The organism is Bradyrhizobium sp. CB3481 (genome assembly GCF_029714305.1).
Lineage (GTDB): Bacteria > Pseudomonadota > Alphaproteobacteria > Rhizobiales > Xanthobacteraceae > Bradyrhizobium.
Genome location: NZ_CP121647.1, coordinates 4,852,156 through 4,908,832 on the forward strand (window position 1 = coordinate 4,852,156; position 56,677 = coordinate 4,908,832).

At 63.3% G+C, this 56,677-nt stretch carries 51 protein-coding genes, 1 tRNA gene and 2 pseudogenes (1 of these 54 cut by a window edge); 24 read left to right on the plus strand and 30 right to left on the minus strand.

Annotation, left to right across the window (positions count from 1 at the left end):
- From exbB to QA643_RS23745, 4 genes are all read right to left on the minus strand, one after another.
- On the minus strand, positions 1-292 hold the start of the coding sequence (exbB, locus tag QA643_RS23730; protein WP_283028309.1) for a tonB-system energizer ExbB. Its footprint begins 653 nt before the window's first position; 292 of the gene's 945 nt are visible here — the first part of the coding sequence; its start codon is at positions 290-292; the stop codon falls past the left edge of the window.
- Positions 293-297: 5 nt separating this feature from the next.
- A complete protein-coding gene (locus QA643_RS23735; RefSeq protein WP_283028310.1) occupies positions 298-987 on the minus strand; it encodes a Fe2+-dependent dioxygenase in 690 nt (229 codons plus the stop codon).
- A gap of 2 nt (positions 988-989) precedes the next feature.
- The gene (locus tag QA643_RS23740) at positions 990-3,413 is read right to left on the minus strand and encodes a TonB-dependent receptor (protein ID WP_283028311.1); all 2,424 of its coding nucleotides are present in this window, start codon (positions 3,411-3,413) and stop codon (positions 990-992) included.
- Positions 3,414-3,669: 256 nt separating this feature from the next.
- Positions 3,670-3,912 carry a hypothetical protein gene (locus tag QA643_RS23745; RefSeq protein WP_283028312.1) on the minus strand — a complete coding sequence of 81 codons (243 nt, stop codon included), beginning with the start codon at positions 3,910-3,912 and terminating at the stop codon, positions 3,670-3,672.
- A 250-nt stretch (positions 3,913-4,162) separates the two neighbouring features.
- Here QA643_RS23745 and QA643_RS23750 point away from each other — a divergent pair, with 250 nt between their 5' ends.
- From QA643_RS23750 to QA643_RS23760, 3 genes are read left to right on the plus strand one after another with little or no spacing between them, the layout of a single operon-like run.
- Positions 4,163-5,335 carry an efflux RND transporter periplasmic adaptor subunit gene (locus QA643_RS23750; protein ID WP_283028313.1) on the plus strand — a complete coding sequence of 391 codons (1,173 nt, stop codon included), beginning with the start codon at positions 4,163-4,165 and terminating at the stop codon, positions 5,333-5,335.
- Complete coding sequence (locus QA643_RS23755) at positions 5,332-8,478, plus strand: multidrug efflux RND transporter permease subunit (protein ID WP_283028314.1); 3,147 nt, start codon at positions 5,332-5,334, stop codon at positions 8,476-8,478. The genes QA643_RS23750 and QA643_RS23755 overlap by 4 nt, the downstream gene beginning before the upstream one ends.
- Before the next feature lie 57 nt (positions 8,479-8,535).
- Entirely contained in the window at positions 8,536-9,102 is a 567-nt protein-coding gene (locus QA643_RS23760; RefSeq protein ID WP_283028315.1) for an invasion associated locus B family protein, read from the plus strand.
- A gap of 160 nt (positions 9,103-9,262) precedes the next feature.
- Here QA643_RS23760 and QA643_RS23765 read toward each other — a convergent pair whose 3' ends face one another.
- Positions 9,263-11,551 (minus strand): arylsulfatase, encoded by a 2,289-nt coding sequence (locus tag QA643_RS23765; RefSeq protein WP_283028316.1) that lies wholly within the window; start codon positions 11,549-11,551, stop codon positions 9,263-9,265.
- A gap of 155 nt (positions 11,552-11,706) precedes the next feature.
- On the opposite strand from QA643_RS23765, the gene QA643_RS23770 reads away from it, so the two are divergent.
- Complete coding sequence (locus QA643_RS23770) at positions 11,707-12,405, plus strand: TetR/AcrR family transcriptional regulator (RefSeq protein ID WP_283034905.1); 699 nt, start codon at positions 11,707-11,709, stop codon at positions 12,403-12,405.
- A 47-nt stretch (positions 12,406-12,452) separates the two neighbouring features.
- On the opposite strand, the gene QA643_RS23775 is transcribed toward QA643_RS23770, so the two are convergent.
- Genes QA643_RS23775 through QA643_RS23800 form a run of 6 tightly spaced genes read right to left on the minus strand, consistent with a single transcriptional unit; the run spans position 12,453 to position 18,318 of the window.
- On the minus strand, positions 12,453-13,502 hold the full coding sequence (locus tag QA643_RS23775) for a LacI family DNA-binding transcriptional regulator (RefSeq protein ID WP_283028317.1): 1,050 nt from the start codon (positions 13,500-13,502) through the stop codon (positions 12,453-12,455).
- Positions 13,499-14,143: a ThuA domain-containing protein gene (locus tag QA643_RS23780; protein WP_283028318.1), complete on the minus strand. Its 645-nt coding sequence runs from the start codon at positions 14,141-14,143 to the stop codon at positions 13,499-13,501. Before QA643_RS23780 ends, QA643_RS23775 begins: the two co-directional genes overlap by 4 nt.
- Before the next feature lie 10 nt (positions 14,144-14,153).
- Entirely contained in the window at positions 14,154-15,251 is a 1,098-nt protein-coding gene (locus QA643_RS23785; RefSeq protein WP_283028319.1) for a Gfo/Idh/MocA family oxidoreductase, read from the minus strand.
- Between the two features lie 22 nt (positions 15,252-15,273).
- Positions 15,274-16,122 carry a carbohydrate ABC transporter permease gene (locus QA643_RS23790; protein ID WP_283028320.1) on the minus strand — a complete coding sequence of 283 codons (849 nt, stop codon included), beginning with the start codon at positions 16,120-16,122 and terminating at the stop codon, positions 15,274-15,276.
- The gene (locus tag QA643_RS23795) at positions 16,115-17,059 is read right to left on the minus strand and encodes a sugar ABC transporter permease (RefSeq protein ID WP_283028321.1); all 945 of its coding nucleotides are present in this window, start codon (positions 17,057-17,059) and stop codon (positions 16,115-16,117) included. The genes QA643_RS23790 and QA643_RS23795 overlap by 8 nt, the downstream gene beginning before the upstream one ends.
- Positions 17,059-18,318 carry an extracellular solute-binding protein gene (locus tag QA643_RS23800; RefSeq protein ID WP_283028322.1) on the minus strand — a complete coding sequence of 420 codons (1,260 nt, stop codon included), beginning with the start codon at positions 18,316-18,318 and terminating at the stop codon, positions 17,059-17,061. The genes QA643_RS23795 and QA643_RS23800 overlap by 1 nt, the downstream gene beginning before the upstream one ends.
- Before the next feature lie 165 nt (positions 18,319-18,483).
- Here QA643_RS23800 and QA643_RS23805 point away from each other — a divergent pair, with 165 nt between their 5' ends.
- The 3 genes from QA643_RS23805 (at position 18,484) to QA643_RS23815 (ending at position 20,721) form a co-directional block, all read left to right on the plus strand.
- Positions 18,484-19,242 (plus strand): SDR family NAD(P)-dependent oxidoreductase, encoded by a 759-nt coding sequence (locus QA643_RS23805; protein WP_283028323.1) that lies wholly within the window; start codon positions 18,484-18,486, stop codon positions 19,240-19,242.
- A 208-nt stretch (positions 19,243-19,450) separates the two neighbouring features.
- Positions 19,451-19,524: transfer RNA gene (locus QA643_RS23810), tRNA-Gln, on the plus strand.
- A 174-nt stretch (positions 19,525-19,698) separates the two neighbouring features.
- Positions 19,699-20,721 carry an LLM class flavin-dependent oxidoreductase gene (locus QA643_RS23815; protein WP_283028324.1) on the plus strand — a complete coding sequence of 341 codons (1,023 nt, stop codon included), beginning with the start codon at positions 19,699-19,701 and terminating at the stop codon, positions 20,719-20,721.
- 116 nt (positions 20,722-20,837) lie between these two features.
- Here QA643_RS23815 and QA643_RS23820 read toward each other — a convergent pair whose 3' ends face one another.
- Genes QA643_RS23820 through QA643_RS23830 form a run of 3 tightly spaced genes read right to left on the minus strand, consistent with a single transcriptional unit; the run spans position 20,838 to position 23,819 of the window.
- Positions 20,838-21,965 carry a hypothetical protein gene (locus tag QA643_RS23820; protein WP_283028325.1) on the minus strand — a complete coding sequence of 376 codons (1,128 nt, stop codon included), beginning with the start codon at positions 21,963-21,965 and terminating at the stop codon, positions 20,838-20,840.
- A 49-nt stretch (positions 21,966-22,014) separates the two neighbouring features.
- Complete coding sequence (locus QA643_RS23825) at positions 22,015-22,236, minus strand: hypothetical protein (RefSeq protein WP_283028326.1); 222 nt, start codon at positions 22,234-22,236, stop codon at positions 22,015-22,017.
- 38 nt (positions 22,237-22,274) lie between these two features.
- Positions 22,275-23,819, minus strand: a complete 1,545-nt coding sequence (locus QA643_RS23830; RefSeq protein ID WP_283028327.1) for a C25 family cysteine peptidase — start codon at positions 23,817-23,819, stop codon at positions 22,275-22,277.
- A gap of 313 nt (positions 23,820-24,132) precedes the next feature.
- Here QA643_RS23830 and QA643_RS23835 point away from each other — a divergent pair, with 313 nt between their 5' ends.
- Positions 24,133-25,449, plus strand: a complete 1,317-nt coding sequence (locus tag QA643_RS23835; RefSeq protein ID WP_283028328.1) for an acyltransferase — start codon at positions 24,133-24,135, stop codon at positions 25,447-25,449.
- Positions 25,450-25,474: 25 nt separating this feature from the next.
- Here the strand turns inward: QA643_RS23835 and QA643_RS23840 are convergent, their stop codons facing one another.
- The 7 genes from QA643_RS23840 to QA643_RS23870 all read right to left on the minus strand — a co-directional run bounded on the left by QA643_RS23840 (position 25,475) and on the right by QA643_RS23870 (position 31,561).
- Positions 25,475-26,434, minus strand: a complete 960-nt coding sequence (locus tag QA643_RS23840; RefSeq protein WP_283028329.1) for a catechol 2,3-dioxygenase — start codon at positions 26,432-26,434, stop codon at positions 25,475-25,477.
- Positions 26,435-26,572: 138 nt separating this feature from the next.
- Positions 26,573-27,418 (minus strand): hypothetical protein, encoded by an 846-nt coding sequence (locus tag QA643_RS23845; protein ID WP_283034906.1) that lies wholly within the window; start codon positions 27,416-27,418, stop codon positions 26,573-26,575.
- 7 nt (positions 27,419-27,425) lie between these two features.
- Positions 27,426-28,118 carry a 4-carboxy-4-hydroxy-2-oxoadipate aldolase/oxaloacetate decarboxylase gene (locus QA643_RS23850; RefSeq protein ID WP_283028330.1) on the minus strand — a complete coding sequence of 231 codons (693 nt, stop codon included), beginning with the start codon at positions 28,116-28,118 and terminating at the stop codon, positions 27,426-27,428.
- Positions 28,115-28,840: a PIG-L deacetylase family protein gene (locus tag QA643_RS23855; protein ID WP_283028331.1), complete on the minus strand. Its 726-nt coding sequence runs from the start codon at positions 28,838-28,840 to the stop codon at positions 28,115-28,117. Before QA643_RS23855 ends, QA643_RS23850 begins: the two co-directional genes overlap by 4 nt.
- Positions 28,841-28,898: 58 nt before the next feature.
- Positions 28,899-29,903, minus strand: coding sequence for a tripartite tricarboxylate transporter substrate binding protein (locus QA643_RS23860; protein WP_283028332.1), 1,005 nt, complete (start codon positions 29,901-29,903; stop codon positions 28,899-28,901).
- A 14-nt stretch (positions 29,904-29,917) separates the two neighbouring features.
- The gene (locus tag QA643_RS23865; protein ID WP_283028333.1) at positions 29,918-30,787 is read right to left on the minus strand and encodes an amidohydrolase family protein; all 870 of its coding nucleotides are present in this window, start codon (positions 30,785-30,787) and stop codon (positions 29,918-29,920) included.
- A 45-nt stretch (positions 30,788-30,832) separates the two neighbouring features.
- Positions 30,833-31,561 carry a TetR/AcrR family transcriptional regulator gene (locus tag QA643_RS23870; protein ID WP_283028335.1) on the minus strand — a complete coding sequence of 243 codons (729 nt, stop codon included), beginning with the start codon at positions 31,559-31,561 and terminating at the stop codon, positions 30,833-30,835.
- A 200-nt stretch (positions 31,562-31,761) separates the two neighbouring features.
- Here QA643_RS23870 and QA643_RS23875 point away from each other — a divergent pair, with 200 nt between their 5' ends.
- Positions 31,762-32,709 (plus strand): tripartite tricarboxylate transporter substrate binding protein, encoded by a 948-nt coding sequence (locus QA643_RS23875; protein ID WP_283034907.1) that lies wholly within the window; start codon positions 31,762-31,764, stop codon positions 32,707-32,709.
- 27 nt (positions 32,710-32,736) lie between these two features.
- Here QA643_RS23875 and QA643_RS23880 read toward each other — a convergent pair whose 3' ends face one another.
- A complete protein-coding gene (locus tag QA643_RS23880; RefSeq protein WP_283028336.1) occupies positions 32,737-33,996 on the minus strand; it encodes an MFS transporter in 1,260 nt (419 codons plus the stop codon).
- Positions 33,997-34,082: 86 nt separating this feature from the next.
- A pseudogene (locus QA643_RS23885) lies at positions 34,083-35,795 on the minus strand (EAL domain-containing protein); the annotation flags it as partial.
- A 603-nt stretch (positions 35,796-36,398) separates the two neighbouring features.
- On the opposite strand from QA643_RS23885, the gene QA643_RS23890 reads away from it, so the two are divergent.
- From QA643_RS23890 to QA643_RS23900, 3 genes are all read left to right on the plus strand, one after another.
- Positions 36,399-38,183: a DUF87 domain-containing protein gene (locus QA643_RS23890; protein ID WP_283028337.1), complete on the plus strand. Its 1,785-nt coding sequence runs from the start codon at positions 36,399-36,401 to the stop codon at positions 38,181-38,183.
- 108 nt (positions 38,184-38,291) lie between these two features.
- On the plus strand, positions 38,292-38,879 hold the full coding sequence (locus QA643_RS23895) for a peroxidase-related enzyme (protein ID WP_283028338.1): 588 nt from the start codon (positions 38,292-38,294) through the stop codon (positions 38,877-38,879).
- 21 nt (positions 38,880-38,900) lie between these two features.
- Entirely contained in the window at positions 38,901-39,395 is a 495-nt protein-coding gene (locus QA643_RS23900) for an MgtC/SapB family protein (protein ID WP_283028339.1), read from the plus strand.
- 9 nt (positions 39,396-39,404) lie between these two features.
- Here QA643_RS23900 and QA643_RS23905 read toward each other — a convergent pair.
- Positions 39,405-39,527 (minus strand): annotated as a pseudogene (locus QA643_RS23905) (chromosome partitioning protein ParB); the annotation flags it as partial.
- Positions 39,528-39,664: 137 nt separating this feature from the next.
- Between QA643_RS23905 and QA643_RS23910 the strand changes: the two are divergent.
- Entirely contained in the window at positions 39,665-40,018 is a 354-nt protein-coding gene (locus QA643_RS23910) for a hypothetical protein (protein WP_283028340.1), read from the plus strand.
- Between the two features lie 299 nt (positions 40,019-40,317).
- Positions 40,318-41,376: an alpha/beta fold hydrolase gene (locus tag QA643_RS23915; RefSeq protein ID WP_283028341.1), complete on the plus strand. Its 1,059-nt coding sequence runs from the start codon at positions 40,318-40,320 to the stop codon at positions 41,374-41,376.
- Positions 41,377-41,438: 62 nt separating this feature from the next.
- Here QA643_RS23915 and QA643_RS23920 read toward each other — a convergent pair whose 3' ends face one another.
- The gene (locus tag QA643_RS23920; protein ID WP_283028342.1) at positions 41,439-41,906 is read right to left on the minus strand and encodes a MarR family transcriptional regulator; all 468 of its coding nucleotides are present in this window, start codon (positions 41,904-41,906) and stop codon (positions 41,439-41,441) included.
- Positions 41,907-42,006: 100 nt separating this feature from the next.
- On the opposite strand from QA643_RS23920, the gene QA643_RS23925 reads away from it, so the two are divergent.
- The 6 genes from QA643_RS23925 (at position 42,007) to QA643_RS23950 (ending at position 48,493) form a co-directional block, all read left to right on the plus strand.
- The gene (locus tag QA643_RS23925) at positions 42,007-43,932 is read left to right on the plus strand and encodes an FAD-binding monooxygenase (RefSeq protein ID WP_283028343.1); all 1,926 of its coding nucleotides are present in this window, start codon (positions 42,007-42,009) and stop codon (positions 43,930-43,932) included.
- Positions 43,933-44,214: 282 nt separating this feature from the next.
- A complete protein-coding gene (locus tag QA643_RS23930; protein ID WP_028346689.1) occupies positions 44,215-44,508 on the plus strand; it encodes an acyl carrier protein in 294 nt (97 codons plus the stop codon).
- A 9-nt stretch (positions 44,509-44,517) separates the two neighbouring features.
- The gene (locus QA643_RS23935) at positions 44,518-44,991 is read left to right on the plus strand and encodes a 3-hydroxyacyl-ACP dehydratase FabZ family protein (RefSeq protein WP_283028344.1); all 474 of its coding nucleotides are present in this window, start codon (positions 44,518-44,520) and stop codon (positions 44,989-44,991) included.
- Positions 44,984-46,183, plus strand: a complete 1,200-nt coding sequence (locus tag QA643_RS23940; protein WP_283028345.1) for a beta-ketoacyl-ACP synthase — start codon at positions 44,984-44,986, stop codon at positions 46,181-46,183. The genes QA643_RS23935 and QA643_RS23940 overlap by 8 nt, the downstream gene beginning before the upstream one ends.
- Before the next feature lie 74 nt (positions 46,184-46,257).
- Positions 46,258-47,535: a beta-ketoacyl-ACP synthase gene (locus QA643_RS23945; RefSeq protein WP_283028346.1), complete on the plus strand. Its 1,278-nt coding sequence runs from the start codon at positions 46,258-46,260 to the stop codon at positions 47,533-47,535.
- Positions 47,536-47,557: 22 nt separating this feature from the next.
- Positions 47,558-48,493, plus strand: coding sequence for a lipid A biosynthesis lauroyl acyltransferase (locus QA643_RS23950; protein WP_283028347.1), 936 nt, complete (start codon positions 47,558-47,560; stop codon positions 48,491-48,493).
- Between the two features lie 515 nt (positions 48,494-49,008).
- Here QA643_RS23950 and QA643_RS23955 read toward each other — a convergent pair.
- The 5 genes from QA643_RS23955 to QA643_RS38700 all read right to left on the minus strand — a co-directional run bounded on the left by QA643_RS23955 (position 49,009) and on the right by QA643_RS38700 (position 52,812).
- Positions 49,009-50,115, minus strand: coding sequence for a polyamine ABC transporter substrate-binding protein (locus QA643_RS23955; protein WP_283028348.1), 1,107 nt, complete (start codon positions 50,113-50,115; stop codon positions 49,009-49,011).
- A gap of 2 nt (positions 50,116-50,117) precedes the next feature.
- Complete coding sequence (locus tag QA643_RS23960; protein WP_283028349.1) at positions 50,118-51,290, minus strand: aminotransferase; 1,173 nt, start codon at positions 51,288-51,290, stop codon at positions 50,118-50,120.
- A gap of 6 nt (positions 51,291-51,296) precedes the next feature.
- A complete protein-coding gene (locus QA643_RS23965) occupies positions 51,297-51,575 on the minus strand; it encodes a rhodanese-like domain-containing protein (protein WP_283034908.1) in 279 nt (92 codons plus the stop codon).
- Positions 51,576-51,782: 207 nt separating this feature from the next.
- Positions 51,783-52,226, minus strand: a complete 444-nt coding sequence (locus tag QA643_RS23970) for a GNAT family N-acetyltransferase (RefSeq protein ID WP_283028350.1) — start codon at positions 52,224-52,226, stop codon at positions 51,783-51,785.
- Positions 52,227-52,497: 271 nt separating this feature from the next.
- Positions 52,498-52,812, minus strand: coding sequence for a hypothetical protein (locus tag QA643_RS38700; RefSeq protein ID WP_349253215.1), 315 nt, complete (start codon positions 52,810-52,812; stop codon positions 52,498-52,500).
- A 468-nt stretch (positions 52,813-53,280) separates the two neighbouring features.
- Between QA643_RS38700 and QA643_RS23980 the strand changes: the two genes are divergently transcribed.
- From QA643_RS23980 to QA643_RS23995, 4 genes are all read left to right on the plus strand, one after another.
- Positions 53,281-53,973: a response regulator transcription factor gene (locus QA643_RS23980; RefSeq protein ID WP_283028352.1), complete on the plus strand. Its 693-nt coding sequence runs from the start codon at positions 53,281-53,283 to the stop codon at positions 53,971-53,973.
- Positions 53,960-55,339 carry an ATP-binding protein gene (locus QA643_RS23985; RefSeq protein ID WP_283028353.1) on the plus strand — a complete coding sequence of 460 codons (1,380 nt, stop codon included), beginning with the start codon at positions 53,960-53,962 and terminating at the stop codon, positions 55,337-55,339. The genes QA643_RS23980 and QA643_RS23985 overlap by 14 nt, the downstream gene beginning before the upstream one ends.
- Positions 55,340-55,517: 178 nt before the next feature.
- Positions 55,518-56,084, plus strand: coding sequence for a L,D-transpeptidase (locus tag QA643_RS23990; protein WP_283034909.1), 567 nt, complete (start codon positions 55,518-55,520; stop codon positions 56,082-56,084).
- A 215-nt stretch (positions 56,085-56,299) separates the two neighbouring features.
- Positions 56,300-56,527: a hypothetical protein gene (locus QA643_RS23995; protein ID WP_283028354.1), complete on the plus strand. Its 228-nt coding sequence runs from the start codon at positions 56,300-56,302 to the stop codon at positions 56,525-56,527.
- Positions 56,528-56,677 lie beyond the last annotated feature (150 nt).

The following is a 56,677-nucleotide window of genomic DNA, read 5'->3' on the forward strand; positions in this document are numbered from 1 at the left end:
CGTCGGCCGACTTGAACATCGTCCAGGGCGACAATTCCTTGAGTTCGGCGGTAGCCGCCTTCAAAGCCTTCGCTTCGCGTTCGACCGGTGTCGCCGCCGCATCCGAAGGCGCCGCCGGCGATGCCGCCTGCGGCAGCGCGGCCGGAGGCTGCGAAACCGCGGGCGCCTGCTGGGCCACAGGCGCGGACGGCGCTGCAGGGCTGGCATTCTGCTGGGCCAATGACGGCGGCGCCAGCGACAGCATCGCCAGCGCGGCCACCGCCGCAAAAGTCATCGCGCGAGAAAGAGGCATGTTCTTCATACTTCGGCCCAGTAGCGGATCAGGTTGTGATAGATACCGGTCAATTTGACCGTTTCAGGGTCGTCCCGTCCCAGCCGCTCTACCAGGGCCTGAATCGAGGTATCGAGATCGAAGATCAGGCTCCGGGCATGCGCATCCCGTACCATGCTCTGCAGCCAGAAAAAAGACGCCACCCGCGTACCCCGGGTGACCGGGGTTACCAGATGCAAACTAGAAGCAGGATAAAGCACGAGGTCCCCGGCTGCGAGCTTGATCTCGTGGGAACCGTAGAGGTCCTCCACCACCAGTTCGCCGCCGTCGTATTCATCGGGTTCGGACAGAAACAGCGTCACGGACAGGTCGGTCCGGATCCGCAAGCCGGTGAGCCGATCTCCCCTCACCGCATTGTCGACATGGAGGCCGAAATGGTGTCCGCCGGAGGCCGCGTAGCGGTTAAATAGCGGCGGGAAGATCTGCAGCGGGATCGCCGCCGAGATGAATTTTGGACTGGCCGTCAGCGCCGACAGCACGCGATTGCCGAGCGCACGCGCGACCTCGCTGTCAGGCGGAAGCTGCTCGTTGCGCTTGACCATCGCCGACTGCGCCCCGGCGGTGGAGCGGCCGTCTTCCCAGTCGGCGGCGTCCATGATGCGGCGGAAGTCCGCCACATCATCCTTGCTCAGCACGTTGGGGACGCAGATCAACACGATCAGAACTTCGCCGATGTGACGAGATAGAACGCCCGCCCCGGCGCAACGGCGACGAACGGCACCGCACTGCGATAGAGGGTGTCGTAGTACAGCTTGTTGGTCAGGTTCTGCGCGTAGAGCTTCATGGTCCAGTTCTTGTCGATCTTCTTCTCGACGAACGCATCGAAGCGCCAGTAGCTGGGAAGCTCGGTGCCGGTGTTGGCGCCGAAGGTGCCGCCGTAGATCTTCGAGCGGTAGACCGCCTGCCCGCCAAGCTCCCAGCCATTGTCGAACCTGTACTTGCTCAACATGCTGAAGGATTCATGGGCGATATTGGCCATCTGCAGCCCGATGTTCGCAGGATTCCCGCTCTGCGTGACCTTCGACCGCATGAGCACCAGACCACCGAAAACGCTCCAGCGGTCGGTGATTTTTCCGCTGACCTCGAGGTCGATGCCCTCCACCTGGTAGGCCGCACCCGACTGCAGGGTGTTGGTGCCGTTCACGTTCACCGTTTCGCGCGCATTGTCCTTCTCGGTGCGGAACAGCGCGCCGGTCACCAGCAGATGCCGGTCGAACAGCTCCCACTTGGTGCCGACTTCGGCCGCCTTGTTGCGCTCGGGGCCAAAGATCGTGCCGGTCAGAGGCAGTCCACCGTAATCGAAACCTGTCGCGTCGAGTTCGGAGCCGAACGGGTTGGTCGACGTCGCGTAGGCGGCATATAGACTGCCGATGGGCATCGGCTTGAAGACGATGCCAGCATTGTAGTTGATGAAATCCGAATTGACCGAGGACGATTGCGTGTTGTTCGCCCCACGCAGGTCGTATCCGTCGTAGCGCACGCCACCGTTCAGGATAACCGTGTCCTGCCAGTTCGCGGTGTCCATGACGTAGAGGGCCTTGCTGTCGACATTATAGCGGACCGGATTGCCAACCAGCGACGGAATGCCGAACGGAAAGAACGTGTAGTTTGGCGCATAGATCGACTGGTTCTGGAAGGAGCCATTGACCGGCGGGTTGTTGCCAAACGCTTCCGATGAAAGCCCCGTATAGCGGTCGATCCCGATGCGCTCGTTGGCGACTTCCACACCAACCGTCGCCGTGTGCTTGACCGACCCGGTGTCGAACTTGAACGTGGCGTCTTCTTGGTTCGCGAGGATATCGACCCACTGGTTACGGCTCTGCGGGCTCGCCGTGAACGTCCACGTCAACGGGTTGGGATTCGCTGTCTGCGCCGCCGTGGTATTCGGCAGCGTGCCGATATAGGCCAGCATCGAATGTTCCGCCCTCGTCCGGCTGGTCACCGTGATGCTGTCGGTGACCTTGAATTCACCGGTCAGCGTGCCGAAATCCTGCCGCGCGGTCTGGAAGTCGCGGTTGAGGAAGCCGTACCAGTTCTGTCGCGGGATGCCGAACTCGGTGACCGGCCCATTACCTTGCTTGTAATAGGGCACGCCGAAATCCGGGTAGCCGCTGAGATCGGTGTGGACGTAATTCGTCGTGATCTTGATGCTGTCGGTCGGCGTCCACTTGGTCGAGATGAAGCCGCCCCAGCGATCGTCGGTCACGTAGTTACGGCCGGCGACGTTGGCATCCTGGAACATGCCGCCGGTGCGCACCGAGAAGGTCGGCGAGATCACCTGGTTGACGTCGAGCGTGACGCGCTTGGTATGGTCGGTGCCGAACGTGCTCTCGGCGTTGTAGAAGTTGCGGTCGGCGGCCTGCTTGGTGACGATGTTGATGGCGCCGCCGGCGGTGCCGCGGCCGGCATAGGACGAGGCCGGGCCGCGCAGGATCTCGATCTGCTCGGTGAAGAAGTTTTCGCGGATCGAGACCGCAGGGTCGCGGATGCCGTCGATGAAGACGTCGTTGCGCGCGTCGAAGCCACGGATGAAGAAGCGGTCACCGAAGGCGTTGCCGCCCTCGCCCGACCCCAGCGTCACGCCGGCGGTGGAGCGGCCGATTTCGCGCAGCGAGGTGATGTTCTTGTCCGCGAGCACTTCCTTGCTCATCACGGTGATGGTCTTCGGCGTGTTGAGCAGCGGCTCGGGAAACTTGCCGGACGCCTGCACGCGGTCGACCTTGTAGGGCGCCGCCGCATCCGCATAGGGATTCGCATCCGCCGCCAGGCCGCCGGCGTTCGGAAACGGCACGGCGGCGACCTGCGCCGGCTGCGAGCGGCGCGCGGCGCGGCGCAGCGCGCTGCGGGCGCGGAGCTGATCGGCCGAGGGCCTTGACGCAGCAGGACGCGGGCGAGCGACCGGGGCATCGACCGTCACCGGCGGGAGGCTGGACTGCTGCGCTTCGGCGCCGGAAAAGGACGCAACGGCGATGAGGCCCGCAACCGCGGAAACCTTCTTGCCGGAATTGTTTTCAACCGTCTGACCGAGCGAGTAAACCGCCGCTTCAAGACGAAGCGACCTCGGTGCCTTCACAACATTCATCACGTGCCCCTGATCAATTTCAATTCGCGGCAAATCGACATGCGGCGAATGGTCCCGTGCGGTAGGTACCGAGCGGAAATTTTCGGGTCAACGCGATCGAGGCAACACCGCGGTTGAATCCGTCCAGATCACAACGATTCTAAATCGACAGTTTGAAATGGTTCTAAGAACTACTTTGTAAGCGTTCTAATAATCGTTCTAAAGAGAAGCGCGAAACGCTGTAAAATCAGGCACAGATTGCGTTGCCGCTTCTGCGCTACTCATCGCTGCTCGGCGGCTTCATCAACGAAAACAATTCATCGACGGTCGAATGCGCGACCTGGCGGACGCGTTCGGTGTTCTCCATGCCCGCGATATTGACGCCCCTGACCACGGCTTTGATCTCGTCGCGAAAGTCGGTGAGGAATCGCAAGGGATCGGGCGAATCGTTTGCGACGCGCGCGATCAGCCCCGTGATCAGAATCTGGCACGCCATCATGCGTCCGTTCAGTTCGTCCATCGTGCGCTCCGATATTTTCTTCATCTGCATTGAAGCGCGCGATATGGACGACAACCATCCCGCATTCAACCCCGCTTCGAACGGACACGCAGGGATAGCGAGCTTTCCGATACTGGCGCCAAAGTCACACGGCCGGTGCACCAAACCTTTCCAATTGTTTAGGATTCTCAAGCCTTAGTGTTTGTACAGGGCGAGCTCCCGATCATTATATCGATGGCACTGGGGAAACTCCGTCAATTCGTGAGCCGCTATGTCGAGGTCGCGCACCGTCCGTTGGGTCTTGTCGATCGCAGCGATCGCTGCGCTGGGTTATCTCGGCTGGCAGCGCTTTCAGGGCGCGGATCATCCGGCGCAAGCTGAAACCCGAAAGGCCTCGCCCGTCCGCGCCGCCGTTCCGGTGCGGACCGCCCCAGTCGAAAAGGCCGATTTTCCCGTCTATCTGACCGGTCTCGGCACCGTGCAGGGCTTCAATACCGTCGTCGTCCGCAGCCGGGTCGACGGCCAGATCAACCGCATCGCGTTCAAGGAAGGCCAGGTCGTCAAGGAAGGCGACACGCTGGTCGAGATCGATCCGCGCCCGTTCCAGGCGGCGCTCGATCAGGCCAAGGCCAAGAAGGCGCAGGACGAAGCCAACCTCGCCAATGCCAGCCTCGACCTGCAACGCTCTACCAGGCTCGGCGAATTTGCGACCCGGCAACAGGTCGATACGCAGCGCTCGACCGTGGCGCAGCTCACCGCGCAGATCCAGGCCGACACCGCGATGATCGAGAACGCGCAGACCCAGCTCGACTATGCCACCATCAGGGCGCCGATCTCGGGCGTCGTCGGGCTGCGTCAGGTCGATGTCGGCAACATCGTCAATGCCGCGACGCAGACCGGCATCGTGACCATCGCCCAGATCGAGCCGATCGCGGTGATCTTCACCGCACCGGAAGACCAGTTGCCCGAGATCAAGGCGGCGCTCGACGCCGGCTCGCCGAAGACGATCGCGCTCTCCACCGATGGCAAGCGTGTGCTCTCCACCGGTACGCTTTCCCTGATCAACAATCAGGTCGACACGTCGAGCGGCACCGTCCGCCTCAAGGCGGTGTTCGACAACAAGGATCACGCGCTGTGGCCCGGCCAGTCGGTTTCAACGCGGCTGCTGGTTGCAACGCTGAAGGACGCCACCGTCGTCCCCGACGACGCCGTTCAGCATGGCCCCAACGGCCTCTACGCCTACACGGTCAATAAGGAGAACAAGGCTGAACTTCGCAAGATCAGGGTGACGCGTTCGATCGACGGGCGCTCGGTGGTCGATGAAGGGCTGTCGCCCGGCGATCAGATCATCACGGCGGGCCAGTTCAAGGTTCAGCCGGGCACGCTGGTGACGACGGCGGTCGCCAGTTCGGATCAGACACAGGCCAGGACGACCAGCGAATGAGCCAGGGAATCTCCGCCCCCTTCATTCGCTACCCGATCGGGACCTCGCTGATGATGGCGGGGATCATGTTCGTCGGCCTCGTCTCCTATCCCCTGTTGCCGGTCGCGCCCTTGCCGCAAGTCGACTTTCCGACCATCCAGGTCACGGCGTCCCTACCCGGCGGCAGTCCGGAAACCATGGCATCGTCAGTGGCGCAACCGCTGGAACGTCAGTTCGCGCAAATTCCGGGCGTCGCGCAGATGACCTCGACCAGCTACCTCGGCACCGCGGCGATCAATATCCAGTTCGATCTCAACCGCTCGATCGACGCCGCCGCCAATGACGTGCAGTCTGCCATCAATGCGGCAAGCGGACAGTTACCGAAAAACCTCCCCTCGCCCCCAATCTATCGCAAGGTCAACCCGGCGGACTCGCCGATCCTGATCCTGTCGGCGACCTCGGACACGCTGCCGCTGACCACGGTCAGCGACGCCGTCGACGCCCAGCTTGCGCAGCAGATCAGCCAGATCTCCGGCGTCGCCCAGGTTATCATCGGCGGCCAGCAGAAGCCCGCCATCCGCATCCAGATCGACCCGGCGAAGCTCGTCGCCAAGGGCCTGTCATTGGAGGATGTACGCAGCCAGATCGCGATCACGACCGTCGACAGCCCGAAAGGCAATATCGACGGCGAGCGGCGCTCCTATACCATCTACGCCAACGATCAATTGCCGGAATCGAAGGACTGGAACGACGTCATCATCGCTTATCGCAACGGCGGCCCGTTGCGGATCCGCGATGTCGGCCAAGCTGTCAGAGGCCCGGAAGACGCCAAGCAGGCGGCCTGGGCCAACGGCAAGCGCGGCGTGTTCCTGGTCGTATTCAAGCAGCCCGGCGCCAACGTCATCGAGACCGTCGACAAGATCAAGGCGACGATGCCGCGGCTGGTCGCTGCGATCCCGCCCGCGGTCAAGGTCGAGATGATGAGCGATCGCACCACGACGATCCGCGCGGCGGTGGAGGACGTGCAGTTCACCATGCTGCTCACAATCGTGCTGGTCGTCATGGTGATCTTCATCTTCCTGCGCAGCTTCTGGGCAACGGTAATCCCTGCCGTCACCGTGCCGCTGGCGTTGCTCGGCGCCTGCGCGTTGATGTGGGTGTTCGGCTATTCGCTCGATAATCTCTCGCTGATGGCGCTCACCATCGCGGTCGGCTTCGTGGTCGACGACGCCATCGTGATGCTGGAAAACATCACGCGCTACATCGAGGAAGGCGAAAAGCCAATGGCCGCCGCCTTCAAGGGCGCCAGCGAAATCGGTTTTACCATCATGTCGATCAGTATCTCGCTGGTCGCGGTGCTGATCCCGCTGCTCTTGATGGGCGGCATCATCGGGCGGCTGTTCCGCGAATTTGCGGTGGTGCTGGCGATGACCATTTTCGTGTCGATGGCCGTGTCGCTGACGCTGACGCCGATGATGGCCTCGCGCTTCCTGCGCGCGCATGGCGAGACCAGGCATGGCCGGTTCTACCAATGGAGCGACCGCGCCTTCGATGCGATGCTGCACGCCTATGAACGCGGCCTCGACCTCGCGCTGCGCTGGAAGTTCACCACCTTGATGATCTTCTTCGCAACACTGGGGCTGTCGGTCCACCTGTTCGTCATCATCCCGAAGGGTTTCTTTCCGCAGCAGGACAACGGCCTGATCACGGCGACTTCGGAAGCGAGCCAGGACATCTCCTTCGCCGACATGAAACGGCATCAGGAAGAACTCGGCAAGATCGTGCAGGCTGATCCCGACGTGGCCTCGGTCGCGATGGTGATCGGCGGCAGCGGTCGTGCCGGCAACAACGGCAATCTTTTCATCACGCTGAAGCCGCGCGACGAGCGCAAGGCGAATGCGCAACAGATCATTGCCCGCCTGCGACCGCAGCTAGAGAAGGTCGAGGGCGCCCGCCTCTATATGCAGGCTGCGCAGGACGTGCGGCTCGGCGGCCGGCCGACGCGCACCCAGTTTGAGTTCACGTTGCAGGACGCGGATTTGGCCGAGCTGAACGAATGGGCGCCGAAGATTTTGGCCAAGATGCAGACGCTGCCCGAGCTGCGCGACGTCGCCACCGACCAGCAGACCAACGGCACCACGCTGGAGCTGAAGATCAACCGCGATACTGCCGCGCGCTACGGCATCCAACCGCAGCTGATCGACGACACGCTGTATGATGCGTTCGGCCAGCGCCAGGTGACGCAGTATTTCACCCAGCTCAACACCTACAAAGTGGTGCTCGAAGTGCTGCCGGAGCTGCAGGGCAGCATCGACACGCTGAACAAGATCTATGTCAAATCGCCGACCACCGGCGACCAGGTGCCGCTGTCGACCTTTGCCACCTGGACCAGCGTGCCGGTGCGGCCGCTGTCGATCAGCCACCAAGGCCAGTTTCCGGCGATCACCATCAGCTTCAACCTCGCGCAGGGCGTGGCGCTCGGACAGGCGACCGGCGCGGTGCAGCGGGCGATGGTCGAACTCGGCGCGCCGGCGACGCTCAATTCGAGCTTCCAGGGCACCGCGCAGGCGTTCCAGCAGTCGCTCGGCACCGTGCCGCTGTTGATCCTCGCAGCGCTCGTGGTGGTGTATCTGATCCTTGGTATTCTCTACGAAAGCTACATCCACCCGATCACGATTCTGTCCACGCTGCCGTCCGCTGGCGTCGGCGCGCTCGCCATCCTGATGCTGTTCGGGTTCGACTTCAGCCTGATTGCCTTGATCGGCATCGTGCTTCTGATCGGCATCGTGAAGAAGAACGGCATCATGATGGTCGACTTCGCCATCACGGCCGAGCGCGACGAAAACCTCGAGCCGGAGGCTGCGATCCGCAAGGCGGCGCTGCTTCGTTTCCGCCCGATCATGATGACGACGATGGCGGCGCTGCTCGGCGGCGTGCCGTTGATGCTCGGCAATGGCACCGGATCGGAAATCCGCCAGCCGCTCGGCTACGCCATGGTCGGCGGCCTCCTCGTCAGCCAGGCGCTGACGCTGTTCACGACGCCGGTGGTCTACCTCTATCTCGACCGGCTTTCGAACGCCTTCGCACGATGGGGCCGTTCGTCGAATCCTAACCATGATGCGCAGTTGGACGCCCACGGCTCGGTCAAGCAAGCGGCCGAATGACTTGACTTTGCGCAAAAGTCGACACATCCGAAGGTAGTGCACCTCGGAGCCGGTTCAGTGAAAATTTCAGTAAAATTTGCCGTTGCCGCGGCGGTGCAGTTCACCCTGTGCAACCAGAGCTACGCCCAGGCTCCCAGAGCCAAGAACACCCAGCCCGTCACCCAGGCCACACCGGCCCCCACCGCCGCAACCAGCGAAGGAGCCGTAGCATCCGCGCCGCCAGGCTGGATTGCACGATGCAGCAGCGCCAGCCGCGCCTCCTCGCTCGAATGCGCCATCGAACAGAGCGCCGTCTTGACCAAGACCGGCCAGTTGATCGTTTTGATCAATATCCGCGTGCCGGCCGAGACTCGTACCCCGATCGCGCTCGTGCAGTTGCCGCTCGGGCTCAATCTGCCGGCCGGCGCCAAATTCCAGGTCGACGACGGCAAGACCGCCGACCTGCAAATCCAGACCTGCGAGGCGCGCGGCTGCTACGCCAACCTGCCGATTTCGTCAGAGATGCTCACCACGCTGAAATCCGGCAAGCAATTGAAGGTTTCGTTCCAGAATCTCGCCAAGGAAACCATCACGATCCCGATGCCGCTCGGCGATTTCGCCGCGGCGTATGAGAAGATCAAGTAGACGGGTTTCGACGGTTGCCGCGCCGCCGCCTCACCCAAGCTGTCATTCCCCGCGCAGGCGGGGAATCCAGTACGCCGCGACCCATCGGTTAAATCACTAGCTTCTCTGGAATACTGGATCGCCCGCCTGCGCGGGCGACGACAACTGATAGTGTGGCTGGCTACTGCCGCGCCATCTCGGCCGCGCCTACGCCCTCGCCGTCGAGCTTCTGGTCGTCATGCATGTCGACCGTCACCCGCAGCAATCGCCCGGTGAACTCGAACGGCACCTCGTAATGCGAGATCGGGCTGGAGCGGTCGCTGCCGATATCGAGGCCGGACCAGGAGATCAAATTGCTGAACGCGAGTTGGGTCTGGATCACGCCGGTCGGCTCACCGTCGATCAGAAGCGTGTAGGCCGTCACGCCGGTGCGGGCGCCCTTGGCCGGCGCTTCCTTGCGTACCAGGCGCTCGACATGCACGCCGAGCCGGTGGGCGCCCGCCGGCACTTTGCGATCGGAAGTCACGATCTCATGCCCGCCGCCGATATTGAGGTCGTGCACCAAGAGGCCGTCCTTGATGTAGAGGCTGTAGCCTGAGGTGGCGTCGCCATGGGCGATCAGCACGCCCTCAGCGCCATCGGCGCCGATCTCGACATGGGCCTCGATGGTATAGCTGCGGCTGCGCACATCGGGCGCGACGTCGGTCGGCACATGCCCCATGCCGGCATGAAAGGTGAACTTGTTGCGCGCGCCGTGGAAGCGCGCTGCGTTCTCAGCAAAGCGCGGACCGAAGCGGTCGTCGAGCGGCAGCACGTTGTGCTTCTCGGCCTCGCTCCACCACAGTTTTATCATTTCGGCCAGGCGTTCAGGGTGCTGTTCCGCGAGGTCATTCGTTTCCGAAAAATCCTCCGCGAGGTGAAACAGCTCCCATTTGTCGTTCTCGAACGGTGTGCCAGAAGGATGGAAGGACACCGCCTTCCAGCCGTCATGCCAGAGGCCGCGATGGCCGAACATCTCGAAATATTGCGGAGACGATTTTGAAGGCGCCGAGGGATCGCTGATCGAGCGCGCAAAGCTCGTGCCTTCGAGCGGCATCTGCGCGACACCACCGATTTCGGCTGGCGCCTCGATCCCGATCAGGTCGAGGAGGGTCGGCGTCAGATCGCAGGCGTGGACGAATTGATGGCGCAGTTCGCCCTTCGCCTTGATCTTGTTCGGCCAGCTCATGATGAAGGGATCGCGGATGCCGCCGCCATGGGTGTTCTGCTTGTAGCGGCGCAGCGGCGTGTTCGACGCCATCGCCCAGCCATGCGGAAAATTGCTGTGCGAATCCGGGCCGCCGATGTCGTCGATCCTGCGCAGCTTTTCCGCCATCGGCTCGGGGCGGAAATTATACGGCCCCATCGCGTTGACGAAACCCCACGGGCCGCCTTCCTGGCTGGCGCCATTGTCCGACAGGACCAGGATCAGCGTGTTGTCGCGGATGCCGGCCGTGTCGAGAAAGCCGATCAGCCGCGCCAGATGCCGGTCGGCATGGTCGAGCATGCCGGCAAACGCTGCCTGCAGCCGGATGAAGACGCGCCGTTCGTCCGCGCTGTACTCGTCCCACGCCTTCACGCCGTCGTTGCGCACAGGGAGCCGCGTTTCCTGCGGCACGATACCCATCGCCTTCTGTCGGGCGATCCGCTGCTCACGCTCTGTGTCCCAGCCATGTGCGAACATGGAATCATAGCTTTTGATGATGTCTATCGGCGCCTGATGCGGCGCGTGGCAGGCACCGAGCGCCACCCAGGTGAGCCAGGGCAGATCAGGCCGGTCGGCGATGTGATCGGCGATGAAGCGGATCGACTGGTCGACCAGGTCGGAGGTCAGATGATAGCCCTCCGCATGGCTCGCGGGCGCATCGATATGGGCATTGTCGGAGACGAGCTCCGGCGCGAACTGGTCGGTCTCGGCATCGAGGAAGCCATAGAAGCGATCGAAGCCGCGGCCGAGCGGCCAGCCGTCGAACGGTCCGGTGGCGCCGCTTTCGGTCAGCGGCGTGACGTGCCACTTGCCGACCATGTAGTTGCGATAGCCGTGCGGGCGCAGCATTTCCGCCAGCGTCCCCGCCTCGCGCGCGATCTTGCCGCGATAGCCGGGATAGCCGCTATCGAAATTGGCGAGACAGCCGACGCCGACCGAATGATGGTTGCGCCCGGTGAGCAGCGCCGCGCGCGTCGTCGAGCACATCGCGGTGGTGTGGAAGCCGGAATAGCGCAGGCCTTCAGCGGCAAGGCGATCGATAGTCGGCGTTTTGATGGCCGAACCGTAGCAGCCGAAATCGGAAAAGCCGACATCGTCGAACAGCACGAGAAGGATGTTCGGCGCGCATTGCGGCGGCTTTGCGGCGTCTGGCCACCAGGGTTTCGAGCCCGCCACGGTCTTGCCGATGCTGCCGCCGAACGGTTTTGCGCTGCCTGCCGCCATGCTCTCCTCCCGCTTTTTCAAGGACGCGTCCCGCGGTTGATCCGCGGGTTCGCGGCCCTTGGCGACGCGCCGGAAGCGCATTGCCAAAAAGAATAATCAGAATTATGATTATGGTTATTTCGGATGGAGACGCAAGTTCCGTGACGCAGCCATCGATGCAATCCTCGGCGGCCGTACCTGACCTTCCCGGCGTCACCCCGTCGCGGCAGCAGCGCAGCCGCGAGACCACCGCCGCGCTGCTCCAGGCCGGGGCGGAGATGTTGCGTACGCATAGCCTTGCGGAGTTGTCGATCGAGACGCTGTGCCGGAAGGTCGGCGCCACCGTCGGCGCCTTCTACAGCCGGTTCGCAAGCAAGGACGCCTATTTCAACGCGCTGATCGAACTCGCCGCGCGCGACGGCGCGGGCCGCCTGTCACGGATGAAGGACGATGCGCGCCTCGCCGGCGCTGATCTCACAGAGCGCAGCCGCCTCCTCGTCCGCGGCACCACCAATTGGATCCGCAACCATGAAGGCGTGCTGCGGGCCGCCCTTCAGCACGACGACACCCGGCCGGACCGCTGGTCCACCTTCAAGGCGCTGGCGCGCGCCAATGTGGCTGATGCCACGCCGATCCTGCTCGCCGCCATGGGCCCAGGCAACAAGCCGGCGAAAACCCGCGCCATCGCCTTCGGCTTTCAGGTCGTGCTGGGCACGCTGGTCAACGCCATCCTCAACGACCCCGGCCCGCTCTCGGTGCACGACCGCGAGATGGAGGAACGGCTGGCGGGCTGCCTCTTGCTGCTGCTGCAGGCGGAGATGACGGCAAGGCCGGCCGCCGCGTCAGCGCGCAAGCGGCGCGGAGGCAGGAAGTGAGTGCCGAACTTTCACAACACGATGTGCATCACCTGAGATGCTCGAAGTTACGGCAGATTGTCCCGCAGAAAGATGTCGATGCGGATGCGCTCCTGGTCCGGACTGATCGGCTCGCCCGAACAATGCGCGAGCAGGATACGCGCCGCAGACCGCGCCTCGTGGCCTGGATCCTGATTGATGATGGCGTCGAGCGTGCCGCGGACCAGGAAACGCCGCGTGTACTGGGTGAGTTCGTGGGTTATCCAGACGACTTCGCGCGCGCGGCCCGAGGCCTCAAGCGCGTCGGCGATGCCACGGTTCCCGGCGCCGCAGCAGTATATGCCGCGAAGATCGGCATGGCGCGCGAGCAGCGCGGCGGTGAGTTCCCGCGTGCGCTCGGCGTCGTCGCGCCCCTCGCTGACCGGGAGTGCGATAAGGTTCGAATACTCGCTGGACAGGATCTGGTGGAAGCCGAAGTGCCGCTCGGTATGATCACGCAGCGACAACGATCCCGCGATCACGGCGACCGTTCCCTTGCGGTCGGCAAGGAAACGTCCCATCAGCGTGGCCGCAGTCCGCCCCGCGGCCGGATTATCGATACCGACATAATGCAGGCGCCGCGAACTCGGCGCGTCTGACACCAGCGTCACCACGGCAACCCCACGCGCGACGAGTTCATCGATCGCGGCGCGTACCCTGGGGTGATCAAGCGCGATGACGGCAACGCCCTGATAGGCCGGCGACAAAGTCTCCAGCGCGCCGGCGAGCACGTCCGGATCGAACACGTCGACATGAAGGATATCGATGAAGCCGCGCTGCCCTGCCAGCCAGTCCGCAGTGCGCTGCACCTGCTCGGTCAGGTTGGTCATGAAGCTGTTGCTGCCGGTCGGCAGCACGAAGGCGAAGCGGAAGGTCTGCCCGCGCGCCAGCCGCGCGGCCGCGACGTCGGCGCGGTAGCCGAGCTTTGCCACCGCGGCCTCGACACGCGCGACGGTCTTGGCGCGGACGCCCTCGCGCCGGTTGACGACGCGATCGACGGTGGCGAGCGAAACGCCCGCCGCCCGCGCGACGTCCTCGAGCGTGGCCCGGACCGCCGGCTGCGGTGCAGCGCCCGTCATTCGCGCGCCGCCCACAGCATGCCGCGGATCATCAACGTCCGGATCTCGGGAACGTCAAGCTCATAGGCACGGTGGCCGAGCGAGGAATAGAACACCCTGCCCTCGCCGTAGCGCTTCTTCCACACCACGGGCATCACCACGCCGTCGATCCAGGGCGCGTGCTCGCCGGTGAAGGTGGTCGTCGCCAACACCTCGTTGGCAGGGTCGACATGCATGTAGTACTGCTCGGAACGATGCTCAAAGCTCTTCAGGCCTTTCATGATGGGGTCATCCGGCTTCGTCAAGTCGACCTTGTAGTCGATGATGTTGCCGGGATGCGCGACCCATTGCCCGCCGCACAGGAACTGGTAGTCGACGGAATCACGGAACGCATCGCACATGCCGCCGTGATGGCCTGCGAGCCCTACGCCGCCGCGCACTGCCTCGCAGAGATTGAGCGCTTCGGCCTTCTCGATCTTCGACATGGTATAGATCGGGATGATCAACGACAGATCGTGGATCGCGGGATCGGCGAATGCCGCCGTCGTGGTCTCGATCCGCACCTCAAATCCTTCCGCCCTGAGCCAGGTGCGGATCATCGAGGCACAGAGATCGGGATCATGTCCCGGCCAACCGCCCCACACAATCATTGCCTTGCGCATGTTTCTGTCCTCAGTCGATCTGTCCGGTTTCGCGTCCGGTCGGCAGCATCGCCGGCCGCTCGACGCGGCTCTCGATCTTGACGCGCCGCCCTTCATCGGCGGAGGTCTGGAACGCCTCCATCACCTCCAGCACATGGAAAGCGAGTGCGCCACTGGCGCGATGCGGCCGATCATTCAAGATCGCGGAGGCCATGTCGGCGACGCCGATCGAACGGAACTCGCCCTCGACATGGCCGTGCGTCAGCGGCATCGCTTCCCATTCGCCGCCGGTTCTGGCCAGTTGAACCTCGCCCCCGAAGCGGTTCGGGTCCGGCACCAGCATGGTGCCCTTATCGCCCCAGATCTCGATCGGGGCGTGGCGGTGCTTCGGCACGTCAAAACTCATCCCGATCGAAACGACCGCGCCGCTTTCGAATTCGAGCATGCCCGCGACATGCGTTGAAACCTCAACCGGGATCAGCGTGCCGTTCATCGGCTGGCTAGTGACCAGGCGCTCGGTTTTCGGACGCGCCGTCGAGCCCATCACGCTTGCGACCGGTCCAAGCAGTTGCACGAGATCGGTGATGTAATAGGGGCCCATGTCGAGCATCGGCCCGCCGCCGCGCAGATAGTAGAAGCCCGGCGCCGGGTGCCAGCGCTCATGGCCGGGACAGCCGAAGAAGGCGCTGCCCGCCACGGGCGTGCCGATCGCGCCGTCGTCGATCAACTTGCGCGCGGTCTGGTGCCCGCCGCCAAGGAACGTATCGGGCGCGCAGCCGACACGCAGGTTCTTCTGCGCAGCCAGATCCATCACCTTGCGCGCCTCCGTGACGTTGATGCCAAGCGGCTTCTCGGAATGAACGTGCTTGCCGGCGTTCAGCACCGCCAGGCTGACGTCGGTGTGGGCGAGCGGCACCGTGAGGTTGACGACAATCTCGACATCGTCGCGCTTCAGCAATTGATCGACCCGCATCGCCGGCAGCCCGAAGGCGGCGCCCTGGCGCTCGGCGACATCGCTGCGCATGTCGGCGAGCGCCCTGATTTCCATGACTGGAAAGCGCTGCGCCGCCTTCAGATAGGCGGTGCTGATAACGCCGCAGCCGATGATTCCGATGCCTACTCTTCTCATTGCAATCTCCGTGAGGTGCCATTCATCCCTTGACCGCGCCCGCGGTGAGGCCGGCGACGATGTGCTTCTGCGCCAGAAGGAAGAGAATGATCGTCGGCAGGATGGTCAGGGTGATGAAGGCCAGGATCAGATGCCACTCCGACGAATACTCGCCCTGATAAACCATGATGCCGAGCGGCCAGGGATAGAGCGCATCGGTGTTGAGCATCACCAGCGGCAACAGATAGGCGTTCCAGCTGTTGACGAAGGTGATGGTGCCGACGGTCGCAAGGATCGGTCGCGACAGCGGCAGCGTCACGTAGCGGAAGAATTTGATATAGCTGCAGCCATCGACCAGCGCCGCCTCAAGCAGTTCATAGGGAATGTCCTTGAAGAAGCGCCGCAGCAGCAGCACGCTCATCGCGAGGCTGAAGGCCACCTGCGGCAGCGCAACGCCAAAATAGGTATCGAGCAACCCGAGATCGCGCACCTTGATGAACAGCGGCAATACCGCAGTCGCGGCGGGAAACAGCAGGCCCAGCGTCAGGTAACTGAGCAGCATCGAGCTGCCGTAGAATTTGACATGGGCGAAGGTGAACGCCGCCATCGAGGCGACGATCAGGGTCAGCGTCACTGCGAGCGCCGAGATGATCAGCGAGTTACGCAGGAGCTGCCAGTAGCGCGCCGAGAACAGGATGTCGGCATAGTTCTGCCACTCCCAGTGCTGCGGCAGCCCGAATGGGTTGACGCGCAACTCGCCGAGCGACTTGAAGCCGCCGAGCAGGGTTGCGAGCAGCGGCACCAGCACGAAAACCGCCACCACGGCAAGGAAAAGCGCCTTGAACAGCATGGCCGGATCGAACGGCGCGCGGGTGATCCGGGCGTTACTCATCGCGCATGAACCATCGCTTGTAGGTGAAGGCAAAGGTCACGCAGATCGCGAACAGGATGACGCCGATGGCGCTGCCGTAGCCGACCCGCATGCGCGAAATGCCGTTGTTGTAGAGGAAGCTCACCATCGTGTTCGAGGAATCCGCAGGCCCCCCGCGCGTCAGCGGCATGACGAGGTCGAACAGCTGCAGCGAGCCGATGATGGCGAAGAACACCGAGAGGCGGATGGTCGGATAGAGCAAGGGGATGACGACATGGCGCAGGGTCTGCGACCTTGTCGCGCCATCGATGCGGGCGGCCTCGATCAGGCTCCTGTCAAGGCTCTGGAGCGCCGCGATGAACAGCATCATGTGGAAGCCAAAGTACTTCCAGACGACCACGATCAGCACGGCCAGCATCGACGTGTCGGGCGATGCCAAAAGATGCGGCGGCTCGGCGCCGAAGGCGCGCCAGATCGAGGCGACGAGGCCGTAGTCGCCGTCATAGACGAAGCTGAAGATCAGCCCGGTCGCGATCTCGGCTAGGATGTAGGGCATGAAGAACAGCATGCGCAGCGCCACCGCGCCGCGGAAGCGTTCCGCCAGCATCAAGGCCAGTGTGAGCGCAAGCGGCAGCTGGATCGCGAGCGAGACCGCGATGATCAGCCCATTGTTGCGCAGCGCGAGCCAGAACGCGCGCGTCTCCAGCACGAAGCGGTAATTGTCAAAGCCGATCCAGTTGGTCGGCTTGCCAAAACCGTTCCAGTTGAAGCCCGAATACCACGCGGCCTCGCCAATCGGCAGCACCACGAACAGCGTGAAGAGCAGCAACGCCGGCGGCAAGAACAGGACCACGACCGTGAAGCGGCCATCCCAAATCGGGCCGCGGACCACGAGCGGCGAGAACGACGCCTCGGTAGCGCCGATGGCTGGTGCGCTCGCAATCCGCCGTGACACCATCAGTTACCCTGCTTCCATGCCGCTTCGATGGCCTTGGCGGCGTTTTGCGGGCTCATGCTGCCGCCGGCAATCTCGGCCGTAACGTCGTTGACAACACGACCGACCGAGGGGCCAAGGCTCTGGTCATAGAAGTTCTGGTGGTAGTTCGACTTCGCCAGATTGGCCGCGATCAGCTTCATGAAGCCGTTGTTGAGGCCAGCGTCCGCGCCCTGCACGACCGGAACGATGAAATTGCCTGCCGCAAGCCGCGTCTGCACGTCCTTGGAGACGAAGTACTTCAGGAAATCGACCGCCTCTTTCGGCGAGCCCTTGGTGATCAGCCAGCCGGTGATGCCGCCGAGCGTGTCCGTCGGCGCGCCCTTGCCGCCGGCCACGACCGGAAAATCGAACCAGCAGATCTTGTCTTCGCTGAGGCCCGTCTTGTCGGCGGCGAGCGCGCGCTGCAAGTGATAGACCGTGCTGATCGCGAGCGTCATCGCCGCCTTGCCGTCACCGAAATAGCCGACGGCCTGCGGGTTCTTGAAGCCGAGAAAACCGTTCTGGAACGGCTGAAGATCGACGAGCTGCTTGAACAGTTCGCCGGACTTCTGAAAAGTCTCGCCGGCGAAGCCGCCGTTGTCGCCGCGCAGCGCCGCATCGAACGCGGGCTTGCCCCCGATGCGCACCGCCAGGTGCGTCCAATAGAAGTGCAACGGCCATTTGTCGGCGCCGCCGACCACGATCGGGGTCACGCCGGCGGCTTTCAGCGTCTTCACGGCGGCGAGCAGATCGTCCCAGGTCTTGATCCCGGCCGGATCGACCTTCGCCTTGGCCATCAGCTCCTTGTTGCAGAGGAACCCAACCTGCGACAGCGCGGTGGGCAAGCCATAGACGCGGCCATTGCTTGTGAACGCGGCGAGCGCCGCCGGCGCGAGACTGTCGCTGTAACCTTTCACCTGATCGGTGATGTCGTCGAGTACGCCGGCCTCGATCTGGGTCTTCAGGACGCCGCCGGCCCAGCTGTAGATGATGTTCGGCCGGTCCTTGGACTGCAGGATCGTCGGCAGCTTGGCCTTGTAGGCCTCGTTCTCGAGGAACTGCATCTCGACCTTGATGCCTGGATGCGACGCCTCATAGGCACGCGCGACCTCCTCCCAGATCTTCACCTGGGCCGGGTTGGCCTCGATGTGGAGCCATTTCACGGTCGTGTCGGCTGCGGCGGCGTTGGCCCAGAGCAGGCATGCGGCAGCGGCGAGTCCCAGTTTCCCGAGCAGTCTCATCCCATCCTCCCGACCGGTCTCTATTCTTTGGCTGCAATCCTGCCTTCAACTTTTGAGGTACGCAACTAAAATTCTGATCCATGCACCTCAGCCGGGAAGCGGCTAAAGGTCTGGGAGGGGTTGCGCGGCGCGATGCACCGCCCGCAAGCAAATCGAGAGGTTTTCATGGCTGCCGTTTATTCCGACCTCGCCGGCAAGGTCGTTCTCGTTACCGGTGGCGCATCGGGAATTGGCGCTGCGATCGTGCGGCGGTTTGCGCAGCAGAAATCCAGTGTCGTGTTCTTCGACATCAAGGTCGACGAAGGCCAACGTCTGGCGCGCGAGCTGTCGGATCAAGATCTCAGCGCGCATTTCCAATGCGTCGACCTGACCGACATCGCCGCGTTACGCGCCGGTATCGCAAAGGCACGCAGTGCGCACGGCGCGATCAACATCCTCATCAACAATGCCGCGCATGACGAACGGCACAACACCGAGGAGATGACGCCGGAATATTGGGACGACCGCATCGCGGTGAACCTGAAGCACCAGTTCTTTGCCGCGCAAGCCGCCCTGCCGGACATGAAGGCGGCGAAGGCCGGCGTCATCATCAATTTCGGCTCGGTATCATGGATCGCCGGACAAGGCGGCATGGCCGCCTACACCGCCAGCAAATCAGGCGTGATCGGCCTCACGCGCTCTCTGGCGCGCGACTACGGTCCCTACAATATCCGCGTCAACGCGATCGCGCCGGGCTGGATCATGACTGAGCGTCAGCTCGAGAAATGGATGACGCCGGCGGGTGAGGCCGAGCTGATGCAGCGGCAATGCCTGAAGCGCAAGCTCATGCCCGACGAGGTTGCGAAGTTCACCGTGTTCCTCGCCTCCGACGAGGCCTCCGCCTGCACCGCTCAGCACTACATCATCGATGGCGGCTGGGTATGAGATGATTCGCGATGGCGGGCCATCAGCGGCCGAGACCAATCGACGTTGTTGAGGTCCGGCCGCCACCTCGTCAGCGGCGGCAACAAGAAGGGCTAGACCACGAACGTCGACCCGGCTATATGACCCCAGCAAATCGCCGGGTTTGCAAAACTTCCCGGCCAGCCTTGCAAAACTTCCGAAGAAAACCTAGCTATTTCAGCTACTTCGGTGGGGAATGGTGTAACGGTAGCACAACAGACTCTGACTCTGTTTGTCTTGGTTCGAATCCAGGTTCCCCAGCCAGATCGGGCGCTCCAATCAATAGGTTAATCCGAACGGGCTTCCGCCGCAGATGATGGTCTGAGGCCGTCTTGGACCATGCGACCAGCCTACAATCGGGCCTTGGCGCGTTGCGCGGCATTTCGACGACAGCGCCGCTGCAACATCGCCCGAGATACATCCCGGAGAACGCACCTTATGAAGAAGATCGGCTTTCTCTCCTTCGGTCATTGGTCTCCGTCGCCGCAATCGCAGACCCGTTCGGCCGCCGACACGCTGCTGCAATCGATCGATCTTGCGGTGGCGGCCGAGCAGCTCGGCGCGGACGGCGCCTATTTTCGGGTCCATCACTTTGCCCGCCAGTTGGCGTCGCCCTTCCCGCTGCTGGCTGCGGTCGGCGCCAAGACAAGCCGCATCGAGATCGGGACTGCGGTCATCGATATGCGTTATGAGAACCCGCTTTACCTGATCGAGGACGCCGGCGCGGCCGATTTGATCTCGGGCGGGCGGCTTCAACTCGGCATCAGCCGCGGCTCACCCGAGCAGGTGATCGATGGCTGGCGCTATTTCGGCTTTCAGCCGGCGGAGGGCGAGAGCGATGCCGACATGGGACGGCGCCACGCTGAGGTGTTCCTCGATTTGCTGCGCGGCCAGGGTTTTGCCCAGCCCAATCCGCGCCCGATGTTTCCGAACCCGCCCGGCCTGCTCCGGCTTGAGCCGCTCTCGGAAACCTTGCGCGAGCGCATCTGGTGGGGCGCCGGCTCCAATGCGACGGCGGTCTGGGCGGCAAAGCTCGGCATGAATTTGCAGAGCTCCACGCTCAAGAACGACGAGACCGGAGAGGCTTTTCACATCCAGCAGGCAGCGCAAATCCGGGCCTACCGTGCGGCCTGGAAGGAGGCCGGCCACGCGCGCGAGCCGCGCGTCTCCGTCAGCCGCAGCATCTTCGCGCTGGTCGACGACCGTGACCGCGCCTATTTCGGCCATGAGCGGGAGGGCGAGGACCAGATCGGCTTCATCGACGCGAGGACCCGCGCGATCTTCGGGAAAAGCTACGCCGCCGAGCCTGATGTCCTCATCGAGCAGCTCAAGGCGGACGAAGCCATCGCCGAGGCTGACACGTTGCTCCTGACCGTCCCCAACCAGTTGGGTGTCGATTACAATGCGCATGTGATCGAGGCGATTCTTACCCATGTCGCACCTGCCCTCGGCTGGCGCTGAGGGTGCAGACATCCCGCGGGAGAACCGTATCAACTACCCGCCACCACCGGCAGCGCCGCGATCATGCGAATGCCGGGCCGCTTGCGCCAATGAATGCGTGACGGCTGGATCGCGCTTTAGGCGACGCGATCCGGAAACAGCGCCTTCAGCTTGAGCTGGAAGACGTCGGCAAAGTTTCCAAATCCGGTGCGGGCTGGATGCAGTTCGTTGTGCCAGGAGCTCGGTTGCGGCGCCAATGTGCCCTGCGTGTTGATGAACGTGACCGTCGGGCCGGCGAGCGAGGTCAACATGACGGCAAATTGTTCCAGCATGGCCTTGACCACCGCCTCCATCGCGGCGCGCGTCGGAAACTTCCGCAGGTCGAAGGTCGGCTTGAGCCACGGGCCAAATCCGCAGATGCCGCGGCCGTCGGGAATGGCGAAGTCATAACCGTGAAAGGCGAGGTGCGTGCTGGGGCTGATGCTGTCGCGCAGGCCGATCAGGTCTTCATACCCGGCGCGTACGAGCGCCAGCGCGGCGTCAAAGCGGGCCTGGTGGATATGCGCGGCCGGCGGTAGCGCCGGGTTGAAGTCCTTGATCCACAGCGCCATCGGATTGTCGACGATATCGTTGCCGCCACCCGAAAACAGCAACACGTCCCAGGGACCGCCGGTCGGGCTGCCGTCCGTCAGGTGCTCAGCCAGGACCTTGCGCTCCTCGACGCCGAGCATGTAGCGGACCTCATCGCCGGCCTTCGCGAGATTCAGAATGGGTACGCCGAGCCGGTCTTCCAGCCGCGGAATAATGCCGCCGCCGAAAAACGGCACGGGATAGTCGAACCAGGAATCGCCCTCAGCGAAGATCTGCAGCGGATCGAACGCTTCGCCGCCTTTCGCCGTCGGCTCGCCATCCACCGCCTTGGCGGCTTTGGAGCGACGGCGCCGGGCGCCGCGGCGCTTCATGATCTCCATCGTCGCCTTGTATTCGCGGACGCGTCGCGCCCGTTCCTCGCGCTGCTCCTCGCGCAGCTTCTCGCGCTCGGCGCCGACAGCCGCGGGCGATGCCGGCGGCGCCGCCGTCTTGCGCAGGGCCCGCGCGGCCAGTTTCGGCTGTTTCGCCGCCGCCAGCGTCCGCGCCTCGTCAAGCGTAACGGGTCCGGTGGCCGGCGCGGCCTTCGCGCGAACAGCCTTTGCTGCCGCCTTTTTGGCCCCACGCTTGGAAGGCCGGGCCTTCTTCACGGTCTTGCGTTTGCCTGCGCGCGCCATCTGCCCCCCCCCCGGATCCATCAGAACCGATCCCGCAACCTCGCCCCGTCTACCGCAACGTTTCGATCCGCTCGGCGAGTAGCGTGTAGCCGACGACAAAGCCATCGCACTTCACGCGCTTACCGACATATTTGTCGAGTGCGTCATCGGCAAAGCTCGGGCCGGCCTTGCGCCGCAACACCAGGCGGCGGCCATCCGCCTCGAGCCAAACGGCCTCTCGCTCGCTCTTGCTGCCCTTGCCGAACACGCCGCGAACCACGGTGCCGGTCAACCCATCGACTCTCTCGGGACTCTCGCTGCTGCTTCCCACTATTTTTCCGTGTAGATTCGATATCCGACGATCCGGCCGCTGACCTCCTTGGCCACGGCCGCAACCCTCAGATTATCCTTTTTCGGCAGGTACACGGCAACGTAATAACGCGACGCCACCGGAACCGCCTTGCTGCCGCGCGGGCGCGCCCCTCGGGGCGTCTTGACGTCGAACGCCATGAACTCCCGCTTGGTTCCGATCCCGGCCTCTCTGGCGATGTTGCTGAGCGCCTTGCGCACCGTTTCCGACTTCCGCACGCTACGCGCCTTCTTCGACGCCGTCGGCTTGCTCTCCTGCAGCATTTGGCCGACCACGCGCAGTTTTGCACGGCGCTGGCGCCGGGCCTGGCGCTCGCCTTGCTCGGCATCGACGCCCTTCGGTACGCCTGTCGGGCTCGGAACGACCGCTGGCACCACGGACGGATCGCCCAACAGGCTGAACTGCGCGAGCGTCTTGAGATCGACCGGATCAAGCTCACCGGTCTGCTCCACAAACTGCTGCCGCGCCGTCAGCGCCGCACGTCCGACGGAAGCTCCGCCAAGCACCGCAAGCAGGAAGTATTGGGTAATGAGATCAGCCGCGCCGTTGCTGTCGGCCGGACCGTAGGCGATCGTGCTGCTGCCGAAATAGCCGTAAGCCCCTTGGATGAGATATTGCTGGCAAATCGGCATCGGCAGCCCGAGCGTGATCGAGTCGTAGAGCTCGGCGCCGTAGCAGCATTCGACGGACGCCACCGTTCCTGGCTTGATTCTCTTCTTGAGGCCGTCGCTGGTGAGCGATACCGGCTGGGAGTTGCCTTTCTCGCCGTAGAAATTCGGGTCCGCCACGCCGCCGTGGCAGTTGATGAAATGGGCGAGCGGCGCCAGAACGGCGGCAAGATGCGTCGGCCCCTTTGGCGGCGCGATCGAAATCGCGGCCGAATTGCCGAACGTGTTGGTGAGGCTGAGCTCGGTCGACTTGCGCCATGAATGCGTCGACAGGCCGAAATACTCGCCGTAATCGGCAGCATCGCGGGATTTGAATTTCTCGGCAAACCCAAGCAACGAAATCAAATGGTCGGGTGACGTTGCGTTTCCGTTGGCCGCCACCTTTCGCGTCAGGTCCGGCAATCGCCCCACCACCCGGGTTGGCCCCTTGAAGGTGGCAATGTCCCGCGAATACGGCGTATCGCACGCATAAGGCAAATCGCCATAGGCGTATTTGTCCGGATCGTCGTCGGATTGGGTGTGGGCCGGATTGGTCATGTCCTGATGCGGAACGATGTCGGGCGCCCCCAGGATCAACAGATAGTCGGGATCGGCGGACTTGAAGATCGCATCGACGGCCTCCTTGTTCTGGCGCGCGTCGGTGGGATCGGTGACGGCCTTGCCCTTGAAGCTTTTCATGGCGACCGCGTCGTCCAGATAGACCAGACGGCTCTTGATGCCGCGCTTGGCATCGGCAGCGATCAGAGCGGTAACGGCCTGCTTGATTTTCGTAACACCGGCTGTGCCGTACTTGGCTTTCAGCGCATCACGGTTGCTAACGATGATCTTGTCGTCCATCGCGACACCTCTATGCAATGAAATCAATCCACCGCCGAAAAATGGCGGGCAATTCGTCAGGTCAATAGCAATACTACCGCAGGATGTATCGCGCCGCGGTCTGTGTCAATGCCGGCGAGCTTGCGGGCAGCTCAGCAACGCGCCGTCGCTATGCTCGGGACAAGTGGCAGCCGCCTACTGTTACCGGCGACAGCTCGCTCCTCGCAGCAGAACGCAAATCTCAGGTCCGCCCAGCACCCTCGTCCCGCGCCGGTTGTGGCCCCGCTCTTGCTGACGGAAATGCAACCTGAAATATCCATGGAAGAGATGTATCATGTTGGGAACGAAATCAGCGATTGCGGCCCGTTTTGAGGCACTTGATGCACTGCGGGGCGTCTGCGCGCTGCTTGTGGTTCTCTTCCATGTCCCGGTTTACCATGCGCTCAAGGACATCGGCTCATTCGCAAACCTGCAGTTTTGCGTCGACATGTTCTTTGCCCTGTCCGGCTTCGTGCTCTGTCATGCCTATGGCCAGCGTCTTAACGATAGCGCCGAGGGCTTCCGTTTTGTGGTGTTGCGGTTTGCCCGTCTGTGGCCGTTGCACATCGTGATACTGGCCCTGTTCGTCGGGCTTGAGACCGGCAAGTTCGTCTTCAGCCGTGCCGATACCGCGTTCGCGCTGGATTCCCAGGCTTTTGCCGCCGGACGTTCGCTCTGGGAGATCGTCACCAACATCCTGTTTCTGCAATCCTTCAACCTGCACCCCGGGATGTCATGGAATGGCCCGGCCTGGAGCGCCGCCGTCGAGTTCTACGTATCGATCCTGTTCGCCGCGGTCGTCCTGATCTTTCCGCGCCAGCGCTACGCCATCTTCCTCGCGCTTTGTCTGACGGCCGGGGTGCTGCTCTATCAGGTTTCGCCGGACAAGCTGTTTGTCTCGTCCGATTGGGGCATCCTGCGCGCCATGTACGGCTTCTTCGCGGGCTGCCTGGCGTATCAGTTGCGCGCGCATTCGCATGCGGAGCTGACGGCACCGAGCTTGTGGGAAGCCTGCTGCGTGGTGCTGGTGATCGCGTTTGCCGCGACCAGACCGTGGGGCCCGTCGCATTACGCGTTTCCGCTGCTCGCCATCATTGTCCTCTATGTTTTCTCGTACGATCAGGGCGCGATTTCCAAAACCTTGCGTTCACCCATTCTGCAAAAGCTCGGCCTGTGGTCGTACTCGATCTACATGATCCACACCTTGCTGTTTCAGGTGACGAAGATGGCGATCTCCTTCGTCGGGCAGAAGGCGCATCTCGACCTCGTCGGCTGGCACAACGAGGAGAAGCTGATGCTGCTGGGAACGCCAGAACAGGCGGTGCTGCCGGCGCTCATTCTGACCGTCCTGGTCGTCCCCGCCGCCGCGCTGAGCTATCGCTGGATCGAGAAGCCGGCGATGGACGCGGCAAGGGATCTGCTTTCGCCGACCCGCTCGGCGGAGACGGCGCTCGCCAAACCGGCAATGTCGCCCGGCATTGTCGCGGCCGCATTCGCCGGCCGGATATCGCGCTCGAGCGCACGGCTATTTCCCCGCTCGGCGCGGGGTTCGATCGAGACGGGCCTTGGCCGGTTGCGCGCCATGTCGAGGCGCGGCACCGCCGGCATGTGATCCTGCCGGGCCGGCCGCGGCGGGCTCAATCGGCCGTGACCGGCGGCGTGCCGTGGATGTGGAACGACTCGATCGTCTTCAATCCCCACGCCTGGCCCTTCTTGCGCTCTTCCTCGGTCCAGACGATCGGCTTCCAGTCAGGCGCGAGGATCAGGCGCGCGCCGGCGTTGGCGACCTCGACGCGGTTGCCGCCGGGCTCCCAGACATAGAGGAAGAAAGTCTGCTGGATCGCGTGCTTGTGCGGGCCGGTTTCGATGTAGACGCCGTTCTCGAGAAAGATGTCGGCGGCGCGCAAAATCTCCTCGCGGCTGTCGAGCGCGTAGGTGACGTGGTGGAAGCGGCCGGCCTTGCCGTAATGATCGCGGGTATAGGCGAAGTCGTAGCTCTTGTTCGACATCGTCATCCACATCGCCGCTTCCGTGCCGTCGTTGAGCACGATCTGCTCGGTGGTGCGCAGGCCGAGATAATTCTCGAAGAACAGCCGGTTCGCCTTGATGTCGACGGCGAGGCAATTGAGATGATCGAGCCGGCGGACATTGACGCCGCGCGCCGGAAACCGCTGCGCCTGGTTCTTCAAGGCAGGCTTGAGCTCGGGCGGCGCCTGATACCATTCGGTCTCGTAATAGAGCTCGACGATATGGCCGTCGGGGTCGCGGCAGCGGAACGCCGGCCCCTGCCCCATATCGCCGTCGACCCAGCCGATATCGAAGCCCGAGCCCTTCAGCGCGGCGACGCGGCGCTCCAGCGCCTGCTGGCTGCGGGCGCGCAGCGCCATATGCTCCATGCCGGAGGTTTTGGAAGCCGTCAGCTTGAGCGAATAGCGCTCGTAATCGTCCCAGCCGCGTAAGTAAACCGACTCGCCTTTGCGGTCGCTTATCGTCATGCCCATGACGTCGACGAAGAATTTCAGGCTCTCGTCGGGTTTGGGCGTCAACAATTCCATGTGGCCGAGATGGGCGAGATCGAAAATCGGCTCGGGGGTCATGTTGGTTTCTCCTGATCGAGTTCGTCATACCCCGCGAAGGCGGGGTATCCAGTACGCCGTGCACTCGCAGAACAAACCCGAAGCGCCGCGGCGTACTGGATCATCCGCCTTCGCGGATGATGACAGGTGTGCGGGCAGCTACCTCAGCGCCCGCGTTACATCGTCGAACAATTCATCCACCGCATACGCGCGCGGTATGAGCTTTTGCTGCGCGGAATAATCGATGATCAGTTGCAGCGAGTGCTGCATCTCCTCGCGGCTGAAACGCGGCGCGGCGGGCGAAGCGGCGGCGGCCTCCGTCAACAGCCGATGAACCTCCCGCACGGCATCCGGATGGTTGTCGGCCATGGTCTGGCTCACCACCACTATGTGGTTGATCGGCACTACCCCGTGCTTTTCGAACCAAGCCTTCTCCTCCGCCGCGACATCGGCAAACAGCGGCTGCAAATCCGGATGATCGGATTTTTCGCCGAGCACCGCGTCGAGCTCGCCGTCGATCAACATCTGGATGATCTGCTTGCCGGCGCCAGCCCGCTTGGTCGTATCGACGAATTCAGCGACATGGGCGTCCTCGAACGTGACCCAATCGATCGAATCGAGATCGACGCCATAGTCATTGGCGAGGATACCGCGCAGCCAGGCTCCGGTGGTCGTCGTAAATGAGCGGATGCCGACACGCTTGCCATTGAGGTCGCACGGCCCGAGCTTCCTCGCCTTTGCGTTATAGAGCGCATGCCCGTGCTGAAACCGCGCCAGCACGACATCAGGCAGCAGCACCATCGGCTTGCCGAAGCTCTTCGCCATCAGATAGGTGACGATCGCCATCTCCGAGACGTCGAACGCCCCCTCGCGGACCATCGGTTTGAATCCCTTGTTGGTCGGCGAATATTGCGCGAAATCGAATTCGACCAGATCTGACCTGATCGATCCGTTCTTGAGCGCTGATGTGCCGGGATGGTCACCGAGCAAGGTGCGCAGGCGCATCGCCACCTCAGTCCTCCTCCAGCTCGTCGACGTAGACGAGCCCGGCCTTCGCCAGCGGCTCGCGCATATTGTACATGTCGAGGCCAAGCACGCCGGCCGCGAGTTTCTGGCGCTTGCCATCCTCGTCGGCGCGGCGCTTCTCGCCCTTGGCGACGACCTCGGCCGCGTCCTTGCGCGCGATGACCACCACGCCGTCGTCATCCGCGACGACAGCATCTCCCGGCTTGACGTTGATCCCGGCGCAGACGACCGGCACATTGACCGCGCCGAGCGTCGCTTTCACCGTGCCCTTGGCCGAGATCGCCTTCGACCAGACCGGAAAGCCCATCTCGCGAAGCGATTTGGCGTCGCGAACGCCGGCATCGATGACGAGCCCCTTGACGCCGCGCGCCATCAGCGAGGTCGCCAGCAGATCGCCGAACATACCGTCGGTATTATCTGTCGTGCAGCCTACCACCAGGATGTCGCCGGGCTGGCACTGCTCGACCGCGACATGAATCATCCAGTTATCACCGGGCTGCGTCAGCACGGTCACCGCGGTGCCTGATACCTCCGCCCCACTCCACACCGGGCGCAGATAGGGCTTCATCAGTCCGAAGCGGCCATAAGCCTCATGCGCGGTGGCGACGCCGAGCGCGCCCAGCCGTTTCACGAGATCGGCATCGGTGCGCTTGATGTTGCGAACGACGACCGGTTTCATGCCAATTCCTCCAGCGCCATCGGGAATAGCCGCTGATAAGCCTCGCCATAGGTCATCGGCTTGCCCGTGTTGCGCCCGCCCTGCACACCCCGCTGCAGCGCGACCCGCTCGTAATAGGCCCACAGATGCTTCTGCGCCGCGAGGATCTCGAAGGTCTTGCGCTTGACGTCCCAGACCTCGTCGATGTTGAGGATCACTTGCGGTTTGAAATTGCACATCTCCGGCTGGTGCGGCTCGAACAGAAATACCGGCGGTGCGGAGTACGTATACTTGGCGCCGGGCTTGTGGCCCATCGCCTGCGCGACCACGCGGGTTTCCTGGGCGAAATGCGCGGCGTTCGGATGATCGAAATTATAGGGGTCCTCCAGCGCATGAGTCAGCACGAAGGACGGGTTGAGCTCGCGGTAGATATCGACCATGCGGTCGAAATGCGCCTCCGTCAGCCGCAGCGGATAGTCGCCGGCGTCGAAGAACTCGATCTCCGCCCCGAGCATCTCGGCGGCGCGCTGCGCCTCGTCGCGCCGGCCCGCCTTGACCTTCTCCATCGTCGCGCCCGCCTCCTTCCAGGCGAATTGGCTCTCGCCGCGCTCGCCGAATGACAGGCAGGCGATCTTGATGCGATAGCCCTTCTTGGCGTGCAGCGCGATCGCGCCGCCCGCGCGCCAGACGAAATCGCCGGGATGCGCCGTGACCACAAGGCCTGTTTTTCCAGCATTGCTCATGATCGGGATTTCCTCCTTCGCTTTAAGTCGCAGATGGCCGGCCGCACCGGCCGCGCGACTATTGTTTGGCAATTCCTGCGCGCTCGATCACATCAGCCCACTTGTCGATATCGCCCTTCAGCCGATCGAGGATTTCCTCGGGCGAACTCGCTTTGGCCTCGATGCCGAGATCGAGGGCGCGCTTCTTCATGTCGGGCGCCTCGAGCACCTCGCGCAGCGCGGCGTTCAGCGTCTTGATCACCTCCGGCGGCGTGCCCTTGGGCGCAAAGATCGCGTTCCAGGACCGCGCCTCGAAATCGCCGCCGCCCGCCTCCTTCACCGTCGGCAGATCAGGGAGAAACGTGGTGCGTACCGGCCCCGATGAGGAGACGGCAATCGCCGCCTTGTCGGCGATATGTGACTGCACCGCACTGTAATTCTCGATTGCCAGCTGGATATCGCCGCGCAATAGCGCGATCAGCACTTCCGGCGAGCTGCGGAACGGCACTATGGTGACGTCGACGCCGGCGGTCGATTTGAACAGTTGCGCCGCAAGATTCTGTGTCGATCCGACATTGATGGTGCCGACATTGAGCGCACCCGGCTTCTGCTTCGCCGCCTTGATGAACTCGGCCAGCGTCGGATATGGCGCGCCGGCCTTCGTGACGAAGATGAAGTCGAAATAGCCCATGCTCGATACCGGCACGAAGTCGGTCACCGGATTGAACGTCAGGTTCTTGAACAGCGAGACGGAAATCGCGGTGCCGTTGCTGAACAGCGCCAGCGTATAACCGTCCGGTGGCGAGGACAGCACAGCGCGCGCGGCGTTGATGCCGCCGGCGCCCGGCATGTTTTCGATGACGAAGCGCTGGCCGAGCTTTTCGCCGAGCCTTTCCGTGACGAGCCGCGCCGTGACATCGGCCACCCCGCCCGCGCCGAAGGGGAGGATCAGCCGCACCGGCTTGTTCGGATAGGTTTGCGCGTGCGCCATTTGCGGCAGGAACAATGCCGCCAGCAGCGCAGCCGTCGCCGCAAACGGCGCGCGGCGCCGGTTCAGGCTGTTTCGCTTGCCCTTGTCCGCCACTGTATGCGCTCCTTTCAGAACTCGAACAGCAGCGCCGGATTGTCGACCAGAATCTTCTGCTGCAATTCCACTTCCGGTGCAAACAGTGGAATGAGGTCGACCAGGTCGCCGTCGTTCGGCATCACCTTCACATTGGGATGCGGCCAGTCGGTTCCCCAGATCACGCGGTCCGGCGCGGTCTCGATGATCTTACGTGCAAAAGGCACGGCGTCATGGAACGGCGGCCCGCTGGAGGATACTCGCTCGCAGCCGCAGACCTTGACCCAGCATTTCTCATCCCGCTGCATCAGGTCAATCAGGGTCCGGAACGGAAGCTGGTCGAGGCCGTCCGACGCCTTGACGCGGCCCATGTGATCGATGGTGTACCGCACCGGGAGTTTTGCCAGCAACTCGGCATACTCAGGCAAGTCGATGGCATCGAAATGCAGGTCGATATGCCAGCCGAGCGGCGCTACCATGGCGACGATGCGGTGGAACACCCGCATATCAGGCACGCCGCCGAGGTGGCGCACGAAATTGAAGCGGCAGCCGCGAAAGCCGCCCTCGTGCAATTCGCGCAGGCCCCGCTCGGTGATGGTGTCGTCGATATTGGCGACAGCCCGAAACGTGTTGTCGCTAACCGCGATGGCGTCCAGCGCCACGCGGTTATCGGTGCCGTGCACGGATGCATTGACGATGACGGCGCGGCCGATCCCGAGCTTCTTGTGCAGCGCGCGGAAATCCTCCAGCGGTGCATCCGGCGGCGTATAGGGCCGTCCCGGTGCATAAGGATATTTGTCGCCAGGACCGAAGATGTGGGTATGCGCGTCGCAGGCCAGCGGCGGCAGCTTGAATTTCGGCGTGCGCGTATTGGGATCGGGTCCGGGAATCGTCGGCTTGTTCATGGTGCTTTCTGCAGGCTTGCTCGCGCTTGATCATTTCGGCGATAGCTAGTCGGCCGTATCTTCTTTTCGCTTTCGGCCGGCGGTTACCGCCGTGCGCGGTTGAACAGGTTTGGGGCGACGCGACGCGTTGTCGATGTGATCGATATCAGACGCCTGCAGTGAGGCGACCGTCGCGGAGACGATTTGCTCGATCGCTTCCGCCATGTCGGCGCCGTCGGCTTCGCCGCGCGAGAGCCGCGTCACCCGCTCCGGATTGACCAGCGTATAATAGAGTGCGCCGAGCAGGAACTGCGACCGCCACACGATGGTCGTTCGCGGGATATGCGGAAGGCTGTCCACGATCGCGTCGATGAAGGCGTTGGTAGTGTCGTCGAAGATTTCCGCGATGATGCGGCCGACCACGGCGTTGCCTTCGGCCGACATGACCGCGCGAAGCCGGGTGAAGCGCGCCCCGCCCCCGGCAAGATCGCTGCTGGACGAAAAGGCCGGCTGCACATAGGCGCGGACGATCGCCTCCAGCCGATCCTGAACGTCGCGCACCCGCTGCGCCGCCACCAGCAGCTCAATGCGGCGCTTGTTCATCGGGCCGCAGTGGCGCTTGTAGATTTCGAGCAGCAGCCCGTCCTTGCTCTTGAAATGATAGGTGATGCTGCCCGGATTGGCGCCGGCTTCCAGCGCGATGTCGCGGATCGACACTGCATTGAAGCCGCGCGTCGAAAACAACAGTTCCGCCGCGCTCAATATGGCTTCCCGCATGTTCGGGTTTCGCGTCATGGCATTTGCTTTCCGTTCTCGACTTTTGTACGTTTGTACAAAATATCAGGTCTAGTCAACAAACATCTGCGCAGGTTGGGCCGCCATGATGGCTGGGCCGGATGCGGGAGAGCCGCCGAATGCGCGGATTTTTTTGAAATGATACCGCCAATACAAGAGGACCTTCCCTGATGATCCCTCGCAGAGCATTCATCCGCGGCATGATTGCCGCGACCCTGCTTTCACTGGCCGGCACGGGCGCCCATGCAGACCAGTTCCCAGCCAAGCCCGTGCGTATCCTGGTGCCTTATGCCGCCGGCGGCGCGGTCGACGTGCTGGCGCGCACGCTCGCACAATCGCTGTCGAAGACCTGGGGACAGCAGCCGGTGATCGAAAACCGTCCGGGCGCCGGCGGAATCATCGCCTCGCAGGCGCTGACGCAATCGCCGCCGGACGGCTTCACGCTGATCCTGGTCGCCAGCGGCCATCCGCTGAACCAGTTCTTCTATCCAAAGCTGCCCTACGACACCTTCAAGGATTTCACCGCCATCAGCGAGATTGCCTATTCGCCGCTGGCGATCGTGGTGTCCAAAAATAGCCAGGTGAAGAATCTGCAGGAGCTGCTGGCGACCGCGCGCGAAAAGCCGGGGTCGCTGTCCTACGGCATGTCCGGCAACGGCACCTCGGCGCATCTCGCCGGCGAACTGCTCAACTACATGGCCAAGGTCAAGATCCAGGCGATTCCCTACAAGGGTGGCGCCCCCGCTCTCACTGCAGTCATCGCGGGCGAAATTCCGATGAGCGTCAATCCGCTGCCAGAAGTGGTCGGACAGCTCGAAGGCAATGCGGTGCGCGCCCTCGCCGTGACGACGGCCCAGCGTTCCAAGGCGCTATCAGATGTTCCGACCGTCGCCGAGGCCGCCATCCCCGGCTATGACGCTTCGGTCTGGTGGGGCTTTCTTGGCCCCGCGGGCATGGCTCCCGACTTGGTCGCCAAAATCCATGCCGACCTCGCCGCTGCGCTGAAGGATCCGGTCGTTGTCACCGCGCTGGAAAAGATGGGCGCGACGCCGGTCGGCAATTCGCCCAAGGAGTTTGACGCCTTCATGCGTGCGGAGGCGGCGAAGTGGGAGCCGGTGCTGAAGGAGGCGAATATCAAGGTGCAGTGAGATAGCGGCGCCGGCGGCGCGGTCCACTCACCGCGCATTCGCCGGCGCGTGCACGTGCCAGAGGTCGGCGCGCCAGTGCAGCACGATCGCCAGCATCAGCGCGAGGCCGGCCGCGGCGTAGATCGTGCCGGTCGCAGCAAAGCCGATCTCGTCGATCAGGCTGCCGGCGGCGAGCAAGCCGATCGGCAGCCCATAGATCACCATCATGCGCACGCCCATCACGCGGCCGCGGAAATTCTCGCTTGACGTGCGCATCAGGATGACGGCGATCGAGATCATGGCAAGGCTCTGCGAAAAGCCCGCCACCACGAGGCACACGATCGCAGTCGGCACCGTCTGCATCTGCACGAACACCACCAGGGTCGCGTACCAGACGACGGTCGCAGCGATCATCAGCCGCGCCACGCGGATATCGCGGATCAGGCTCAGCACGATCGAGCCGGCCAGCGAGCCGATCGCAAAGCTCGCCGACAGATAGCCGAGCCCGGTCTGGTTGGTGCCGTAGATTGTCTTGGCGATATAGGGCAAAAGCCCATTGGTGAGCGGATAGGCGGTCAGGTTGGCGAGGAAGGCCACCCACAGCGCGGCCTGCATCCGCGGTGTGGTCCAGCAATAGGCCACGCCCTCCTTGAGATCGCGCAGCGGCGAGCGCTGCAGCGCCTCGCCGGCCGCCTCGCCCGCCGCCGTCAGCTTTTTCGGTGCGACGACACACAGCGTCAGCGCGGTCGCGGTCAAATAGAGGCAGACGATCGCGACATAGGCCGGACCCATGCCGAGCGAGGCAAACAGCCCGGCGCCGCTCAGCGCACCGGCGATGCGCGCAGTGTCCATCGTCGTGCGCGAGATGCTGATCGCGCCGACGAGCTGGCCATGCGGCATGATGGTCGCGACCAGCGCACCGCGCACGCCGAGATCCGAGGGGCGGACGATACCCATCACGGCCGCGACCATGAACACGTAGACCGGCGCAAGATGACCTGACAGCGCCAGCATCATCAGCACCGCAGCCAGCACCGCGTAGGTCGCGCGCATCATCCCCAAGAGATCGCGATGCCCGATCCGGTCGCCGACGACGCCGAACATCGGCGCGACCAAGGTGCCGACATAGCCGAGCGAGGCGAACAGCGTGAGCAGCAGGACCGAGCCGGTCTCGACCAGTACGTACCAGCCGAGAATCAGCGTCTCCATCTCGAACGCCCAGGAGGTCAGCAGGTCGGCCGGCCACTGGAAACGGTAATTCCTGACCTGAAATGGCGCCAGCGCGGAAGATCGCGCGGGCTCGCTCAAGATGCGTTCTCGCGATTCATCGCGATCCACCCTGCCCTGTTTCTTGTTTTTTCCTTCTTTGTCGATAGCAAGCCGTGGGCGGCGTTTCAAGCAGCCGACATCGCTCTGCCGGTATGCGTCAATAGCAGCCGCCGCACTTCCGCGGCCGGTATCGCGGGGCTGAACAGATAGCCCTGCATTTCGTTGCAGCCGAGGATGTACAGGAGATTCCGCTGCTGCTCGGTTTCGACACCCTCCGCCGTCGTCATCATGTCGCTGGCGGCGGCGATGTTCACGACGGCCTGGACGATCGACGAGGACGCGCCGGGACCGGCGATGTCGCGGATGAAGGCGCGGTCGATCTTGATCTTGTCGAACGGGAATCGCTGCAGGTAGCTGAGCGAGGAATAGCCGGTGCCGAAATCATCGAGCGCGATCCGCACGCCCAGCTTGCGCAATTGATGCAGCGCCTCGAGCGCGGCTTCGTCGTCGCGGATCAACACCGCCTCGGTGATCTCGAGCTCCAGCCGGCTCGCCGAAAGTCCGCATGCCGCAAGCGCCGCCGCCACATTCAACGCCAGCGACTGGCTCCTGAACTGCACCGGCGAGACGTTGACCGCGATGCGGACGTGGTCCGGCCAGCTGGCCGCCTCGGCGCAGGCGGCATTGAGCACCCAGAGGCCGAGCTGATTGATCAGGCCGCTGTCTTCCGCGATCGGGATGAACTCCGCCGGCGAAACCATACCGCGTTCGGGATGCCGCCAGCGGAGCAGCGCCTCGCAGGAACTGATCTTGCCGCTCTCGATATTGACCACGGGCTGATAATGGATCTCGAGACCGCCATCGCTGATTGCCTGGCGCAGCTCGAGCTCGAGGCTTCGCCGCGCCTTGGCGCGCTGATCCATGCCGGCCTCGAAGAAACGATAGGTCCGCCGCCCATCGCCCTTGGCGCCGTAGAGCGCAAGATCCGCGTTCCTGAGCAACTGGTCGAGATCGATCCCGTCGCCCGGCGCCAGCGCTATTCCAATCGAGGCATCGGTGGTGATCAGATGTCCCGCACATTCGAACGGTTGCCGGATCGCCGAATGGATTTCATCGACGAGCCGCATGGTTTCCGCGCGGTCCTTGATGGCCGTTTGAATGACGGCAAACTCATCGCCGCCGAGCCGCGCCGCCACGTCGGTTTCCTTGAGGCAACCGCGCAGGCGGCCGGCAACGCCCTTGAGCAGTTCGTCGCCGATCGGATGGCCGAGCGCATCGTTGACGCTCTTGAATTCGTCGATGTCGATATAGAGAACGGCAAGATGTTCATCCGGCCCAACCGCTTCGAGCGCCTGCTCGAGCCGCGCGCGGAACAGGAGCCGATTGGGCAAGTCGGTCAGGCCATCGAAATGCGCGAGATGCGCGATCCTCTCCTCGGCGCGCGTGCGCTCGGTGATGTCTTCGATGGTGGCGACCCAGCCGCCGCTCTTCAGCGGGCGATTGATGATCTCGATCGCGCGGCCGCCCGGCGCCTGCGTCAGCTGGCGCGTGGCTTTACCGAGCCGCACCGTCTGAATGATCGCGTTGCAGAATTCATCGACGTCGCCGTCGAACGACCCGGTTTCCTTGCGGTGCTCAATCAGCCGCTGCATGGTGCAGCCCGGCTTGGCCACCTCAGGCGACAGCCCGAACATGTCGAGATAGGGCTCGTTGCAGATGATGATCCGCGCGGATGCATCATAGAGGACAAGGCCTTGCGGAATATTGTTCACGGCGATCGAGAGCTGGCGCCGCTCCGCTGCCAGGCGCTGATCCGTCAAGCGATCGCGCCTCACCAAAAGGCCGGCGATGACAGAAAGAACGGTAACGAGCGCCAGCAATACGCCTTCGCGAAGACTCCATGCTGCCGGATCGGCTGTGATCACCGCAGCCAGCACGATCCCGCACAGCACGAGAAGCTTGACCGTTCCGCCTCCCGGCGCAAACCCGGCCGAGCCGCTCGATGTCTGATGACCGTCCTCGTTGCTCACCCGGCATGCCCTCGGAATGCGGCAGGAGCCTGTGCAATGGAATCCAGACCGCAAGTCAGTGTCCCCCGGGCATTGTCGCGCAAGAGTGATGGAAGGGGCGTTACAACTTGCGGTTAGCGATCGGTTACCTCGCACACGCGCCGGCCCCGATCCGCGATCCCGACTCAAGAGGTTGCCGGGACATGGTTCACGGAACGCCCCTCTCGTCCGAAGTGGTAAACGGATGATTAATTCGGAAGCCGTCACGTGCTCAGTCGAAAATACAAGAAAGTCCTTATTTTCCAGCGCGAACAGCGCCCGGCGACGACGACTGAGTGGGATTGCAGAAACGGATCCTGATCGAGATGCCGCAGATTTAGCCAATGCAGAACTGCGTCTGTTTAACCGTTTCGCTAGCCGCGGCTGCCCATAATGGGGGCCAGACCCCAATTCAAGAGATCCAGGTTCAATAGCGTGACATCCCTCGGACGTGTGATTTCCGTGCGCGGCTCCCTCGCCCGGGTCGGACTTCTGGCGTCGGGCCAGATGCCCGTCTCCGAACTGCGCGCCACCGTCGGCCGCTTCATCAGCATCCGCTGTGCGACAACCACCACCATCGTTGCCATGATCACGGAAGTATCGTGCGAGCACCAGCTGAGCTCGGACGAATACATGGCGACCGCGTCGGTCGATTTGCTCGGCGAGATTTCCGGCGGTGAGCGCCCCAAGTTTCAGCGCGGCGTGACCAACTATCCGACCATCGGCGACGCCGTCGACCTGATCACGGCCCAGGACCTGCGCACCGTGTACGCGCCGAGCGGCTCCGATCAGATCAATGTCGGCAACCTGCAGCAGGACCGCTCCGTCATCGCCTATGTCGACGTCGAGGAAATGCTGTCCAAGCACTTCGCGGTGCTCGGCTCCACCGGCGTCGGCAAATCGACCAGCGTGTCGCTGCTGCTCAACGAGATCCTCAAGGCGCGGCCGAACCTGCGCATTTTCCTACTCGACGTGCACAATGAATATGGCCGCTGCTTCGGCGACCGCGCGCTGGTGCTCAATCCGCGCAACCTGAAACTGCCGTTCTGGCTGTTCAACTTCGAGGAAATCGTCGACGTGCTGTTCGGTGGCCGTCCCGGCGTGCCCGACGAGCTCGATGTCCTGGCCGAAGTCATTCCGCAGGCGAAAGGCATCTACACCCAGTACCAGAACTCCGACCGGCTCGGGCTGAAGCGTCTCGACCCCAGGTCGGGCGGCTACACGGTGGACACGCCGGTGCCGTACCGGCTGGTCGATCTGATCTCGCTGATCGACGAGCGAATGGGTAAGCTCGAGAACCGCTCCTCGCGCATCATCTATCACAAGCTTATCTCGCGCATCGAGACCGTGCGCAACGACCCGCGTTACGCCTTCATGTTCGACAACGCCAATGTCGGCGGCGACACCATGGCGGAAGTGATCAGCCATCTGTTCCGGCTGCCGGCCAACGGCCGGCCGATGACCATCATGCAGCTCGCGGGTTTTCCGGCTGAAGTCGTCGATTCCGTGGTGTCGGTGCTGTGCCGCATGGCGTTCGATTTCGGCCTGTGGAGCGACGGCGTCTCGCCATTGCTGTTCGTCTGCGAGGAGGCGCACCGCTACGCCTCGGCCGACCGCAACATCGGTTTCGGTCCGACCCGCAAGGCGGTTTCGCGCATCGCCAAGGAAGGCCGCAAATACGGCGTGTTTCTCGGCCTCGTCACCCAGCGTCCGGCCGAGCTCGACGCCACCATCATCTCCCAGTGCAACACACTGTTTGCGATGCGCCTCGCCAACGACCGCGACCAGGCGCTGCTGCGCTCGGCGGTCTCCGACGCCGCGGCAAACCTGTTGTCGTTCGTGCCCTCGCTCGGCACCCGCGAAGTGCTGGCGTTCGGCGAAGGTGTGGCGCTGCCGACGCGGCTCCGCTTCAAGGAGGTTCCGGTTCACCAGCTGCCGCGCAGCGAGGCCACCATCGCCTCGGTGCCGTCGGTCGCCGCCGGCCATGACATGCACTTCGTCTCCGCCGTGTTGGACCGCTGGCGCGGCGCCACCTCCAACCGCGACGTGCCGAACGATCCCGTAGGCGGCGAGCGGCCGAGCGCCCGCGTCATGACGCCGGTGGAAGCGCCGATGCTGCAGCCCTCGATGGGGCTCGATCCCGACCGCTTCTCCCTGTTGAAGAAGCCGCTGCGCTGAAGCTGGGCGGGCTCGCGTAAATTCTTCGCGCGAGCCGGTATCCACTTTGCCGCAATAGGATATATGGTTTCGGCAATGCCGCCACGCGGCCTTTAGCCGGAACCCGTCATGACCAAGCCTGCTACGCCCAGCCGATTTCAGCCGCCCACCATCGATAAGCTGCCGGAGGATATCCGCACTCGGATTCTCGCCGTGCAGGAGAAATCCGGATTTGTGCCGAACGTCTTTTTGACGCTGGCCTACCGGCCTGACGAATTTCGCGCCTTCTTTGCCTATCACGACGCGCTGATGGAGAAGGATAGCGGGCTGACCAAAGCCGAGCGCGAGATGATCGTGGTGGCGACGTCGGCCGCCAACCAGTGCCATTACTGCGTGATCGCCCATGGCGCCATCCTGCGCATCCGCGCCAAGAACCCAGAGATCGCCGACCAGATCGCGGTCAACTATCGCAAGGCCGACATCACGCCGCGGCAGCGCGCGATGCTCGACTTCGCCATGAAGGTAAGCCGCACGGCAAACGAGGTCTCGGAAGCCGACCTGGCCGAGATCGCCGGCCACGGCTTTTCCGACGACGACATCTGGGACATCACCGCGATCGCGGCATTCTTTGCGCTGTCGAACCGGTTGGCCAACGTCACCGCGATGCGCCCGAACAACGAGTTCTACATGATGGGACGGCTGCCCAAGCAAGGCTGAGACGGCACGGAGTTTGTCGCGTTGCTGGACTGGAGCGAAATCATCTTACGGCTCGGCGTGGCCACGCTGGCCGGCTGCCTGATCGGTCTCAACCGCGATCTGCACGGCAAGCCGATCGGATTGAAGACGCTGGGACTGGTCAGCCTTGCGACGGCCACGATGCTGGTGCCAGTTCATTCGGACCAAGCCTGGATCGTGTCGGACGCCGGCAGCCGGGTGATACAGGGAATCCTGACCGGGATCGGTTTTCTTGGCGCCGGCGTCATTGTCCACGCGGGAAGACATTTCAGGGTTCGTGGGCTCACCAGCGCCGCCTGCACTTGGCTTGCGGCCTGCATCGGCATTGTCTGCGGCCTCGGACAATGGCGACTGGTCACCGTTGCATTGGTCATCACCTTCGCGATTCTGATCATTGGCGCCCGAATGGAAGGCTGGCTGCACAAAAAGCTTGGCGGGGAGGACGAGAACGCGCTGCAACCTCCTCCCGCCGCTCCGTCGGACAAACTACCGACGTAGCACCGTTATCTAGTCTGGTCCGCACCAACCCGGCAGATAGACCGCGTCCTTGCTCTTCGCAAGATCGAGCGCCTCTCCCATCGGCTTGGCGAAATCCTCCTCTACGCTGTTGCGCGATAATTTCGTCCGGATTGCCTGGAGGAGCACCTGCGGCACCGGGTTCCAGCAGACATTGCACGGATCGGATGGCTGCCAAGCCAAAACATTTCATGTTGGAAGCGCTGCCGCCGTGCTATGAAAGGCACAGGAATTCTCGCGGACCGGCAGCAGTGAAAACCGAGCGGCCTATTGTTTCGGACGAAGAGCACGTCGTGCTCAAGTTCCGGCCGCGCACCTCCGCCCATCCGCCCGCGCGGCGCGACAACGCCGCACCGGCCAAGGTCGCACCGATGAAGGCGCAGCCCGCGGCCAACGATCTTTCCCGTTACGAGCAGCCGCGCGATGAGGCTGACGAATTCCGTCACCGCATGCTCGCCAATGTCGCGGCCTTCGCCTTTACCGTGGCGCTGACTGCGATCGGCATCTGGCTTGCCGTGAGCATCGCCGATCTCCGCAAGACCCAGGACTGTGTCCTGATGGGCCGCCGCGACTGCGCCCGGATCTCGGTGACGCCGCAGGGGTAATGGAGCGTCGCTTCGCTGCGCTCGCGATGACGCGCACCCCTCGATTGTCGTCCCACGCGAAGGCGGGGGACCCAGTACGCCGCGGCCTCTCGGTTCTTTCACTAACGTCTCTGGAATACTGGGTCACCCGCTCCAGTGCGCAATTGCGCACAAGGCGGGTGACGACAGCTGAATGCGACGTGAAAGGCCAATCACTCCGTGGCGCCGTTCGCGGTCGCGCCGGGCAGGAATAAAGTGTAGGGTGCACAAACCCACCTACGAAAATCACAAGCAAAACGAAGAATAGCAGGGAGGCACCGTTGAAGCTTTCAATCGGGACCGCAGGCATTTTTCTGGCAACGCTCCTTTCCGTTCCCGCGCTGGCACAGACGACGGCGCTCGTGACCGAAGAGATGATGGTCAAGACATCAGATCCCGGCATCGATATCTACGTTCGCAACAAGCGGCCGGCCGACATGACCGCATTCCGGCCGGAGCAGACCGTGCTCTATGTCCACGGTGCGACCTATCCCTCCGAGACCGCGTTCGACCTCAAGCTGGATGGCCTATCCTGGATGGAATACATCGCCTCGCGCGGCTACGACGTATGGCTGCTCGACCTGCGCGGCTATGGCAAATCGACCCGCCCGCGCGAAATGGCCGAAAAGGCGGACGCCAATCCGCCGATCGTAACCGGGCAGACCGCGGTCAAGGACATCGGCACCGCTGTCGATTTCATCCTGAAGCACCGCAACATTCCGCGTCTCAACCTGCTCGGCTGGTCGTGGGGCACGACGCTGATGGCGACGTACACCACGCAGAACGCCTCGAAGGTCGAACGTCTCGTGCTCTACGCGCCGTCCTGGATCCGGCAGACGCCGTCGCTCGTGCAGGCCGGCGCGGGCAAGCTCGGCGCCTACCGCACGGTGACGCGCGACCAGGCGAAGGAGCGCTGGTACACTGGCGTGCCCGAGGACAAGAAGGCCGGTCTCATTCCGCCCGGCTGGTTCGACGCCTGGGCCGATGCTACCTTCGCGACCGATCCCGACGGCGCGACGATGAATCCTCCCGTGCTTCGTGCGCCGAACGGCGTGGTGCAGGACGGCGCCGAATTCTTCGGCGCCGGCAAGCCCTATTACGATCCCGCCAAGATCACGGTGCCGACGCTGCTCGTCCACGCCGAATGGGACCGCGACACGCCGCCCTACATGGCGCAGACGCTGTTTCCGCTGCTGGTCAACTCGCCGGACAAACGCTACGTGGCGCTCGCCGAGGGCACGCACACCATCATCATGGAACGCAACCGCCTAAAACTGTTCGAGGCCGTGCAGGCGTTTCTGGATGAGGGGAACGACAAGGCAAAGCGTAGGGCGGATTAGCGGCAGCGCAATCCGCCGCCCGGCGCGCGGGCATTGTCAACCCGAGGATGAAGCGCCCGCCGTCATCCCAACTCCGCCGCCCGCAGCGGCGCGCGGCTGAGTTCGTTGCCGGCGGCGATCGCTTTCCGCAGCAGCCGCATCAGCTCGGCGCCCTCCTTGGCGGTGAGGCCGCGCAGCATGGTGCGTTGGGCCGCCTCGACCGCCGGCGTGATCGCGCGCAGCGTCCGCTTGCCGCTTTCAGTGATCTGCAATTCGCGGGCGCGGCGGTCGCGGGCACTCGCCTGCCGCACCAACAGGCCCTTCTGCACCAGGCGGTCGACTACGCCGGTGATGGTGGTGCGGTCGTAGGCGATCAGGCCGGCGAGCGTCACCTGATCGATACCCGAGTTGAGCTTGATGGCTGCGAGCGCCGCATATTGCACGGGCGTGAGGTCGAAACCCGCCCCCTCGACCTCGGCGAGGAACACCGCCACCGCGATCTGCTGGAAGCGGCGGGCCAGATGGCCCGGCATCTCGTTGTTATCTCTCACCGATCCCTCCAAGGCCGGTTGCCGGCAGGTCTGGAATTGACAAGCATACTGATAATCAGCATGCTGAGCAATATCGAAAGTCGACGGGAAGGAAGCGACCATGCAGTTCCATCTGAATGGATTCGAGCCGGGCGATCCTGAGATCGCCGATCCCGCCCGGCGGGTTGCTCCATCAGGCACGCCCGGACCTGTCCCGGCGGAAGTCGACGTGCTGATCGTCGGCTGTGGACCCGCGGGGCTGACACTAGCGGCACAGCTTGCCGCGTTCGCCGACATCAAGACCTGCATCGTCGAGCAGAAACCGAGCCGCCTGTTACGTGGTCAGGCCGACGGCATCGCCTGCCGAACCATGGAGATGTTCGAGGCGTTTGGGTTCGCCGAGCGCGTGCTGAAGGAAGCGTGCTGGATTACTGAAACGACGTTCTGGAAGCCGGACGAGAACAAGCCCAGCAACATCATGCGCAGCGGCCGGGTTCAGGACGTCGAGGACGGCCTGTCGGAAATGCCGCACCTGATCCTCAACCAGGCGCGCGTGCATGATTGCTATCTCGACGTCATGCGCAATTCGCCGGCGAAGCTCGAGCCGTATTATTCAAGGCGGTTGCTCGATCTTTCGATCGCGCCAGTGGCGCGGTTCGAGGACCACGCCGTGACCGTGCGCCTCGAACGGTTCGACGCCGGGCACGAGGGCGAGATCGAGACTGTCAAGGCGCGCTATGTCGTCGGCTGCGACGGCGCGCGTAGCACGGTGCGCAAATCGATCGGGCGCGAGCTGCGCGGCGATTCCGCCAATCACGCCTGGGGCGTCATGGATGTCCTCGCCGTCACCAACTTTCCCGACATCCGCTTCAAGGTGCTGATCCAATCGGCGCGTGACGGCAGCATCATCGTGATCCCGCGCGAAGGCGGCTATCTCGTCCGCCTCTATGTCGAGCTCGCCAATCTCGACGCCGGCGAGCGGATCGCCAGCCGCAACATCACCTCCGATGATTTGATTGCGAAGGCGCGGCGGATTCTCAATCCGCATACGCTCGACGTGAAGGAGATTGCGTGGTGGTCGGTCTACGAAATCGGCCAGCGGCTGACCGACAAGTTCGACGACGTGCCAGCGGAGGAGACCACAACGCGCGTGCCCCGCGTGTTCATCGCAGGCGATGCCTGCCACACCCACAGCCCCAAGGCCGGCCAGGGGATGAACGTCTCGATGCAGGACGGCTTCAATCTCGGCTGGAAGCTGGCTGCCGTGCTGCGCGGGCGCAGCGCGCCGCATCTGTTGCACAGCTATTCGGCGGAGCGGCAGGCGGTGGCGAAGGAGCTGATCGACTTCGACCGCGAATGGGCCGCAATCCTCGCCTCCGCCAAGGGCGACAACAAGGGCGCCGATGCGGCGGCCACGCAAAACTATTTTGTCAGGCACGGCCGCTATACCGCGGGAACGGCGACGCATTATCGCCCATCGCTCCTTACGGCCGAACCAGGCCATCAGCATCTCGCCAAGGGGTTTGTAATCGGCACACGCTTTCACTCGGCCCCGGTCGTCCGCCTCTCGGACGCCAAGCCTGTCCACCTCGGCCATGTCGCAAAGGCCGATGGACGCTTCCGACTCTTCATCTTTGCCGGCGCGGGAGATCGCGCCGCCGATGGCACCCCTCTCCGCTCACTCTGCGATTTCCTGAGCGAAAGTCCGAAATCGCCGATCAGACGGCACACACCCGCAGGTGCCGACATCGATTCCATCATCGACGTCCGCGCCGTGTTCCAGCAGGCACACACCGAACTAGCCATCGAGACGATGCCGGAGCTCCTGCTCCCGCGTAAAGGACGCTATGGGCTGATCGACTACGAAAAGATGTTCTGCCCCGATTTCAGAAGCGGCCAAGACATCTTCAAGATGCGCGGTATCGATCGGGACAAGGGCTGCATGGTCGTGGTGCGCCCGGACCAATATGTCGCGCACGTGCTGCCGCTCGATGCGCATGCGGAGCTTGCGGCCTATTTCGACGCGTTCATGCTAAGGGTGGGATGACCGTAGCCCGCATGAGCGCATGCGATATGCGGGGATAGATCGGCCCCGGGGTCGCTTCGCTCGCCCGGGCTACGCTTCTGCGACGCTCGCATGGCTCCCCCAATCCGCCATTTTTCGCGCCAAATCCATCACGTGGGGACCGGGCCCTTTCCATTGAACTAAACGCCCCGCTCCGATATACGGGCACTCGACTCCGGCCGGGGGACCCAAGGCCTTCCGGGGCCGTCCACCCGCCCCCTCCAAGCCGACACGAAATATCACCAATATATCAAAGGCTTAATGATGTCTTCCACATTCGATCAGATCGCCAACATTATCGCGGAGACCTGCGACATTCCGCGCGACACGATCAAGCCGGAGAGCCACGCCATCGACGATCTGGGAATCGACAGCCTGGACTTCCTCGACATCGCCTTTGCCATCGACAAGGCGTTCGGGATCAAGATGCCGCTCGAGAAATGGACCCAGGAAGTCAACGACGGCAAGGCCACGACCGAGCAGTATTTCGTGCTGCAGAATCTCGCCGATCGCATCGACGAACTGGTCGCCGCCAAGAATGCAGCGCCGGGCGCCTAATCGCCCGCCATGGACCTCGATTACTTCCAGCTGATCGACCGCATCGTCGAGCTGAACCTCGACGAGAAGAGGATCACGGTCGAGGCGCAGGTTCCGGCGGCTCACACCATTTTCGAGGGGCACTTTCCGGGCTTTCCGATCATGCCGGGCGTGCTCTTGACCGAAGCGATGGCGCAGAGCTCCGGCTGGCTGATCCTCGGCGTCCTAAAGTTCGAGCGCATGCCATTTCTGGCCATCATCAAGGAGTCGAAGATGCGGGGTTTCGTCAGTCCCGGTTCGGTGCTGACGATCGAGGCCAAGCTCGAGCATGAAGGCTCGGGCTTTGCCGTCACCAAGGTCAAGGGCCGCATCGGCAAGGATCTGAAGTGCAGCGCTGAACTCACTTTCGGGCTAACGCCCTTCCCCGACCCCTCCTTGCGCGTGCACATGGACGCGATGGCCAACAAGATCGGCTTCCCACTGCAGGCAATCACGCATGACTGAGCCAAATTCCGCGCCCAAGGAAGTCTGGATCACCGGCATCGGCATCGTCTCTTCGCTCGGCGAAGGGCTGGACGCCCATTGGGATGCGCTGAAGGACAAGAAGATCAACGTCGACGACAAGCGGTTTGCGCCCTACATCGTGCACCCCCTGGCGCCGGTCTCCTTCGATGCGCAGATCCCGAAAAAGGGCGACCAGCGCCAGATGGAAGCGTGGCAACGCATCGGCACCTATGCTGCCGGGCTGGCGCTGGATTCGGCCGGCGTGAAGGGCGACAAGGAAATTCTTGGCCGGATGGACATGATCGTCGCCGCTGGCGGCGGCGAGCGCGACCTCGCGGTTGACGTCGCCATCATGACCGCCGACGCCAAGGGCAATTCGAGCCCCGCCTTTCTCAACGAACGGCTGATGAACGATTTGCGGCCGACGCTGTTTCTGGCGCAGCTCTCCAACCTGCTCGCCGGCAACATCGCCATCGTCCACGGCGTCTGCGGCACATCGCGCACCTTCATGGGCGAGGAAGCTGCCAGCATCGACGCGGCGCGGATCGCGCTGGCCCGCATCTCCTCCGGACAGAGCGAGATTGCCCTGGTCGGCGCCGCGCATAATGGCGAGCGCTCCGATCTTCTGGTGCTCTATGAATTCGGCGACTTCAACCTGAAGGAAAAGTTCGCCCCGGTCTGGCAGCGCGAGGGCCAAAGCGGCTTTGCGCTCGGCTCCGCCGGTTGCTTCCTGGTGCTGGAATCGCGCGAGCATGCCGAGGCGCGCGGCGCCAAGCCCTACGCAAAGCTGACCAAGGTGGTCGCTGATTTGGCGCAGCGCAAGCAGCCGGGCGCAGTGACGAAGTCATTGGAAGCGCTGTGGCCGAAGCTTGGCGTCGCTGCCGAGAGCGGCCAGTTGATCACGGGCACGACCGGCGCCGAGCCGGTGACTTCGGAAGAAAAGGCGTTCCTGCGCCAACATCCCGGCTTTGCGGTGCGTGCTACCGGAACGATGTTCGGTCATACGCTGGAGACGCAATTCCCGCTCGGCTTGGCGCTGGCGGCGCTCTCGCTGTCACGCGGCGCGCTGTTTCCGCCCAATGATCCCACGGGGTTCGAGGTTGAAAAGACAGGCCCCCCTGACCAGATTGTGGTGGTGGGCACCGGTCACTGGCAAGGCGAAGGCATGGCCCTGGTCGAGGCCGTCAAGTAAGCGACGCTTTCGGCACGGCCGGAATCAAGGGCGCGCGCGAGGCGCGTTCAGGTAGGCGCAACATCGGGGGAACCATGTCAGCACCATCAGATAAGTTCGGCAGGCCGATCGTCGTCGTCACCGGCATGGGCGTGGTGACCTCGCTCGGCGCCGGCAAGGAAGATAATTGGCGCCGCCTGACCGCGGGCGAGTCCGGCATCAAGACCGTGACGCGCTTTCCAGTGGACGGCTTGAAGTCGACGATGGCCGGCACGGTCGATTTCGTCACCGTCGATCCCGTCACTTCGACCGGTTTGACCGAGCGGCTGGCCGAATTGGCGATCCAGGAAGCGCTTGGACAATCCGCGATCGGTGCCAAGGCCGATTTCCCCGGCCCGCTGTTCCTGGCGGTTGCGCCGGTGGAGGTCGAATGGCCGCAGCGGCTCGAGCTTGGGCGCGCGATCGGCAAGACCGAGTTCGATTATGGCGACATGCTGCGCATCAGCGGCGGCGGCCGCTACGCCAAATATCATCATCGCTTCATGTTCGGATCGGTGGCGAGCCATCTTGCCGAAACGTTCGGCACCAAGGGATCGCCGATCTCGCTCTCGACCGCCTGCGCCTCCGGCGCGACCGCGATCCAACTCGGCGTCGAGGCGATCCGCCGCGGCGAGGCCGATGCTGCGCTGTGCGTCGGAACCGATGGTTCGGTGAACCCGGAAGCCCTGGTGCGTTTCTCGCTGCTCTCGGCGCTGTCGACCCAGAACGATCCGCCGCAGGCGGCGTCCAAGCCGTTCTCGAAGAACCGCGATGGGTTTGTCATGGCCGAAGGCGCCGGCGCGATGGTGCTGGAAAGCTATGCATCCGCCATGGCCCGCGGCGCCAAAATTCTCGGCGTCGTCGCCGGCTGCGGCGAACTCACGGACTCGTTCCACCGCACCCGCTCCAGCCCGGACGGCAAGCCGATCATCGGCTGCATGCGCAAGACGCTGGCGGACGCCGGCCTCGAACCGGAACAGATCGATCACATCAACGCCCACGGCACCTCGACGCCGGAAAACGATAAGATGGAGTACAACACGACCGCGGTCGTGTTCGGCGATCATCTGCCGAAGATCCCGGTCTCCTCGAACAAGTCGATGGTCGGCCACACGATCTCCGCGGCCGGCGCGGTCGAGGCCGTGTTCTCGCTGCTGACGCTGGAGCACCAGCGAATTCCGCCCACGATCAATTACGAGATCCCGGATCCCGCGATCCTGTTCGACGTGGTCGGCAACAAGGCGCGCGATGCCAAGGTCACCGCCGTGATGTCGAACTCGTTCGGCTTCGGCGGGCAGAACGCCTCGCTGATACTGACGCGCGAACCGGCGTAACCCGCGCCGCCTGCTTGTCACGATGAATCGCCTGCTCCTACGCACCAAGGCGCGCCTGCGCGATGCCGCAAAGCCTGTCGCCGAAGCCGCCGTCGGCGCGCTGACGGTCGCGCTGCTCCGCACCACGCGCTATTTCGACCCGGACAAGACCGCAAACTTCTTCGGCCGCTGCACCCGTTTTATCGGGCGGCGGCTGCGCGAGGATCGTATCGGGCGCGAAAACCTCAAGGCCGCTTTCCCCGAGAAATCGGCGGAGGAGATCGAGACGATCCTTTCCGGCGTGTGGGACAATCTCGGCCGCATCGGCGCCGAGTTCGCCCATCTCGATCACATCTGGGACTACGACCTCGATCATCCGGAGAAGCCGAGCCGCATCGAATTCACGCCGCGGACCAAGGAAATCTTCGATACCTTACGCGATGACGGCAAGCCGGCGATCATCTTCGCCAGCCATCTCGGCAATTGGGAAATTCCCGCGCTCGGCGCAGTCGCCCATGGGCTGGATTGCGCGATCCTGTTCCGCCGGCCAAACATCGAATCCGCCGACCGTGCGATCGAACGTATCCGTGCCGTCAAGATGGGTACGCTGGTGCCGGCCGGACGCGAGGCGCCGCTCAAGCTCGCCGAAGCGCTGCAGCGGGGCCAGCACGTCGCGATGCTGGTCGATCAATACCTCGGCAACGGCGTCGAGGTGACGTTCTTCGGCCGCAAGACCAAGGCCAACCCAACATTGGCGCGGCTTTTGCGGCAGGTCGAATGCCCCGTGCACGGCGTCCGCATCATCCGCCTGTCCAACCACCGCTTCCGCGCCGAACTCACCGAAGAGGTCAAACCGGTACGCGACGCCTCAGGCCAGATCGACATCCAGGGCACGATGCAGGCGGTGACATCGGTGGTCGAAGGCTGGGTGCGGGAATATCCGGACCAGTGGCTGTGGCTGCACCGGAGGTGGCGGTAAGGTCGCCGTCCCTCGCCGTCATCGCGAGCCAACGGGTCGCGCGAATGCGCGCCCGATGACAGGCTCCGCGAAGCAATCCATCTCGCCGCTTGCGGAGACATGGATTGCTTCGTCGCTGCGCTCCTCGCAATGACGAGGATCTTGCCCGTCGGGCTTACCCGCCGAACAGCAGGCCGAGGCTCCAGGCTTTCATCGTGACTGCCGATGCCAGGATGAAGATGATCTGCAGCAGTGTGCGCGTGGAGAAGAATGCGAGGATGTTGGTCATGTGATGCTCCCGGGCGGGAGCTATAGATTCTGCGCCGGGTTTCGGCAATAGGAGTTTGCGAGTGGCTACAAGCTGCAGCGGAGTGAGCAGCGGCCTCACCACGTCATTGCGAGCCAACGGGTCGGGCGAATGCCCGCCCGACGACAGGCTCCGCGAAGCAATCCATCGCGCGGCATAACGGATAGATGGATTGCTTCGTCGCTTCGCTCCTCGCAATGACGGCGGAGAGACACTCATGCGCTGTCGGTCACTTCCCCGTCTTCACCCGCGTCCAGAGACGATTGATCACCCGCTGGGTTGCCGGGTCGCGGGCCTTGATGACGAACAGCTTCTTCTGCGTCGCCTCGTCCGGGTAGATGTTCTTGTCGCCAAAAATCTTCGGATCGATCAGCTTCTGGCTCGCCAGGTTGCCGTTGGCGTAGGACAGGAAGTTGGAGTTCTTCGCTGCGACGTCCGGGCGGTAGAGATAGTTGATCAGCTCATAGGCTTCCGCGACGTTCTTGGCATCGGCCGGGATCGCCAGATTGTCAAAGAACATCTGCGCGCCCTCTTTCGGGATGGTGTAACCGATCTCGATGCCGTTCTTGGCTTCGGCCGCGCGGCTGCGCGCCTGCATGATGTCGCCCGACCAGCCGACGACAAAGCAGATCTCGCCCGAAGCCAGCGCGCCCAGATATTCCGAGGAGTGAAACTTGCGGACGTTCGGCCTGATCTTGGCGACGAGATCGGCCGCTTTTTCCAGGTCGGCCTGCTTGGTCGAGTTTGGATCGATGCCGAGATAGCTCAGGGCAGCGGGCAAAATGTCGTCGGCGGAATCCAGCATGTGGATACCGCAGTCTTTGAATTTCGCGAGATTCTCCGGCTTGAAGACAAAATCCCAGCTATCGATCTTCGTATCGGGGCCGAGGATTTTCTCCGCTGTCTTGACGTTGTAGCCGATCCCCGTGGTGCCCCACATGTAATTGGCGGCGAAATCATTACCGGGATCGTAGGTCGCGAGCTGGCTGGTCACGACGGGCCAAGCATTGGCGAGGTTGGGCAGCTTCGCCTTGTCAAGCTTGAGAAAGACTTTTGCCGTGATCTGCCGCTGCAGGAAATAGCCTGTTGGCACCACGACGTCGTAGCCGGATTTGCCGGCCAAAAGGCGCGTCTCCAGCGTCTCGTTGGCATCGAAGGTGTCATAGACCACCTTGATGCCGGTCTCCTTGGTAAAATCCTCCAGCACCCCGGGTGCCATATAGTTCGACCAATTGTAGAAATTGACCGTGCGCTCCTGCGCCCATGCGGGCGAAGGCGACAGCGCCACGGCGAGCGCGCCGGCAAGGCGCAGCGGATTTCCAAAGAAAGCGCGCATGTCTACCTCTTGCGACGGCCGTGCACCGCGTCCGACAGTCGCTCCAGCGCGGTGTCGAGCGTCTCGTCCTTCTTGGAGAAACAGAAGCGCACCACCGAAGTCACCGCGTCCTGCTCGTAGAATGCCGACACCGGGATCGCGGCGACCTTGTAGTCGGTCACGATGCGCTTGCAGAATTCGACATCGGTCTCATTCAAGCCAAGCGGCGACAGGTCGACGGTGAGGAAATACGTGCCCTGCGACTTCAGCACGGGAAAGCCGATGCTCTCCAGCCCCTTGGTCAGCCGGTCCCGGCTCCGCGCCAGCTCCTTGCGCATGTCGTAAAAATAGTCATCGGGCTTGCCGAGGCCATAGGCGACAGCGGCCTGCAGGTTCGGCGCGGTCGTGAAGGTCAGGAACTGGTGTACTTTTGCGGCCACGCGGAGCAGCGGCGGCGCGGCGCAGACAAAGCCAACTTTCCATCCCGTCAGCGAAAAGATCTTGCCGGCGCTGCCGACCTTGATGGTGCGGTCGCGCATGCCTGGGATGGTGATCAGCGGGATGTGCTCGCGGCCGTCGAAGATGACGTGCTCCCAGACCTCATCACAGATCGCAATCGTGTCGTACTTCTGACAGAACCGCGCCAGCAGTTCGAGGTCCTCGCGGGGATAAACCACGGCGGCCGGATTGAGCGGGTTGTTGAACAGCACCGCCTTGGTCTTCTCGTTGAAGACGCTGGCTAGCATCTCCTCGGTCAGCCGCCAGCCCGGCGGCTCGAGCCGCAACAGGCGCGGGATGCCGCCGGCCTGGCGGATGATCGGCAGATAGCTGTCATAGACCGGCTGGAAGCAGACGACCTCGTCGCCGGGCTCGACCACCGCGAGGATGGAGGATGTCAGCGCCTCGGTGCCGCCGGAGGTCACCATCACCTCGGTCATCGGATCGAGGTTGAGCTTGTGCCAGCGCCCGTAATGGGCGGCGATCGCCTGCCGCAGTTCCGGAATGCCCATCATCGACGGGTACTGGTTGTAGCCGTTCACTGTGGCGTCGGCCGCGGCGCGGCGAATGTCCTCCGGCCCGGGATCGTCGGGAAAGCCTTGGCCGAGATTGATGGCATTGTTGTCGCGGGCGGCCTGCGACATCGCCTCGAACACGGTGACGGGAAGGTCGGCAAAGACCTTGTTCATGGACGTCATGGCCCGTCAGCCGCCGGTCTTGGTCTGCAGCCCTGCTGCCTTCCAGGCCAGAATGCCGCCCGCCAGATGCTTGTCGTAGGGCAGGCCCGCCGCCTGCGCTGCCAGCGAGGCCGTCACCGAGCGCTTGCCGGAGCGGCAGGCAAACACCACCTGCCTGCCCCTGGGTTCGGGTATGGCGGCTGGATCGAACGACTGCAGCGGAACCACCACGCCATCCGGATAGGCTTCCACCGCGACCTCGTTTGGCTCGCGGACGTCGACCAGGAGATAGCGCCCCTCCGCCATGCCCTTCGCCACGTCTTCCGGGGTCAAATCGTGCACCTGATGGTCCGCCACGCAATCCTCCTGACAAGCTGCCCGCGAGGGCTCCGATGAGCCCCTGGCCAAGCGGGCGCCAAAGTCGCCCCTTGCGCGGCGAAAATCAAGCGTCGCAAACGGCTTAAACGGCCCTCCGAAACTGCAGCTTCAGCCCTCAGCTTCTGCCGCCGCCGGTTAAAGAGCTTTCGCAATGGGCCAGGCCCTGTCAGGCGTTTGAGGGCCGTTCGCCCGGTATCCGCGCCTGATGTAGAACGCGAGCGCATTTGAGCTGGCGTCGGCCTCAACCGCCTCAACGCCCCGCTCCCGCATCAGCCGCTCCAGCATGTCCAGCAAGCCGGCGCCCACGCCACGTCCGGCAAATGGCGGAGCGGTATAGAGGCCCTCGAGATATCCGCCGCGAATGGCCCCCCATCCAGCGACGATATCGTCCAGCTCGACCACCCATATTTCCAGCTCGCGCAGCTTTCGTTCCATACCGGCGAGCGTAAGCTTCGCCGCCCACGCCTGCGCCTGGGCGACAGTTATCGTTGGAGGCGCAAGCTCAAGAATCGATCGTCGCCTAATGTCGTGCAGACTATGCGCATCCTTGCGCATCGCCGGACGGTAAACGGCCGCCATTGTCACCTGCCCTTCCGATAGCTCGGCCATCGCAAAGCTGGAACGCCGCCGCTTGAATGGCGCGTGCCGCGTACAGCGAAGCGGTCAAACTAACTTCCGTGTCAGAAACTGTCACATTATTCATTCGAAACCGCTGGATCATTTTTGCCTGCTGGTCGTCTTCCTTTTTGCGACGTTATGGTCGCTGCAATCAACACGGAGGATTGTGATGAACAACAAGCTCCTTAATTGCCTTATCGCGGGTGCGATGGCCACGACGCTTGCTGTTGCCTCACCCGTGCTCGCGCAACGCGGCGGCGGTGGCGGCGGGCACGGCGGTGGCGGCATGTCTGCCGGGATGGGCGGCGGCGGTGGTCACGGCGGCGGTGGCATGTCTGGCGCGATAGGCGGCGGCGGTGGTCGCGGCGGCGGTGGCATGTCTGGGGGAATGCATGCAGGAGGAATGGGTGGCGGCCCGCATATCGGCGGCATGGGCGGCGGTATGCGAGCCGGCGGCACGAGTTTCGCAGGCAGCAGCTTCGCAGGCAGTCGTTTCGCGGGTAGCCATTTCGCAGGCAACCGCTTCACGGGCTCGCATTTTGCGCATCCAAGGTTTTCCCATCACGGCCGATTCTTCCATCACCGCCACCATCGCTTTGCGTTCGTTGGGGTGCCCTTCGCCTACGCAGCCTACGACGACTGCTGGCGTAGGAGGTGGACGCCATACGGACTGCGATGGGTCAACGTCTGCCGCGCCTACGGCTACTACTGAAGCGTATCGCGGCTGATGCAATACCGTTGCCATCTTGATCTGGCGGGTTGCTGGAGCGACATCTGACGCATTGGCGGGCTGTACCGCGTCCCATCGCGTCCGTGTCGTGAGCAGGGTCCACACACAATGATGGTCGTCACAGGAACATTTGCGCGGAAAGGCAGTTCAGGTCCGGCTGGTGACGATCATCATTTATTCATGCCACCTTCAGACCGCGCAAGCTATGCAACATGGAAAACCCCTTGCGGCTTCCGTTCCAACTGGAGCTAATGCCGCCCTTGGCCAGTCGTTCGGAGACGGACCATGACGGGAAGCCACCGCCGCATTCTGGTCGTTGAGGACGATCCGGAAACCGCCGGTCAGCTCGTGGAATCGCTCACGACCAGCGGCTACCATGTCGATCTGGCGACCAGCGGCAACGAAGCGCTGAGCCGCGGTGCTGGCGGCGACTATGCCGTCATCACGATCGACCGCATGCTGCCGGATATCGACGGCATCGCGGTCATGCGTCAATTGCGCGACGACGGCATCGCCGCACCGGTGCTGATCGTCAGTGCGCTCGGAGAAGTCGACGATCGGGTTCGCGGCCTGCGCGCCGGAGGCGACGACTATCTGGTCAAGCCTTTTTCGTTCGTCGAACTGCTGGCGCGCGTCGAGGCGCTTGGCCGGCGCAGCGACACCATTGTCAAAGAAACCATCTTGCGCGTCGGTGATCTCGCGATCGACCTGGTGTCGCGGACCGCCAGCCGGCGCGGCAAGGATATTGGGCTTTTTCCCCGGGAATTCCAACTTCTTGAGTATCTGGTTCGCAACGAGGGCCGCGTCGTGTCCCGCGCCATGCTGCTGCAGCACGTCTGGGATCTTCATTTCGATCCCTCGACCAACATTATCGACGTCTATGTCGGGCGCGTACGCCGCAAGGTCGACGACCAGCAAGCCTATCCGTTGATCCACACGGTTCGCGGCATCGGGTACTGTCTCCGTGCTCCTGGTTAAGACCCTAAGATCGTCGACTTTCAAGCAGGCGCTGATCGCGATCGGAACATTCGGCATTATCGTGTCGGCGCTTTTCAGCTATGTCTACCTGTCCACCTCCTCCTATGTGCGCAGCCGGTCGGACCGCGGCATCATGACAGAGTACTCGAGCCTTGAAAGCGCGTACGAACGCTCGGGGCGCGATGGCCTGATTGCCCTGATCAAGCAGCGGATCGCCGACAAGAGTTTTGCGGACAACGTTTATATTGTGGTTGATCCTTCCCTGGCCGCGCTGGGTGGCAATCTCACGGCATGGCCATCGACGGTCACGGCCGACCGGGGATGGATAGAGTTTCGCGCGGGCGAACCGTTGCCCCATGCGGCAAACCGGCCGCTGGTGCGGGCTATGCTCCAGACCTTTCCAGGCGGCGATCGTTTGCTGGTGGGAAAGGATATCAGCGATCTCGACCGCTTCGCCGACCAGATCAAAACGGCCATGATCTCGGTCGCCGCATTGCTGTTTGTGGTTGCGGGGGTCGCGAGCATCCTCGTGACGCGCCGGACAGTGGGACGGATTGAATCCATCAACGCCACCAGCCGGGCCATCATGCAGAGCGGCCTGGATCAGCGCATTCCGCTCCGCGGCACCCATGACGAATGGGATCGCGTTGCGGAGAACCTTAACCTGATGCTGGACCGCATCGAAACATTAATGGGAGAGGTCAGGCAGGTGAGCGACAATGTCGCGCACGACCTCCGGACGCCGCTGACGCGCATGCGCGGACGGCTGGAGAAAGCCTATCACGGTCAGCGCATCGGCGAGGAGGACCAGGCGTTGATCGGCGACACGATCGCCGACCTCGATGCTGTCTTGCGGATATTCTCGTCGCTCACGCGGATTGCGCAAATCGAGACCCAGGCACGAAAGGGCGCGTTCCGCACCGTGAACCTAGTGGAAATCGCCAGCGAGGTTGTGGAGTTGTACGATGCCGCCGCCGAACAGGAGGGCACGCGTCTCACCGTCGTCGGCGATCGCGAGGTGATGGTGACCGGCGATCGCGACCTGATCTTCGATGCCATCGCCAATCTCGTGGACAATGCGATCAAGCATGGCCGCGCCGGAGGGCAGGTCGTGGTCGCGAACGAAAATATCGATGGCAAGCCGGTCATCTCGATCGCCGACGACGGGCCCGGAATTCCTGCCCACGAACACGAGCAGGTTTTCAAGCGCTTTTACCGACTAGAACACAACCGCTATACGCCGGGAAACGGTCTGGGGCTCAGCCTGGTCGCTGCCGTCGCCCATCTTCACGGCGCGCGGATCGAAATGCTTGATAACTCGCCGGGTCTCAAGCTCAAGCTCTGGTTTCCCGCGCCAGTCACTTAGCGACGTTCAGCCGCCCGGACCACATCGTTATTGCGGGGGTGCTTTTCAGCCGCCTTGATTTCTGCACTATTTGAGCAGCAAATGGACCGATGTAACGCTTTTTGGAGGACGGGCAGTGTCAAGGTCCGGGTTCGCGTTGCTGTTTGTGGGATTGGTGGGGTCCGGGCTCGGCGGCTGCATGCAAGCGACGCTTGCGCCGTCATCGAATGCCAGCTTGACCCCAAGGGACCGGCAGTTGCTCGCCCATCCCCCTTACGCTCAAGCGGAGATTCCGCAGACCTATCGCCGGCATATTGTCGATTACACCCGTAGAGAGCAGCCGGGCACCATCCTGGTCGATACCAATGAGCGTTACCTCTATTACGTCCTGCCGGGAGGCAAGGCGATCCGCTACGGCGTGACGGTGGGAGAGGAAGCGCTGGCCTGGTCTGGCGTGGCTACCGTTGGCCGCACGGCTGAGTGGCCCGACTGGATTCCGACGGCGGAGATCCAAGCCCGGCTCGGCCCCTACCCGAAGCGGGTCGCCGGCGGTCCGGCCAATCCACTGGGCGCGCGGGCGCTCTACCTTTACGAGGGCAACAAGGACACTCTGTACCGCATCCACGGCACCAACCAGCCGGAATATATCGGTCAGGCGATCTCGTCCGGCTGCATCCGCATGACCAACGAAGACGTCATCGATCTCGTGAACCGGGTGAAGCTGGGCACGATCGTCGTCGTCCTGCCACCGGGCCGAAGTGCGTGAGGCCCGAGTGAGGCTCCGCGAAGTCGCGGCTTTTCGTCTCCATGATTTGATAGCCATCGCGGCCGCATACCGCGATACAGCGTACAGCCATTGAATTTCGGACAGCCTCGTTGTCCGATCTATCGCCGATCAACCATACTTGAACGTACGGCTGTTGAACCTCCACTCCGTCCCTGTGACCTACGCCAAGGGGCTGTGAGGACGACGAGGTTCCGATGACCAGACATCGAACGATTACCGGCTTCGCGGCCGTCGCGCTGATCGCTATCGCCGCAACTGCCGCCACCATGAGGTCGCACCTGCATTGGACCGACGTCACTGTCGCCTCCGCCGGCACGACCGCGTTGGAAGGCCGCTCGGTCGATGCGAATATGCCGGCCGCGAGTTTCGACGACCGTTGGTCCGCAATGTCAGCTTCGACAACGGACAGGTCTGAGCGATAGGCTCGACATTCGCTGTTCTGACTCCGGAACGCCCTCGCCAGGGCCGCGATCAGGTTGCGACGACACCACACTGAACCTGTCAAACGAGCGTCAGCGATTGAGTGACGTGCGCCGATCTGACGGTGCACGCCGGCATATGCCCTCCAGGAG

What these genes read in the sequence shown, in the direction of transcription:
- QA643_RS23740 (WP_283028311.1), bottom strand. Translation starts at nt 3,413, where the DNA reads ATGAATGTTGTGAAGGCACCGAGGTCGCTTCGTCTTGAAGCGGCGGTT.
- QA643_RS23745 (WP_283028312.1), bottom strand. Translation starts at nt 3,912, where the DNA reads ATGGACGAACTGAACGGACGCATGATGGCGTGCCAGATTCTGATCACG.
- QA643_RS23750 (WP_283028313.1), top strand. Translation starts at nt 4,163, where the DNA reads ATGTCGAGGTCGCGCACCGTCCGTTGGGTCTTGTCGATCGCAGCGATC.
- QA643_RS23755 (WP_283028314.1), top strand. Translation starts at nt 5,332, where the DNA reads ATGAGCCAGGGAATCTCCGCCCCCTTCATTCGCTACCCGATCGGGACC.
- QA643_RS23765 (WP_283028316.1), bottom strand. Translation starts at nt 11,551, where the DNA reads ATGGCGGCAGGCAGCGCAAAACCGTTCGGCGGCAGCATCGGCAAGACC.
- QA643_RS23770 (WP_283034905.1), top strand. Translation starts at nt 11,707, where the DNA reads ATGCAATCCTCGGCGGCCGTACCTGACCTTCCCGGCGTCACCCCGTCG.
- QA643_RS23775 (WP_283028317.1), bottom strand. Translation starts at nt 13,502, where the DNA reads ATGACGGGCGCTGCACCGCAGCCGGCGGTCCGGGCCACGCTCGAGGAC.
- QA643_RS23780 (WP_283028318.1), bottom strand. Translation starts at nt 14,143, where the DNA reads ATGCGCAAGGCAATGATTGTGTGGGGCGGTTGGCCGGGACATGATCCC.
- QA643_RS23785 (WP_283028319.1), bottom strand. Translation starts at nt 15,251, where the DNA reads ATGAGAAGAGTAGGCATCGGAATCATCGGCTGCGGCGTTATCAGCACC.
- QA643_RS23790 (WP_283028320.1), bottom strand. Translation starts at nt 16,122, where the DNA reads ATGAGTAACGCCCGGATCACCCGCGCGCCGTTCGATCCGGCCATGCTG.
- QA643_RS23795 (WP_283028321.1), bottom strand. Translation starts at nt 17,059, where the DNA reads ATGGTGTCACGGCGGATTGCGAGCGCACCAGCCATCGGCGCTACCGAG.
- QA643_RS23800 (WP_283028322.1), bottom strand. Translation starts at nt 18,318, where the DNA reads ATGAGACTGCTCGGGAAACTGGGACTCGCCGCTGCCGCATGCCTGCTC.
- QA643_RS23805 (WP_283028323.1), top strand. Translation starts at nt 18,484, where the DNA reads ATGGCTGCCGTTTATTCCGACCTCGCCGGCAAGGTCGTTCTCGTTACC.
- QA643_RS23815 (WP_283028324.1), top strand. Translation starts at nt 19,699, where the DNA reads ATGAAGAAGATCGGCTTTCTCTCCTTCGGTCATTGGTCTCCGTCGCCG.
- QA643_RS23820 (WP_283028325.1), bottom strand. Translation starts at nt 21,965, where the DNA reads ATGGCGCGCGCAGGCAAACGCAAGACCGTGAAGAAGGCCCGGCCTTCC.
- QA643_RS23830 (WP_283028327.1), bottom strand. Translation starts at nt 23,819, where the DNA reads ATGGACGACAAGATCATCGTTAGCAACCGTGATGCGCTGAAAGCCAAG.
- QA643_RS23835 (WP_283028328.1), top strand. Translation starts at nt 24,133, where the DNA reads ATGTTGGGAACGAAATCAGCGATTGCGGCCCGTTTTGAGGCACTTGAT.
- QA643_RS23840 (WP_283028329.1), bottom strand. Translation starts at nt 26,434, where the DNA reads ATGACCCCCGAGCCGATTTTCGATCTCGCCCATCTCGGCCACATGGAA.
- QA643_RS23845 (WP_283034906.1), bottom strand. Translation starts at nt 27,418, where the DNA reads ATGCGCCTGCGCACCTTGCTCGGTGACCATCCCGGCACATCAGCGCTC.
- QA643_RS23850 (WP_283028330.1), bottom strand. Translation starts at nt 28,118, where the DNA reads ATGAAACCGGTCGTCGTTCGCAACATCAAGCGCACCGATGCCGATCTC.
- QA643_RS23855 (WP_283028331.1), bottom strand. Translation starts at nt 28,840, where the DNA reads ATGAGCAATGCTGGAAAAACAGGCCTTGTGGTCACGGCGCATCCCGGC.
- QA643_RS23865 (WP_283028333.1), bottom strand. Translation starts at nt 30,787, where the DNA reads ATGAACAAGCCGACGATTCCCGGACCCGATCCCAATACGCGCACGCCG.
- QA643_RS23870 (WP_283028335.1), bottom strand. Translation starts at nt 31,561, where the DNA reads ATGACGCGAAACCCGAACATGCGGGAAGCCATATTGAGCGCGGCGGAA.
- QA643_RS23875 (WP_283034907.1), top strand. Translation starts at nt 31,762, where the DNA reads ATGATTGCCGCGACCCTGCTTTCACTGGCCGGCACGGGCGCCCATGCA.
- QA643_RS23890 (WP_283028337.1), top strand. Translation starts at nt 36,399, where the DNA reads ATGGGGGCCAGACCCCAATTCAAGAGATCCAGGTTCAATAGCGTGACA.
- QA643_RS23895 (WP_283028338.1), top strand. Translation starts at nt 38,292, where the DNA reads ATGACCAAGCCTGCTACGCCCAGCCGATTTCAGCCGCCCACCATCGAT.
- QA643_RS23925 (WP_283028343.1), top strand. Translation starts at nt 42,007, where the DNA reads ATGCAGTTCCATCTGAATGGATTCGAGCCGGGCGATCCTGAGATCGCC.
- QA643_RS23930 (WP_028346689.1), top strand. Translation starts at nt 44,215, where the DNA reads ATGTCTTCCACATTCGATCAGATCGCCAACATTATCGCGGAGACCTGC.
- QA643_RS23935 (WP_283028344.1), top strand. Translation starts at nt 44,518, where the DNA reads ATGGACCTCGATTACTTCCAGCTGATCGACCGCATCGTCGAGCTGAAC.
- QA643_RS23940 (WP_283028345.1), top strand. Translation starts at nt 44,984, where the DNA reads ATGACTGAGCCAAATTCCGCGCCCAAGGAAGTCTGGATCACCGGCATC.
- QA643_RS23945 (WP_283028346.1), top strand. Translation starts at nt 46,258, where the DNA reads ATGTCAGCACCATCAGATAAGTTCGGCAGGCCGATCGTCGTCGTCACC.
- QA643_RS23950 (WP_283028347.1), top strand. Translation starts at nt 47,558, where the DNA reads ATGAATCGCCTGCTCCTACGCACCAAGGCGCGCCTGCGCGATGCCGCA.
- QA643_RS23955 (WP_283028348.1), bottom strand. Translation starts at nt 50,115, where the DNA reads ATGCGCGCTTTCTTTGGAAATCCGCTGCGCCTTGCCGGCGCGCTCGCC.
- QA643_RS23960 (WP_283028349.1), bottom strand. Translation starts at nt 51,290, where the DNA reads ATGACGTCCATGAACAAGGTCTTTGCCGACCTTCCCGTCACCGTGTTC.
- QA643_RS23965 (WP_283034908.1), bottom strand. Translation starts at nt 51,575, where the DNA reads ATGGCGGAGGGGCGCTATCTCCTGGTCGACGTCCGCGAGCCAAACGAG.
- QA643_RS23970 (WP_283028350.1), bottom strand. Translation starts at nt 52,226, where the DNA reads ATGGCGGCCGTTTACCGTCCGGCGATGCGCAAGGATGCGCATAGTCTG.
- QA643_RS38700 (WP_349253215.1), bottom strand. Translation starts at nt 52,812, where the DNA reads ATGCGCAAAATGCGAGCCCGTGAAGCGGTTGCCTGCGAAATGGCTACC.
- QA643_RS23980 (WP_283028352.1), top strand. Translation starts at nt 53,281, where the DNA reads ATGACGGGAAGCCACCGCCGCATTCTGGTCGTTGAGGACGATCCGGAA.
- QA643_RS23990 (WP_283034909.1), top strand. Translation starts at nt 55,518, where the DNA reads ATGCAAGCGACGCTTGCGCCGTCATCGAATGCCAGCTTGACCCCAAGG.
- QA643_RS23995 (WP_283028354.1), top strand. Translation starts at nt 56,300, where the DNA reads ATGACCAGACATCGAACGATTACCGGCTTCGCGGCCGTCGCGCTGATC.